Annotated in this window: 56 protein-coding genes (1 of these 56 running past the window's edge); 27 read left to right on the top strand and 29 right to left on the bottom strand. The window is 66.0% G+C overall.

Going from position 1 to position 54,767, the window contains the following annotated elements; translation table 11 throughout:
* The 10 genes from J2X67_RS09865 to J2X67_RS09820 form a co-directional block, all read right to left on the bottom strand.
* Positions 1-556 carry the 5' portion of an isochorismatase family cysteine hydrolase gene (locus tag J2X67_RS09865; RefSeq protein ID WP_309952626.1) on the bottom strand. Its footprint begins 152 nt before the window's first position, so the window shows 556 of its 708 coding nt (coding positions 1-556); the start codon lies at positions 554-556; its stop codon lies off the left edge, out of view.
* Positions 557-561: 5 nt separating this feature from the next.
* Entirely contained in the window at positions 562-1,485 is a 924-nt protein-coding gene (locus tag J2X67_RS09860; protein ID WP_309952624.1) for an ABC transporter permease, read from the bottom strand.
* Positions 1,482-2,585 (bottom strand): ABC transporter permease, encoded by a 1,104-nt coding sequence (locus J2X67_RS09855; protein ID WP_309952623.1) that lies wholly within the window; start codon positions 2,583-2,585, stop codon positions 1,482-1,484. The genes J2X67_RS09860 and J2X67_RS09855 overlap by 4 nt, the downstream gene beginning before the upstream one ends.
* An 18-nt stretch (positions 2,586-2,603) precedes the next feature.
* Positions 2,604-3,722, bottom strand: a complete 1,119-nt coding sequence (locus J2X67_RS09850; RefSeq protein WP_309952621.1) for a BMP family ABC transporter substrate-binding protein — start codon at positions 3,720-3,722, stop codon at positions 2,604-2,606.
* Between the two features lie 53 nt (positions 3,723-3,775).
* Entirely contained in the window at positions 3,776-4,156 is a 381-nt protein-coding gene (hpxZ, locus tag J2X67_RS09845; protein ID WP_309952620.1) for an oxalurate catabolism protein HpxZ, read from the bottom strand.
* The gene (locus tag J2X67_RS09840) at positions 4,153-4,986 is read right to left on the bottom strand and encodes an ABC transporter ATP-binding protein (RefSeq protein ID WP_309952619.1); all 834 of its coding nucleotides are present in this window, start codon (positions 4,984-4,986) and stop codon (positions 4,153-4,155) included. Before J2X67_RS09840 ends, hpxZ begins: the two co-directional genes overlap by 4 nt.
* Positions 4,983-5,816, bottom strand: coding sequence for an ABC transporter permease (locus tag J2X67_RS09835; RefSeq protein ID WP_309952617.1), 834 nt, complete (start codon positions 5,814-5,816; stop codon positions 4,983-4,985). Before J2X67_RS09835 ends, J2X67_RS09840 begins: the two co-directional genes overlap by 4 nt.
* A gap of 2 nt (positions 5,817-5,818) precedes the next feature.
* The gene (locus J2X67_RS09830) at positions 5,819-6,823 is read right to left on the bottom strand and encodes an ABC transporter substrate-binding protein (RefSeq protein ID WP_309952615.1); all 1,005 of its coding nucleotides are present in this window, start codon (positions 6,821-6,823) and stop codon (positions 5,819-5,821) included.
* A gap of 17 nt (positions 6,824-6,840) precedes the next feature.
* Positions 6,841-8,553 carry an allophanate hydrolase gene (atzF, locus tag J2X67_RS09825; RefSeq protein ID WP_309952613.1) on the bottom strand — a complete coding sequence of 571 codons (1,713 nt, stop codon included), beginning with the start codon at positions 8,551-8,553 and terminating at the stop codon, positions 6,841-6,843.
* 124 nt (positions 8,554-8,677) lie between these two features.
* Positions 8,678-9,541 (bottom strand): M48 family metallopeptidase, encoded by an 864-nt coding sequence (locus J2X67_RS09820; RefSeq protein WP_309952611.1) that lies wholly within the window; start codon positions 9,539-9,541, stop codon positions 8,678-8,680.
* A 58-nt stretch (positions 9,542-9,599) separates the two neighbouring features.
* On the opposite strand from J2X67_RS09820, the gene J2X67_RS09815 reads away from it, so the two are divergent.
* The 7 genes from J2X67_RS09815 to J2X67_RS09785 all read left to right on the top strand — a co-directional run bounded on the left by J2X67_RS09815 (position 9,600) and on the right by J2X67_RS09785 (position 18,119).
* Positions 9,600-10,985 (top strand): AmpG family muropeptide MFS transporter, encoded by a 1,386-nt coding sequence (locus J2X67_RS09815; protein ID WP_409050479.1) that lies wholly within the window; start codon positions 9,600-9,602, stop codon positions 10,983-10,985.
* Between the two features lie 127 nt (positions 10,986-11,112).
* Positions 11,113-12,315, top strand: a complete 1,203-nt coding sequence (locus J2X67_RS09810) for a beta-ketoacyl-[acyl-carrier-protein] synthase family protein (protein WP_309952608.1) — start codon at positions 11,113-11,115, stop codon at positions 12,313-12,315.
* Positions 12,312-13,157 (top strand): beta-ketoacyl synthase chain length factor, encoded by an 846-nt coding sequence (locus tag J2X67_RS09805; protein WP_309952606.1) that lies wholly within the window; start codon positions 12,312-12,314, stop codon positions 13,155-13,157. The genes J2X67_RS09810 and J2X67_RS09805 overlap by 4 nt, the downstream gene beginning before the upstream one ends.
* Positions 13,158-13,163: 6 nt before the next feature.
* On the top strand, positions 13,164-14,870 hold the full coding sequence (locus J2X67_RS09800) for an NAD(P)/FAD-dependent oxidoreductase (protein ID WP_309952603.1): 1,707 nt from the start codon (positions 13,164-13,166) through the stop codon (positions 14,868-14,870).
* On the top strand, positions 14,867-15,589 hold the full coding sequence (locus J2X67_RS09795; RefSeq protein ID WP_309952601.1) for a response regulator transcription factor: 723 nt from the start codon (positions 14,867-14,869) through the stop codon (positions 15,587-15,589). Before J2X67_RS09800 ends, J2X67_RS09795 begins: the two co-directional genes overlap by 4 nt.
* Positions 15,590-15,596: 7 nt before the next feature.
* A complete protein-coding gene (locus tag J2X67_RS09790) occupies positions 15,597-16,793 on the top strand; it encodes an ATP-binding protein (protein WP_309952600.1) in 1,197 nt (398 codons plus the stop codon).
* Positions 16,794-16,862: 69 nt separating this feature from the next.
* Positions 16,863-18,119 (top strand): O-antigen ligase family protein, encoded by a 1,257-nt coding sequence (locus J2X67_RS09785; protein ID WP_309952597.1) that lies wholly within the window; start codon positions 16,863-16,865, stop codon positions 18,117-18,119.
* Between the two features lie 72 nt (positions 18,120-18,191).
* Here the strand turns inward: J2X67_RS09785 and J2X67_RS09780 are convergent, their stop codons facing one another.
* Positions 18,192-18,401 carry a zinc-finger domain-containing protein gene (locus J2X67_RS09780; protein ID WP_157611418.1) on the bottom strand — a complete coding sequence of 70 codons (210 nt, stop codon included), beginning with the start codon at positions 18,399-18,401 and terminating at the stop codon, positions 18,192-18,194.
* A 5-nt stretch (positions 18,402-18,406) separates the two neighbouring features.
* Positions 18,407-19,357, bottom strand: coding sequence for a branched-chain amino acid transaminase (locus J2X67_RS09775; protein WP_309952594.1), 951 nt, complete (start codon positions 19,355-19,357; stop codon positions 18,407-18,409).
* A 133-nt stretch (positions 19,358-19,490) separates the two neighbouring features.
* Here J2X67_RS09775 and J2X67_RS09770 point away from each other — a divergent pair, with 133 nt between their 5' ends.
* Positions 19,491-20,489 carry a recombination-associated protein RdgC gene (locus J2X67_RS09770; protein ID WP_309952592.1) on the top strand — a complete coding sequence of 333 codons (999 nt, stop codon included), beginning with the start codon at positions 19,491-19,493 and terminating at the stop codon, positions 20,487-20,489.
* A gap of 22 nt (positions 20,490-20,511) precedes the next feature.
* On the opposite strand, the gene J2X67_RS09765 is transcribed toward J2X67_RS09770, so the two are convergent.
* Positions 20,512-20,955, bottom strand: coding sequence for a glycerate kinase (locus J2X67_RS09765; RefSeq protein ID WP_309952589.1), 444 nt, complete (start codon positions 20,953-20,955; stop codon positions 20,512-20,514).
* 218 nt (positions 20,956-21,173) lie between these two features.
* Here J2X67_RS09765 and J2X67_RS09760 point away from each other — a divergent pair, with 218 nt between their 5' ends.
* Positions 21,174-21,629: a hypothetical protein gene (locus J2X67_RS09760; protein ID WP_309952586.1), complete on the top strand. Its 456-nt coding sequence runs from the start codon at positions 21,174-21,176 to the stop codon at positions 21,627-21,629.
* Between the two features lie 51 nt (positions 21,630-21,680).
* Here the strand turns inward: J2X67_RS09760 and radA are convergent, their stop codons facing one another.
* Positions 21,681-23,069, bottom strand: a complete 1,389-nt coding sequence (gene radA, locus J2X67_RS09755; RefSeq protein WP_309952585.1) for a DNA repair protein RadA — start codon at positions 23,067-23,069, stop codon at positions 21,681-21,683.
* A 98-nt stretch (positions 23,070-23,167) separates the two neighbouring features.
* Between radA and hpaR the strand changes: the two genes are divergently transcribed.
* From hpaR to J2X67_RS09685, 14 genes are all read left to right on the top strand, one after another.
* Positions 23,168-23,602: a homoprotocatechuate degradation operon regulator HpaR gene (gene hpaR / locus J2X67_RS09750; RefSeq protein ID WP_309952582.1), complete on the top strand. Its 435-nt coding sequence runs from the start codon at positions 23,168-23,170 to the stop codon at positions 23,600-23,602.
* Complete coding sequence (locus tag J2X67_RS09745; RefSeq protein WP_309952581.1) at positions 23,599-24,240, top strand: fumarylacetoacetate hydrolase family protein; 642 nt, start codon at positions 23,599-23,601, stop codon at positions 24,238-24,240. Before hpaR ends, J2X67_RS09745 begins: the two co-directional genes overlap by 4 nt.
* Positions 24,237-25,010, top strand: a complete 774-nt coding sequence (locus J2X67_RS09740; protein ID WP_309952579.1) for a fumarylacetoacetate hydrolase family protein — start codon at positions 24,237-24,239, stop codon at positions 25,008-25,010. The genes J2X67_RS09745 and J2X67_RS09740 overlap by 4 nt, the downstream gene beginning before the upstream one ends.
* Positions 25,011-25,073: 63 nt before the next feature.
* The gene (locus J2X67_RS09735; RefSeq protein ID WP_309952577.1) at positions 25,074-26,060 is read left to right on the top strand and encodes a tripartite tricarboxylate transporter substrate binding protein; all 987 of its coding nucleotides are present in this window, start codon (positions 25,074-25,076) and stop codon (positions 26,058-26,060) included.
* A gap of 19 nt (positions 26,061-26,079) precedes the next feature.
* Positions 26,080-27,543: a 5-carboxymethyl-2-hydroxymuconate semialdehyde dehydrogenase gene (gene hpaE / locus J2X67_RS09730; protein WP_309952575.1), complete on the top strand. Its 1,464-nt coding sequence runs from the start codon at positions 26,080-26,082 to the stop codon at positions 27,541-27,543.
* 107 nt (positions 27,544-27,650) lie between these two features.
* On the top strand, positions 27,651-27,986 hold the full coding sequence (locus J2X67_RS09725) for an aromatic ring-opening dioxygenase subunit LigA (RefSeq protein ID WP_281149170.1): 336 nt from the start codon (positions 27,651-27,653) through the stop codon (positions 27,984-27,986).
* On the top strand, positions 27,983-28,810 hold the full coding sequence (locus J2X67_RS09720; RefSeq protein WP_309952572.1) for an extradiol ring-cleavage dioxygenase: 828 nt from the start codon (positions 27,983-27,985) through the stop codon (positions 28,808-28,810). Before J2X67_RS09725 ends, J2X67_RS09720 begins: the two co-directional genes overlap by 4 nt.
* Before the next feature lie 17 nt (positions 28,811-28,827).
* The gene (locus tag J2X67_RS09715; RefSeq protein WP_309952570.1) at positions 28,828-29,232 is read left to right on the top strand and encodes a 5-carboxymethyl-2-hydroxymuconate Delta-isomerase; all 405 of its coding nucleotides are present in this window, start codon (positions 28,828-28,830) and stop codon (positions 29,230-29,232) included.
* A 4-nt stretch (positions 29,233-29,236) separates the two neighbouring features.
* Positions 29,237-30,040: a 2-oxo-hept-4-ene-1,7-dioate hydratase gene (gene hpaH, locus J2X67_RS09710; protein ID WP_309952569.1), complete on the top strand. Its 804-nt coding sequence runs from the start codon at positions 29,237-29,239 to the stop codon at positions 30,038-30,040.
* Positions 30,041-30,049: 9 nt separating this feature from the next.
* On the top strand, positions 30,050-30,898 hold the full coding sequence (locus J2X67_RS09705; protein WP_309952567.1) for an HpcH/HpaI aldolase/citrate lyase family protein: 849 nt from the start codon (positions 30,050-30,052) through the stop codon (positions 30,896-30,898).
* 21 nt (positions 30,899-30,919) lie between these two features.
* The gene (ilvD, locus tag J2X67_RS09700) at positions 30,920-32,662 is read left to right on the top strand and encodes a dihydroxy-acid dehydratase (protein WP_309952566.1); all 1,743 of its coding nucleotides are present in this window, start codon (positions 30,920-30,922) and stop codon (positions 32,660-32,662) included.
* 35 nt (positions 32,663-32,697) lie between these two features.
* Entirely contained in the window at positions 32,698-33,687 is a 990-nt protein-coding gene (locus J2X67_RS09695; protein WP_309952564.1) for a Bug family tripartite tricarboxylate transporter substrate binding protein, read from the top strand.
* An 18-nt stretch (positions 33,688-33,705) separates the two neighbouring features.
* Positions 33,706-34,500, top strand: a complete 795-nt coding sequence (locus J2X67_RS09690) for a class II aldolase/adducin family protein (protein WP_309952562.1) — start codon at positions 33,706-33,708, stop codon at positions 34,498-34,500.
* Positions 34,501-34,512: 12 nt separating this feature from the next.
* Positions 34,513-35,490 carry a 2-dehydropantoate 2-reductase gene (locus J2X67_RS09685; protein ID WP_309952561.1) on the top strand — a complete coding sequence of 326 codons (978 nt, stop codon included), beginning with the start codon at positions 34,513-34,515 and terminating at the stop codon, positions 35,488-35,490.
* A 51-nt stretch (positions 35,491-35,541) separates the two neighbouring features.
* Here the strand turns inward: J2X67_RS09685 and J2X67_RS09680 are convergent, their stop codons facing one another.
* From J2X67_RS09680 to alr, 3 genes are all read right to left on the bottom strand, one after another.
* Positions 35,542-36,318: a hypothetical protein gene (locus tag J2X67_RS09680; protein ID WP_309952559.1), complete on the bottom strand. Its 777-nt coding sequence runs from the start codon at positions 36,316-36,318 to the stop codon at positions 35,542-35,544.
* A 120-nt stretch (positions 36,319-36,438) separates the two neighbouring features.
* Complete coding sequence (locus J2X67_RS09675; protein ID WP_309952558.1) at positions 36,439-37,173, bottom strand: hypothetical protein; 735 nt, start codon at positions 37,171-37,173, stop codon at positions 36,439-36,441.
* Positions 37,170-38,267, bottom strand: coding sequence for an alanine racemase (alr, locus tag J2X67_RS09670; protein WP_309952556.1), 1,098 nt, complete (start codon positions 38,265-38,267; stop codon positions 37,170-37,172). Before alr ends, J2X67_RS09675 begins: the two co-directional genes overlap by 4 nt.
* A 170-nt stretch (positions 38,268-38,437) precedes the next feature.
* Between alr and lplT the strand changes: the two genes are divergently transcribed.
* The 3 genes from lplT to J2X67_RS09655 all read left to right on the top strand — a co-directional run bounded on the left by lplT (position 38,438) and on the right by J2X67_RS09655 (position 41,245).
* Positions 38,438-39,742, top strand: coding sequence for a lysophospholipid transporter LplT (gene lplT / locus J2X67_RS09665; protein WP_309952554.1), 1,305 nt, complete (start codon positions 38,438-38,440; stop codon positions 39,740-39,742).
* Positions 39,743-39,853: 111 nt separating this feature from the next.
* Positions 39,854-40,747 carry a DMT family transporter gene (locus J2X67_RS09660; protein ID WP_309952553.1) on the top strand — a complete coding sequence of 298 codons (894 nt, stop codon included), beginning with the start codon at positions 39,854-39,856 and terminating at the stop codon, positions 40,745-40,747.
* Positions 40,748-40,756: 9 nt separating this feature from the next.
* The gene (locus J2X67_RS09655) at positions 40,757-41,245 is read left to right on the top strand and encodes a glutathione peroxidase (protein WP_309952551.1); all 489 of its coding nucleotides are present in this window, start codon (positions 40,757-40,759) and stop codon (positions 41,243-41,245) included.
* A gap of 7 nt (positions 41,246-41,252) precedes the next feature.
* On the opposite strand, the gene J2X67_RS09650 is transcribed toward J2X67_RS09655, so the two are convergent.
* From J2X67_RS09650 to J2X67_RS09610, 9 genes are all read right to left on the bottom strand, one after another.
* Positions 41,253-41,684 (bottom strand): carboxypeptidase regulatory-like domain-containing protein, encoded by a 432-nt coding sequence (locus J2X67_RS09650; protein ID WP_309952549.1) that lies wholly within the window; start codon positions 41,682-41,684, stop codon positions 41,253-41,255.
* Positions 41,685-41,773: 89 nt separating this feature from the next.
* Entirely contained in the window at positions 41,774-43,006 is a 1,233-nt protein-coding gene (gene glcF / locus J2X67_RS09645) for a glycolate oxidase subunit GlcF (protein WP_309952548.1), read from the bottom strand.
* Between the two features lie 24 nt (positions 43,007-43,030).
* On the bottom strand, positions 43,031-44,137 hold the full coding sequence (glcE, locus tag J2X67_RS09640; RefSeq protein WP_309952547.1) for a glycolate oxidase subunit GlcE: 1,107 nt from the start codon (positions 44,135-44,137) through the stop codon (positions 43,031-43,033).
* Positions 44,138-44,154: 17 nt separating this feature from the next.
* Entirely contained in the window at positions 44,155-45,657 is a 1,503-nt protein-coding gene (locus J2X67_RS09635; RefSeq protein ID WP_309952545.1) for an FAD-linked oxidase C-terminal domain-containing protein, read from the bottom strand.
* A 134-nt stretch (positions 45,658-45,791) separates the two neighbouring features.
* Positions 45,792-46,676, bottom strand: coding sequence for a LysR substrate-binding domain-containing protein (locus tag J2X67_RS09630; protein ID WP_309952543.1), 885 nt, complete (start codon positions 46,674-46,676; stop codon positions 45,792-45,794).
* A 195-nt stretch (positions 46,677-46,871) separates the two neighbouring features.
* Positions 46,872-47,804, bottom strand: a complete 933-nt coding sequence (locus tag J2X67_RS09625) for an SMP-30/gluconolactonase/LRE family protein (RefSeq protein WP_309952542.1) — start codon at positions 47,802-47,804, stop codon at positions 46,872-46,874.
* A gap of 261 nt (positions 47,805-48,065) precedes the next feature.
* Positions 48,066-49,601: an ammonium transporter gene (locus tag J2X67_RS09620; RefSeq protein ID WP_309952540.1), complete on the bottom strand. Its 1,536-nt coding sequence runs from the start codon at positions 49,599-49,601 to the stop codon at positions 48,066-48,068.
* A 21-nt stretch (positions 49,602-49,622) separates the two neighbouring features.
* On the bottom strand, positions 49,623-49,961 hold the full coding sequence (gene glnK / locus J2X67_RS09615; protein WP_007833403.1) for a P-II family nitrogen regulator: 339 nt from the start codon (positions 49,959-49,961) through the stop codon (positions 49,623-49,625).
* A 73-nt stretch (positions 49,962-50,034) separates the two neighbouring features.
* Positions 50,035-50,859: a TorF family putative porin gene (locus J2X67_RS09610; protein ID WP_309952538.1), complete on the bottom strand. Its 825-nt coding sequence runs from the start codon at positions 50,857-50,859 to the stop codon at positions 50,035-50,037.
* Positions 50,860-51,073: 214 nt separating this feature from the next.
* Between J2X67_RS09610 and J2X67_RS09605 the strand changes: the two genes are divergently transcribed.
* Positions 51,074-52,621 carry a YifB family Mg chelatase-like AAA ATPase gene (locus J2X67_RS09605; protein WP_309952537.1) on the top strand — a complete coding sequence of 516 codons (1,548 nt, stop codon included), beginning with the start codon at positions 51,074-51,076 and terminating at the stop codon, positions 52,619-52,621.
* A 78-nt stretch (positions 52,622-52,699) separates the two neighbouring features.
* Here J2X67_RS09605 and J2X67_RS09600 read toward each other — a convergent pair whose 3' ends face one another.
* The 3 genes from J2X67_RS09600 to J2X67_RS09590 all read right to left on the bottom strand — a co-directional run.
* The gene (locus J2X67_RS09600) at positions 52,700-53,560 is read right to left on the bottom strand and encodes an AP2 domain-containing protein (protein WP_309952535.1); all 861 of its coding nucleotides are present in this window, start codon (positions 53,558-53,560) and stop codon (positions 52,700-52,702) included.
* Between the two features lie 123 nt (positions 53,561-53,683).
* Positions 53,684-54,094: a hypothetical protein gene (locus tag J2X67_RS09595; protein WP_309952534.1), complete on the bottom strand. Its 411-nt coding sequence runs from the start codon at positions 54,092-54,094 to the stop codon at positions 53,684-53,686.
* A gap of 221 nt (positions 54,095-54,315) precedes the next feature.
* Positions 54,316-54,767 (bottom strand): ShlB/FhaC/HecB family hemolysin secretion/activation protein (locus tag J2X67_RS09590; RefSeq protein ID WP_309952531.1); only part of this gene is annotated, 452 nt, incomplete at its 5' end.

The raw sequence follows: 54,767 nt of genomic DNA, 5'->3' as shown, positions 1-54,767 counted from the left end.
GGTCGTTGGCGTCGCGCATGGTGGTGTGCACGCACACGTCGGTGGTGATGCCCGCAAGAATCAGGTTCTCGATGCCTCGCGTGCGCAAGATCAGTTCAAGGTCGGTGGCATAGAACGAGCCCTTGCCGGGCTTGTCGATCACCACCTCGCTGGCGAGCGGGGCCAGTTCGGGAATGATCTCCCAGCCCGGCTCGCCGCGCACCAGAATGCGCCCGCACGGCCCATCGTCGCCAATGCCCACGCCGTTGGCGCCAATCTGGCGCGAGCGCCAGCGCTTGTTGGCGGGCAGGTCCGCCAGGTCGGGCCGGTGGCCTTCGCGCGTGTGAATGATGTGAAAACCCGGCGGCCGCATTGCAGCGAGAGTGCGCGCGATAGGCTGGATTGGCGCCTGCACCAGCGAGAGGTCGTAGCCCATCACGTCGACATATCCGCCCTTGCCGCAGAAGTCGGTCTGCATGTCGATCACGATGAGCGCGGTGTTGTCGGGCCGCAATGCGCCGTTGTAGGGCCAGGCATAGGGCTCGGCCTCAACGTGGCGGCCGGTTGTGGTTGTCATGGCGTTCAATTCCTTGTCGATGAAAGTTCGCCGGGGCTGCCTACTGCCGTGCTGCCGGGCCTGCAGGTGAAAACAAGAATGACCAGCGTGAGCACGTAGGGCACGGTGTTGAACAGGTGATAGCCCCAGCCGATGCCGATGGACTGCAGCGCGGGCCCGATCGCCCCCGCGCCGCCGAAGAGAAACGCAGCGCCCACGCAGCGCAGCGGGCTCCAGCGCGCAAAGATCACCAGAGCCACCGCAATGAGGCCCTGGCCGCTGGAGATGCCTTCGTTCCAGCTACCCGGATAGAAGAGCGTGAGCGATGCGCCGCCGAGCCCGGCGATGAAGCCGCCCGCCGTCGTCGCCGCAATGCGAAGGCCCGCAACCGAATAGCCGAGCGCCCGCGTGGCCTGCGCCGAATCGCCGGCCATGCGCACCAGCAGGCCGGCCCGTGTGCGTGCAAAGCCCCACCACAACAGCACAGCCAGTGCCACGCCGATGGGCACCAGCGCGTTGAGCTGCAGTGCCGAGCGCACCACCGTGTTGTCGCTCCAGAAGCCCAGCGGTATGGCGGGAATCTGCGGTGCCTGCGGCTGGATCAGCGGCTTGCCCAGGTAGAACGCGAGCCCCGTGCCGAGCAGCATCAGGGCGATGCCTGTAGCGACATCGTTCACCCGGTCGAGCGAACACAGCAGGCCGTGCAGCAGCGCAAGCGCCGCGCCCGCCACCGCGCCGATCAGCACGCCGAGCCAGGCCGAACCGGTGAGATAGGCGCCCCCGAAAGCCGCCATTGCCGACAGCACCAGCACGCCTTCGAGCCCCAGGTTGATGCGACCCGACTTTTCGGTGAGGCATTCACCCAGGCTAACGAAAAGAAACGGAGCGCCCACGCGCAGTGCACCGCCGACGATGCCGGCCACCAGCGCAATCCACTGGTCGGCCGTCATTGCACAGCCTCCGCGGCATTCGGCTTGGGAACGGCATGGCTCACGCCCGATTCCTCGCCATGCGGAACGCGTGCGCGCAGCGCCTTCCAGTCGATCATGCGCAAGCCCTCGCTTGCAAGAATGAGCACGAATGCAATGCCCTGCAGAACCAGCACCGACGCATCGGGCAAGCCGAGCCGCCGCTGCAGCAGGCTGCCCGCCGCACCAAAGCCGCCGAACAGGATTGCCACCGGCACGATGGCCGCGGGGTTGTGCCGAGCGATGAACGACACCAGGATGCCCGCGTATCCATAGCCCGCGATCAGGGAGGCATTGGCATTGGTGTGAACCGCCGCCACCTCGACCGCGCCCGCAAGCCCCGCGCATGCACCGCCGAGCGCGCAGGCGCCCAGGATAAGCCGCGTGGCCGGCAGCCCCACGAGTTGCGCCGTGCGCGGATTGCCGCCCACCACGCGCACCGAAAAGCCCGTAGCGGTGGCGCGCAGCCACCACGCAAGCCCGAGGCAGGCGACCACGCCGATCACGAAGCCCCAGTGCACGTCGGAGCCACCGATGCCGCCGATCAGCAACCCTTCGTTCAGCGCATAAGTCGAAGGCTTGTTGAGGCTGGCCGGGTCGCGCAGCGGCCCCTCGACCAGGTGCTTGAAGATGCCGATGGCGATGTAGGCCAGCAGCAGGCTGCTGATGGTTTCATTGATGCCGCGGTACTGGCGCAGCCAGCCCGCAAGGGCGATCCACAGCGCCCCGGCAAGCGCGCCCGCAATGCACACCATGGCCGTGCCCACGATGTTGCCGGGCAGCGGCAACGCATGGGCAAGCGCCGCCGACGCCAGGCCGCCCAGCACCAGCGCGCCCTCCCCACCGATGACGATGAGCCCCGCCCGCGCCGGCAGCGCCACGCACAGTGCGGTCAGCATCAGCGGCGCGGCGCGCTGCAAGGTGTTTTGCCACGAGAACCAGTCGCCGAACGCGCCTTTGAAAAGAGTGGCCCACACCTCCAACGGATCGACGCCCGCAAAGGCCACCAGCACGCCGAACAGCAGCAGCGCCGCCGCAATGGCGAACACCGGCAGGGCGAATTCCTTGAGCGCGTGGCGCATGGTGACGATGACCCGGAATCAGGCCGAGCCGATCACGCCTTCGACCAGGTAGTTCATCTTTTCCAGCTCCAGGTCGGTCTGCTTCAGCACCTTGCCGGCCGGCACCACGACGGCGCCCTTGTTGTCCTTGATGCCGTCCTTGAAGATGTCGAAGGTGCCGGCAATCATCCTGGCCTTGATGTCGTCGGCCTGCTTCTTTGCGGCGTCGGGCACCATGGGGCCATAGGCGGACATCTTCACGTAGCCCTCCTTCAGGCCTCCGCGCAGAAAGTTGGGGTGCGGCTTGCCGGCTTGCGCGGCCTCGATCGCGGCCTTGTACGCCGTGAGCCAGTTCCACTCGGCACCGGTGAGGTACGCATTGGGCGCCAGCTTGGCCTGGCTCGCGTGGTAGCCGCAAACCATCTTGCCGCGCTTGGCCGCTGTCTCCACTACCACCTTGGGGCCGTCGACGTGCATGGTGAACACGTCGCAGCCCTGGTCGGCCAGGCTGTTGGTGGCCTCGGCTTCCTTCACGGCCATCGACCAGTCGCCGGTGAAGATCACGCTGCACGTGATGTTCGACTTGACCGAGCGCGCGCCGAGCGTAAATGCGTTGATGTTGCGCAGCACCTGCGGAATGGGCTTGGCGGCAACGAAGGCGATCTTGTTGCTCTTGGTCATGTGCGCGGCAATCACGCCGTTCAGGAACTGGCATTCGTCGATGTAGCCGAAGAAGCTGCCGGCGTTCTTCGGATGCTTGCCCTCTGTCCAGAGCCCGCCGCAGTGCGAGAAGCGCACGTCGGGGTTCTTGGGCGCCACGGCAAGGATGTGCGGATCGAAGTAGCCGAACGACGTGGGAAACAGCAGCTTGGCGCCGTCCTGCGAGATCATGCCGGCCATGGTCTTCTGTACCGCGGCGGTCTCGGGCACGTTCTCTTCCTCCACCACCTTCACTCCGGGCAGCTTCTTTACTTCGGCGGCTGCCATGGCATGCGCCTGGTTGTAGCCATAGTCGTCGCGCGCGCCGACGTAGATCACGCCGACTGTCAGCGGCTTGGCCTGTGCGCCGGCAAGGGCGCTCCAGCCTCCAAGGGAACCCGCAGCGCCGAGCGCGGCCAGGGATTTGAGGGACTCGCGGCGATTGATGGTGCTGGTCATGGGGTTCTCCGGTCTTGGATACAAGGTGGGGTGCAAAAAATGTGCCCGCGTGTTCAGCCGATCAGGCTCACGTGCGCGGCGGCCACGCGCCAGCCATCGGCGGTGCGCAGCCAGGTCTGGCTCTGGCGGCCGGTCTGGCGGCTGCCTTCGCGGCGGAACTCGGTGTTGGCGGTCGCGAAGTCGCGGCCGTAGGTGGTGATGACGGTGTGCATCAGCTCGCGCGGCGGGCTCTGCACCGGCAGCGACGCGCGAAAGGCGCTGATGGCCGCATGGCTATGGTGGTTCTCGGCATAGCCGTAGCGCAACGTGTGCGGGCTGTTCCAGAACAGTTCGTCGAGCACATCGCGCCGGTTGGTGACCAGCGCTTCTTCGTAGCGCGCGAACACCGCGGTCACTTCAGCGAGCACTTCGGGGATGTTGATTTCCAGGGTCATCTGCGAACCTCGCGTTGAAAGATGTCGAGGCTGAGCTTCTTCATCGCCACAAAGCTCTCGGTGCTCAGCGTCTCGACCGTGCGCGGCCGTGCATCGCCGTAGCGCAGGATCTCGGCCACCTTGGTGGGCCGCTTGGTCAACAGCAGCACCTCGTCGGCCAGGTACACGGCTTCTTCGAGGTCGTGCGACACGAGCAGCATGGTGGTGCCGGTCTGCATGAACACCTCTTGCAGCTTCTCGCGGATGAAGAGCGTCATCTCGAAATCCAGCGCTGAAAACGGCTCGTCGAGAAACAGCACCTCGGGGTTCGGCGCGAGCGCCCGCATGATCGACGCGGTCTGTTGCTGACCGCCCGAGAGTTCGTACGGAAAGCGCTTCAGGTCGAACTTGACGTCGAACGACGCCACCAGTTCTTCCATGCGCCGGTCGACCTCGGCCTTGCTGCGGCCTTCGAGCTTCAGCGGATAGGCGATGTTGTCGATGGTGCGCATCCACGGGAACATCGCCTCGCGGTAGTTCTGGAACACGTAGCCGATCTTGGTGTCCTTGCGCTGCTTGCCGTCGAAAAGGATTTCGCCCGAATCGATGGGAATGAGCCCCGCGACCATGTTGATGAGCGTGGACTTGCCGCAGCCGTTGGGGCCGAACACCGAGACGATCTTGTGCTTGGGTATATCGAGGTCGAAGCTCTCGTACAGCGGCCAGCCCGCAAAGTATTTGGTCAGGCCGCGAATGGTGATGTGAGTGCCGGCCGGGCCGGGCTTGAAGACGGGCTTGGGCACGTCGGCATACACCGGTCCGTTCACGACGATGTCTTGGGTGGCTTTCATCGGCCGCTCCAGTGCACGATGCGGCGCTCGGCCACAAGAAAGAGAATGTTGAGCGCATAGCCCAGCGCACCGGCGGCAAGAATGGCCGCATACATGCTCTTCACGTTGAGCACCTGCTGCGCGTCGATGATGCGATGGCCAAGGCCGGTGTCGGAGCCGATGAACATTTCGGCCACGATGACGATCACCAACGCCATCGATACCGCCGAGCGCAGGCCCACGAAGCTGGGCTGCAGGCTTTCCCACACCAGCACGTCCTTGAAGATCTGCCAGCGGGAGGCGCCCATGACGCGCGCCGCCATCACGCGCTGCTTGCGCGCATTGATGACGCCGTAGGCGCTGTTGAACACCACGATCAGCAGCGCGCCGAAAGCCGCGATGGCCACCTTGTTGACGTCGGACACGCCGAAGATCAAAAGAAACAGCGGAATCAGCGCGGACGAGGGCGTGGAGCGAAAGAAGTCGATCAGGAATTCCACGCTGCGGTAGGCCTTCTCGTTGCTGCCAAGCAGCACACCCAGCGGCACGCCGACCACCGCCGCAATCGCAAAGGCCTGCAGCGTGCGCCACACGGTCATGGCAAAGTCGGTGAGCAGCGGCCCTCCGGCGAGCCCCGTGATCAGTGCCGCAATGGTGTCCGCGGGGGTAGGCAGGAGAATCGGCTTGATGAAGCCGAGCCGCACGGCCAGGTCCCACACGATGAACAGTGCCACGGGCCCGATGAAGGGCAGCAACCGGTCGCGCAGCGGCAGCTTCGGCATTGCCGCTGGCGTGGCGCCGGCGGCCGGCGGTGTCCACGGCGCGGCCGTGGTCGTGCTTGCTTCGGCCATGGTCATGCCTTGTAGAGCAGGCCGTCCACCAGCACCTTCTTCTCGAAGATGCCTTTCTCGGTGAAGAGGTCGTAGAACTTCTGGAAGTACGCCACGTCGCTCGGCTTGAACTCGTTGTAGAGCATGTAGGAGGCGAGCGGCACTTCGGCCGTGAGGCTGCCTTCGATGGCGGTGTAGCCCTTCATGTGCTGGCGGGCATCGTCGGGCTTGGTGCGCACCAGCTCAACGCCGCGTGCATAGGCGGCGATGTACTTCTTGGCTACCTCCGGGTTCTTCTTGATGAACTCGCTGGTGAGGCTGGCCGCGCCGCCATGCCATGGCGCCATCGGATCGCCCAGGATGTACCTGGCGACGACGCCGGCCTCGATGACTCGCGTGGTGCCGTTCATGCGTCCCACGGTGCCGGTGGGCTCGAGCGTGTAGCAGGCATCGACCTGGCCCGCGACGAGAGCGGCCACGTGCTGGCCGATGGGCAACTCGCTCACCGTGGCGCCCTTGGCGCCGGCGCGTTCGAGCATGGTCTTGCACAAGGTCACGTTCTGGATGCCGGGGCCGGACGCGATCTTCTTGCCGGCCAGTTCGGCCATGGTCTTGATCGGGCTGTCCTTGGCAACGATGAATTCGTCGAGCACGAACTTGGCGTTGCTGGGGTTGGTGCAGAAGATCTTGAAGAGCCCCGGTTGCGCGATCTCGCCGATGGCGAGGTTGGCCGAGCCGGTGCCATTGGAGCTGCCGTCGCAGCGGCCCGCCAGCATGCCTTCCATGACCTGCTGGGCACCTGCAAACTTGAGCGGCTCCACGTCCAGGCCCGCTTCCTTGAAGTAGCCGCGGTCCACCGCAGCAAAGAAGGGAAGGCCCGCAGCCACGGGCCAGAAGCCGATGCGGATCTTCGGTGCCGCTTGCGCACGCACGATGGCGGGCGCGGCCAGCACGGCCAGCCCTGCTGCGCCGGCCTGCAGCAAATGGCGGCGCGATGCGGTGGCGGGCAATTTCTCAGGGATGCTCATGAAGACTCCTCGAACGGTCAGGTTGGAATGGCTTGGGAAGAAGACGCGGTGCGGCTCGCGATATAGGCACGCCAGCCGCCGTGGTGGCTCACGTCTTCGGCGTCGTGCAGCGCATGGCCTTCGCAGATGAAGCCGTGCACCCAGCTGCCGTCGGCAAGCTCCACGCTGCCGAGCCCCAGCGGCGGCGGAATCAAGGCGAGAAAGCTACCGACCTGTGCGACCGGCACCGACCACACCTCGAGCGCGATGGCGGTGCCGCCGCTTGCACAGCGCTGCAGGCCCGGCTTGGGTGGCGCGGTGCCGGGTAATGCATGAAGCCGGTAGCGTGGCGCAGTGGCCGTGGCGCGCAGCAGCGTGGCGCCGCGCTCGGTGAGCTGGCTGTTGAGCGGCATGCCCGAAAGGTGCGCGCCGACGACGGCGATGGGCATGGCCTGCGCTTGCGGGACGCCGAGCCCCGGAATGGCGCGCGGCTCTGGGAGTGGCAAGCCTGTGGCGCCTTGCGAAAGGCCTGTGGCGTGGTGATAGCGCTGGCCAAGCTCGGCCAGTGCAAGGTCGCTGCCGCAAGGGCCGATCAGCGTGATACCGAACGGCAGGCCATCGGCGCGCAGCGAACTCGGCACCGAGATGGCGGCGTAGTCCAGCAGGTTGACGAAGTTGGTGTACGCGCCAAGGTTGCGGTTGAGCACTACAGGGTCGGCGCGCATCTGGTCGCGCGTGTAGTGCGTGGGCGCCGTCGGCACCAGCAGCACGTCGATGCCGCGCCACATCGGTTCGGCCTGTTGTGCGAGCGCGCGCAGCCTTGTTTGCGCATCGAACACGTCGGCTGCGCTGTAGCCGCGGCCGCTTTCGAGAATGCTTCGCACCGGCTCGATCACCTGCGAGCCGTGCGCGTCGAAGAATCCGCGCACTGCGGCATAGCGCTCGGCCACCAGTGCGCTTTCATAGAGCAGCGCAGCGGCTTCGGCCAGAGGGGCGTACGGAATGGTCACAGCCGTTCCGCCAAGTGCGACAAGCCGGGCCTGTGCGTCGCCAAAGGCGGCTTCAGCCTCGAGGTCGCCGAAGAAGCTCAGCGTGTCGGGCACGCCGAAGCGGAAAGCCGACGGAAAGGGCTCGCCTAGCAGGGCAAGCTCTCGCGAATACGGGTCGCGCGCGTCCGGCCCCGCAGCCGCAAGAAGCACATCTACAGCCACGGCGACGGTGCGCGCGAAGATCGACACGCAGTCCGCGCTCTGGGCAGCCGGCACCACGCCAACGGCGCTCAGCAAGCCGCGCGAGGGCTTGATGCCGACGATGTTGTTGAGCCCGGCAGGCACGCGGCCCGAGCCGGCCGTGTCGGTGCCGAGTGCGAAGTCGACCTCGCCCTTCGCCACCACATAGGCCGAACCCGAGCTGGAACCGCCCGAGACATAGCGTCGGTCGAAGGCGTTGGGCACCTCGCCATAAGGAGAGCGCGTGCCGTTCAGGCCGCAGGCGAACTGGTCCAGATTGGTCTTGCCGAGCAGCGATGCACCGGCATCGAGCAGCTTTTGCACCACCGCCGCGTGGGCTGCGGGCTGGCGGTCGAAGGCCGGGCAGGCGGCCGTGGTGGGCACGCCGGCCACATCGATGTTGTCCTTGACTGCGAAGCGCAGGCCAGCGAGCGGGCCGTTGCCCGCATCTGCGCCGGGCACGGGCCGAGGGAAGCGCGCGATCCACGCCGCGGCTGCCGATCCGTTTTCTTCATGCACCATATCAAAGCATCCAAACTTGTGTACAAGTCGAGATGCAAGCAGTGTGCCAAGGCGATCGGAGGTCGCCCTTCAAGAAGTTCTATTGGGTTTCGCCCCCTCTCCCTTTGGGAGAGGGAGTAATACTTCAACTCCGCTTGGCTTCCCGGTAGAGCTTTTCCACCTTCGGCAGGTTGGCTTCGAGCTTCTGGATGCGGTCCGGCCCGCTCGGGTGGGTAGAAAGAAAACTCAGCCCGCCCTGGTTCTTCGACGCCGTGGCCATCTTCTTCCAGAGCGATACCGAGGCCTGCGGGTCGTAGCCGGCGCGGGCCGCCAGTTCGAGGCCCACCAGATCGGCCTCGGTCTCATCGCTGCGGCTGAACTTGAGGGTAATCAGCTGGGTGCCGGCACGGGCCGCCAGGTCGCCCATCTGGCCCAGCCCCAGCAGTTGCGCACCGATGGAAAGCGCGGCGCCGGTGCCGGCGCTCTTGGCGAGGCGGGCGCGCGCATGCTCGCGCAGCGCATGGGCCATTTCGTGGCCCATCACCATCGCAACCTCGTCGTCGTTGAGCTTGAGCTGTTCGAGGATGCCGGTGAAGAAAGCGATCTTGCCGCCCGGCATGCAGAAGGCGTTGATCTGCTTGCTGCCGATGAGGTTGACCTCCCACTTCCACTCGCGCGCCCGCGTGTTCCAGGGCGTGGCAAAGGGAATCAGGCGGTTGGCGATGGTGCGCAGCCTCTGCAGCTGTGCGTTGCCGTCACCCGCGAGCGCGTTCTTGGCGCGCGCCTGCTGCAGCAGTTGGCCGTATTGCTGCACACCGGCCGCCTCGACGCGATCGGCCGGCACCAGGTTGCGCGCCACCGATGCATTGCCCACGTTGACCTGCGCCAGCGCAGGCCCGCCGAGCGCCGCGCCCGCCGCGGCAAGCAGAAAGGCCCGCCGCGGCTGCCAGGCCGAGAGGCGGGAGACCGAAGCCGTGGAAGGAACAGGGAGCTCGCATCGTGTGCACATGCGCGGATCATAGGAACAATTGCCGACAAAAAGACGGCTCGGCGCACGGCGCGCCCTCATGGACAATCCGGGGTTCATGTCTGCCCAGCCTGCCGAAACCCCCACCGCCTCTTCCCTGCCCTGGCGCGATGCGCTGAAGGTCTATCTCGAGCCCGCCACCCTGCGCATGCTGGCGCTCGGCTTTTCGGCCGGCCTGCCGCTGCTGCTGGTGCTGGGCACGCTGAGCTTTCGCCTGCGGGAGGCGGGTATCGACCGCACCACCATCGGCTACCTGAGCTGGGTGGGCCTGGCCTACGGCTTCAAATGGGTCTGGGCACCGCTGGTCGACCGGCTGCCGCTGCCGCCGCTCACCACGCTGCTCGGACGCCGGCGCGGCTGGCTGCTGCTGGCGCAGGCACTGGTGATTGCGGGGCTCGTGGGCATGGCGCTCAGCGATCCGCGCCAGGGGCTGGTTCCGCTGATCTGGTGCGCACTGCTGGTGGCCTTCGGCTCGGCCACGCAAGACATTGCGCTCGACGCCTTTCGCATCGAGTCGGCTGAAACCCGCAAGCAGGCCGCGCTTGCCGCTGCCTACCAGACAGGCTACCGGCTCGCGATGATCTGGGCCGGCGCGGGCGTGCTGTGGGTGGCGGCCTGGGCCGAGGTGACGCCTGTGGCCGGCGCCACGGGCGCGGCGGCGTACCAGAACGGCGCCTGGAAAACCGCGTACCTGGTCATGGCAGCGTCCATGGCGGTGGGCGTGCTCACGGTGCTGCTCTCGCCGGAGCCGGTGCGGCGTGCGCTGCCCAAGGCAAAGAACGCGGCCGAGTGGCTGCAGGGCGTGCTCATCGAGCCCTTTGCCGATTTCATCCGCCGCTACAAGTGGCAAGCCGCGCTCATCCTCGCGCTGATTGCCATCTACCGCATCAGCGACGTGGTGATGGGCATCATGGCGAACCCGTTCTATGTGGACATGGGCTTTACCAAGGACGAGGTGGCCACCGTCAGCAAGATCTACGGCGTGGTGATGACGCTGGCCGGCGCCTTCGTGGGCGGCGTGCTGTCGATGCGACTGGGCGTGATGCGCGTGCTGATGCTGGGCGCGGTGCTCAGCGCCGCGAGCAACCTGCTCTTTGCCTGGCTGGCCTCGCGCGGGCACGACCTCACGGCGCTGATTGCCGTGGTGTCGGCCGACAACCTGGCCGGCGGCATAGCCTCGGCCGCCTTCATTGCCTATCTCTCGAGCCTGACGAACATCAGTTATTCGGCCACCCAGTACGCCCTGTTCAGCTCGCTGATGCTGCTGCTGCCGAAGTTCATTGCCGGCTACTCGGGCCTTTTTGTAGACGCCTACGGCTACGCCCGGTTCTTCACCGGCACGGCCCTTTTGGGGGTGCCGGTGCTGCTGCTGGTGGCATTGGCCGCCCGGATCACCACGGCCAAAGCCCCTGCCGGGCGTCAATAGACCACGGGCCTTTCAGGAAAACAGCTGACGCTGGAGGCCCCATACAACTGGTAGGCTGTGACTTTCCGGTTACCTTTCGCATCGCTTTCAAAGCGTTTAATTTCGCCCGAAACCCACGACAAGCAACGTGCCGCCACGCATTTCTCCCCTTCAGATCAGCGCCTTCACGGCCACTTCGGCCGTCGGTGTCGGCAAGGAGCCGCTCGCCGAGGCGCTTGCCAGTTCGCGCAGCGGCTTGCGCGCCAACGATTTCGGCGAAGCGCCGTTGCCCACCTGGATAGGCCGGGTCGACGGGCTCGAAGACATCCGCCTTCCGGAGGCGCTGGCTTCCTGGGACTGCCGCAATAACCGGCTCGCGTGGCTCGGCCTGCATGCCGACGGGTTCCCCGAGGCGGTGGCCGCCGCGCGGGCCAGGTACGGCGCCTCGCGCATCGCGCTCATCCTGGGCACCTCGACGTCCAGCATCGGCGAAACCGAACTGGCCTACACCCAGCTCGACGCCGAGGGGCTCTTTCCGGCAGACCAGCGCCGGCCGGCAGTGCACACGCCGCATTCGCTGGCCATGTTCGTGCAAGAGGTGCTCGGGCTCACGGGCCCGAGCGAGACGATTTCAACGGCCTGCTCATCGAGCGCCAAGGTGTTCGCCTCGGCCGAGCGGCTGATCCGCCTTGGGCTGGCCGACGCCGCCGTGGTGGGCGGGGTGGACACGCTGTGCGGCAGTGTGCTGTTCGGCTTCAATTCGCTCGAACTGGTGTCGAGCGAACCGTGCCGGCCTTTCGACGCAGGCCGCAAAGGCATCAGCCTGGGCGAGGCGGCCGGCTTTGCGCTGGTGGAGCGCGTGCAGGACGACGCCAGGGCTCCGCTGCGACTGCTCGGCTACGGCGAAGCCAGCGATGCGCACCACATGTCGACGCCGCACCCCGAAGGCTTGGGCGCCGAACGTGCGCTCGACGAGGCACTGGCGCGCGCGGGCCTGGCGCCCGACGCCATCGACTACATCAACATGCACGGCACCGCCAGCCAGAAGAACGACGAGGTCGAAGGCGCGCTGGTGGCGCGCCGCTTTCCGGCCACGACCCACGCCAGCTCGACCAAGGGCTTCATGGGCCATACGCTGGGCGCGGCGGGCATCGTCGAGTCGGTAATCAGCCTGCTGGCGATCGAACGCGGGCTGATGCCCGGCACCGTGAACACAAGCGAACTCGACACCGGCTTCGGGCCGCAGATCAAGCTGCAGCCCGCTCATGGCGAGGTGCGCTACGCACTGACCAACTCATTCGGCTTTGGCGGCAACAACTGCTCGCTGGTGTTCGGCAAGGCAGCCCAATGACGGCCGCCAATCAGGCGGCTGCGAAGCCGCCCACCCTCTACATCGAAGGCCCGGCTTTCTGGACGCCCACGCTGCCAGGCTGGGAGGCAGCGCGCGCCGCCTTCCGCGGTGAAGGCGCGCTCGCCGATCCGCCGGCCAAGCGCCCTTCGCCCCAGGTGCTGGCACCCGCCGAGCGCCGCCGCGCACCCGACACCGTGGCGCTTGCACTCGAGGTGGCCGCCGCATCGATGGCGGGCGCGGGCCGCAATGCGGCCGACGTGCCCTGCGTGTTCGTCTCGGCGCACGGCGATCTCTCGATCAACGACTACATGTGCAGCACGCTCGCGACCGACCCGACGGTGCTGTCGCCCACGCGTTTTCACAACTCGGTGCACAACGCGGCGGTGGGCTACTGGACCATCGGCACCGGCTGCATGGCGGCCAGCAACTCTGTTTCGGCCTACGAAAACAGCTTTGCTGCGGGCCTGCTCGAAGCAGCGGTGCAATGCGCAGCCGACCAATCGCCGGTGCTGCTGGTGGGCTACGACACGCCCACCGTGGGCGCGCTCACCTCCGTCACCGACAGCCAGGGCCTCCTGGCCGTGGCGCTGGTGATTGCGCCCGAGCGCACCGAGCGCACCGTCGCATCGTTCGACTGGTCGATAGAAAGCGGCAACGGCAGCGCGCCCACGCCGCTTTCGGACGCCGCAAAGACCCTGGCGCACATCAACCCGATGGCGCATGCGCTCGGCCTCTTCGAATCGCTGGCGCGCCTGGCGGACGACGGCGCGCCTGCGCCGCTGGGCCTTCCGCTTTCTTCCACCCTGGCGCTGCAGCTGCAACTGCAGCAGGTGCGGGACTGAGGTTCCATGACAGGCACTGCGCATACATGTGACGCAGTGATCATGGGCGGCGGGCTCGCGGGCCTCACGCTGGCGCTGCAGCTCAAGCAGCGCTTCGACGACATCGACGTGCTGGTGCTGGAGCGGCGCAAGCACCCGGTGCCGCACGCGGCCCACAAGGTGGGCGAGTCGTCGGTGGAAATCGGCGCGCACTATTTCGACACCGTGCTCGGCCTCAAGCCGCACATGGACAGCGCGCAGCTGCGCAAGTTCGGCTTCCGCTTTTTCTTCAGCGAAGGACGGAGCGACATCGACCAGGTCACCGAGATCGGCGCGAGCCGCTACCTGGCGGTGCCCAGCTACCAGATCGACCGCGGCATCTTCGAGAACTATCTTGCCGAGGAGGCCGTTCGGCGCGGGGTGCGCTTCGACGATGCCGCACTGGTGCGCCGCGTCGAACTGGCCCCTGACGCCAAGGCGCCGCATCGCATCGAATGGTCACGCGGCGACGAGACGCACAGCGCCGAAGCGCGGTGGATCATCGATGCCTGCGGGCGTGCCGGGCTTCTCAAGCGCAAGCTGGGGCTCGCCGAGGCCAATGCGCATGATGTCAATGCGGTGTGGTTTCGCATCGGCGAACGCATTTCCATCGACGACTGGAGCGACAGCGCCGACTGGCAGGCGCGCTGCAATCCCCGCGCGCGGTGGCTTTCGACCAACCACCTGGTGGGCGCCGGCTACTGGGCGTGGCTGATTCCACTGGCTTCGGGCTCCCACTCGGTAGGCATCGTGGCCGACCCCAAGCTGCATCCGCTGGACACCATCGACACCTTCGAAAAAGCGATGCAGTGGTTTGCCACCTATCAACCGCGCCTGCATGAAGCGCTCGACGGCAAGCGGCACCTGCTGCAGGACTTTGCCTTTCTCAAGCACTTTTCGTACGGCTGCAAGCAAGTGTTCTCGGGCCAACGCTGGGCGCTGACGGGCGAGGCCGGGTTGTTTCTCGACCCGTTCTATTCGCCGGGCAGCGACTTCATTGCAATGAGCAACACCTACATCACCGACCTGGTGGCGCACGACCGCGCAGGCCGCTCGGTGGAGGCGCGCGCGCAGCTGTACGACCAGATCTACCACTCGTTCTACGAGAGCACCCTGGCGCTCTACCAGGACCAATACCCCCTGTTCGGCGACCCCGAGGTGCTGCCTGTGAAGGTGATATGGGACTACGCCTACTACTGGGGCGTGCTGTCGCAGATCTTCTTCCAGCAGCGGCTCACCGACCTGATGCTGCTCGGCAGCCTGAAGGAAGAGCTGCAGCATTGCCAGCGCCTGAACCTGGCGGTGCAGCAGTTGATGCGCGCATGGTCTGCCGCCAGCCCCAGGCGCAATGCGCCTGTCATGCTCGACCAGGCCGCAATGCCATGGTTTGCCGAACTCAACCGGAGCCTGAAAGACCCACGGCTGGATGATGCCGGCTTCAAGGCGCGCATCCGGGCTTCGACCGCCCAGTTGCGGCAGCTCGCGCGCGAAATCCTGGAGCGGGCCCGGGCCGACAATGCCGACCTCGGCGACTGCACCCTTCCCTCGATTCTCGAAGAGAACATGTCTTCGCCACCCGCCCCTGTGGAGGGCGGCGCTATGCTTTTTGCAGCGCTTCCGGTTGACCCGAAGAAGCCGCGTTTACCCAACTTTACGGAGCGTTCAAGCCCCGTTGCCCCCCGTGCACGACCATGAAGCGCATGAGCACCCCCCAACTCCTGATGATCGAAGACGACGCCCGCCTGGCGCAGATGGTGGGCGAATACCTGACGCAGTCGGGTTTTGCCTTCACGCATGCCGGCGACGGTGCGAGCGGCCTCGAGCAGCTGCAGCAGCACGCGCCCGACCTGGTGATCCTGGACCTGATGCTGCCCGACACCGACGGCCTTGAAATCTGCCGCCGCATCCGCTCGCTGCCCGCGCCGGCGTCGAAGGTGTCGGTGCTCATGCTCACCGCCAAGGGCGACCCCATGGACCGCATCATCGGCCTGGAGATCGGCGCAGACGACTACCTGCCCAAGCCCTTCGAGCCGCGCGAGCTGCTGGCGCGCATTCGCGCGGTGCTGCGCCGCCGCAGCGAAAACAGCGCCGACACCGAAGCCAGCACGGTCATGCGCTTCGGCACGCTCGAGATCGACCGCAATGCGCGCACCGTGTCGGTGGGCGGCGCAGTCGCCGACCTCACCTCCTACCAGTTCGACTTGCTGGTTGCCATGGCCGAGCGCGCCGGCCGCGTGCTCACGCGCGACCAGATCATGGAAGCCGTGCGCGGCCGAGAGCTCGAAGCCTTCGACCGCTCGATCGACGTGCACATGGGCCGCATCCGTGCCGCCATCGAGGTCGACGCCAAGAACCCGAAGCGCATTCTTACCGTGCGGGGCGTGGGCTACGTATTCGCCAAGCAGCAGGACTGACCGGCTGATGCTGCGCAGCCTGTACTCACGCCACCTGTACGTCCGCATCTGGCTTGCGGTGGTGGGCGGCGTCGTCATCCTCACGCTCATGGCCAACTGGATCGTGCGCGAAGCCGCCGAGGCCGAGCGCGAGCGCCTGGCGCCGGTGCCGCGCAACGTGGTGGTGCTCGATGCGCAAGACCGCACCATCGGCAGCGGCAAGGCGCTGCGCGTGCCGGGCCAGGGGCTGGAGTTCGACGTGACGCTGAGCGACGGCAAGGCCATCACGCTGCGCGTGGCGCCGCGCGACCGGCCTTCGGGCACCGGCGGGTTCGCGCCATGGCGCACGCCTTTCGGGCTGGGCTGGATGATCGCGCTCGTCGGCATTGCCGTGGCGCTGGGTGTGTACCCCATCGTGCGGCGGCTCACCCAGCGGCTGGAGACGCTGCAGCGCGGTGTGCAGCGCTGGGGCGAAGGCGACCTTTCGGTGCGCGTGATCGAAGAAGGGCAGGACGAAGTGGCTGATCTCTCCAAACGTTTCAACGCCTCGGCCGAACGCATCGAAAAACTGGTGCGCTCGCACAAATCGCTGCTGGCCAATGCATCGCACGAGCTGCGCTCGCCGCTCACCCGCATCCGCATGGGCCTGGAACTGATGGGCGACCGCCCGAGCCCCGCGGCGCGCGACGAAATCTCGCGCAACATCGGCGAGCTCGACCAGCTGATCGACGAGATCCTTCTGGCCAGCCGCCTCGACGCGAGCGAGGCCGACATGGGCACCATCGAGGCGGTCGACCTGACCGGGCTTGCGGCCGAAGAGTGCTCGCAGGTCAATGCCGAGCTCGACCTGGTGGAAGGCACCGACAACGCCAAGCTCACCGTGCCGGGCGTGTCGCGCCTGCTGCGCCGGGCCATCCGCAACCTTCTGGAGAACGCCCGCCGCTACGGCGCGGGCGAAATTTCGGTGGAGCTGGGCAATGCCAACGGCTTTGCCACCGTGCGCGTCAACGATCGCGGGCCCGGCGTGCCGGCCTCCTTGCGCGACCGCATCTTCGAGCCCTTCTACCGGCTGCCCGGCGCCAGCGAGCGCAACGGCGGCGTTGGCCTGGGGTTGGCGCTCGTGAAGTCGATTGCCGAGCGCCACGGCGGCAGCGTGCGCTGCGAAGAGCGCCCGGGCGGAGGCGCGAGCTTCGTCATCCGCCTGCCCACAGCCAGCAACGGCTGACCGGGGCGGCAGGCCTGCGGGCCTGTAGTCAGGTCGGGCTGCTGCAGCCCCACCTAAAATCCCGCCCCTATGCAGAGATCGCACATCGTCAGGCCCGCGGCCGCGTTCTGGGGGCTGGTGGTGTTCATGCCCGTCGGCGTTACCTACCTTTCGGCCTTGCTGCTGCTCGCCACCATGCTGTTGGCCGGCGGGCTGCGCGAACGCTATGCGAGGCTGCGCGCCAACCCGCTATGGTGGCCGCTGGTGGCGTACCTGGGCTGGACTTTCATTGTGCTGGCCATCGGGCCGCACTACCCCGAGACCGGCTCGAACCTCTTCCATGGCTTGCGCATCGGGCTCACCATATTGATGGCGCTGGCGCTCTCGCGCGAAGAAGCGGTATGGGCGCTGCGCGGCTTTCTGCTGATTGCGGCGCTGAACATCGTGCTGATCGTCGCGTTCTACGCCACAGGCTTTCCGATCTGGTCGCCGCTGCGCGCGGTGGTCATGGAAGTCGGCAACAAGTCGATCAGCAACGCGCTGCTTTTCAGCGTGGTGGCCTCCACGGCAGCGGTTTGGGGTATTGCGCAGATTGCCGCGCACAGGCCGCTGCGTGCCGTTCCCGCCTTTGCACTGGTGCTCGGCCTGGGCCTGGTGGTGGCGCTGCCGCTTACCTCGCGCACTTCGGTGCTCGCGCTGATGCTGGTGATTCCCGTGGTGTGCATCCACCAGTGGCGCAGCCACCTCAAGATGCTGGTGAGTTCGCTGGTGCTGGGCGCCGTGGTGCTGGCCGCCGCGCTGTACCAGTTGCCGCAGCTGCAGCACAAGGTCGAAACCGGCATCGAAGAAATCGAAAAGGCGCAGGCCGGCGCGGTCTTCAAGGGCAGCTGGGTCATTCGCTACTACATGTACCGCGACACCGGCCTCATGATTGCCGACCGGCCGCTCACCGGCTGGGGCATCGGCGGCTGGACCAGCCAGTGGCACAAGCGCGGCCCGGCGATGTTTGCGGATTCGAACATGCCGCACAACGACTTTCTCTGGGCCGGTGCGCAGGGCGGCCTGCCGGCCTTGCTGAGCCTCCTGGTCATCATGGCGGGCGCCGTGTGGCAGGCGTGGAAACGGCCCGACATTGCGGGCCGCTACGCGCTGGCCGCCACGCTGATTGCGCTGATCGCATCGAGCGTGAACTCCGCCGTGCGGGACGCGCAGATTGGCCTGGCGCTGCTGTGGATTGCAATGGTGTACCTGCGGCTTGCACAGGAACCACGGAGCACGCAGCCGTGGAACGACCTGTGGCCGGGAAGCCGCATCGCGGCGGTGCCCGAGGCGCCCGCTTCGAGCTAGATAGCTATACGGTAACGATCAAGTAGCTATCGGGTAGCCATCGGCCAGCTACCCGACAGCGGCCGCCACCGCTCAGTGCCGCGACGACACCGTTTCGCCCGCCGCCAGGCGGTAGACGGTGCCGCAGTACGGGCACTTGGCTTCGCCGGTGCGCGCCACGTCGAGGTACACCTTGGGGTGGGTGTTCCAGAGCTTCATGTCGGCCTTGGGGCTTGGGCAGAACACGCCGCCCTGGTGGTTGAGCTCCTTGGCCAGGAGTTCGACGACTGCGTTGGTAGACATGTTTCTCAGACTTTCGTGAGCCAGTGGGCGTACTTGGGGTTCTTGCCGTTCACGATGTCGAAGAAGGCAGCCTGGATTTTTTCGGTGATCGGACCGCGCGAGCCGCCGTCGCCGCGGTTGCCGATCTCGATGCGGTCGAGTTCGCGGATGGGCGTGACTTCGGCCGCCGTGCCGGTGAAGAAGGCTTCGTCGGCAATGTAGACCTCGTCGCGCGTGATGCGCTTTTGCACCAGCTCGATGCCGAGGTCCTTGCACACGTGCAGGATGGTGTTGCGTGTGATGCCGTTCAGTGCGCCGGCCGAGAGGTCGGGCGTGTAGACCACGCCGCCCTTCACCACGAAGATGTTCTCGCCCGCGCCCTCGGAGACAAAGCCGCTCGCGTCGAGCAGCAGCGCTTCGTCGTAGCCGTCGTCCAGCGCTTCCATGTTGGCGAGGATGGAGTTGGTGTAGTTGCTCACCGACTTGGCCTGCGTCATGGTGATGTTGACGTGGTGGCGGGTGTAGCTGGAGGTCTTCACGCGGATGCCGCGCTTCATGCCCTCTTCGCCCAGGTAGGCGCCCCAGGACCAGGCCGCGACCATGGCGTGGATCTTGTTGCCCTTGGGGCTCACGCCGAGCTTTTCGGAGCCGATCCAGATCAGCGGGCGCAGGTAGCAGCTTTCGAGCTTGTTCTCGCGCACGACCTGTTTCTGGGCCTCGTTCAGCTGTTCGGGCGTGAACGGGATCTTCATGCGCAGGATCTTGGCGCTGTTGAACAGGCGCTCGGTGTGCTCGGCCAGGCGGAAGATGGCCGTGCCTTCGGGCGTCTTGTAGGCGCGCACGCCCTCGAAGGCGCCGCAGCCGTAGTGCAGCGTATGGCTCAGCACGTGGATCTTGGCGTCGCGCCAGTCCACGAGTTCGCCGTCCATCCAGATCTTGCCGTCACGGTCGTCCAGCGAGGGGGGGATCGAGCTCATTTCCTGATTCCTTTGGGGGGCAGCTGTGTGGGGAGCGACCGGGGAGTCGCAAAAGCTTTCGATTTTACGGCGCCCGGCGGAACGGGGTGCCCGACAATGGCGGGTTGTCCAAACCAGTGGAAAAAGGGTTTCCGTGTCCGTATTCAAGAACGTCATCGTCTATCGCATCGAACCTGCCTGGTCCCAAACACTGACCGAAATCGAAGAAGGCCTCGGCAAGCAGCGCTTCGAGCCCTGCGGCCCTTCGCAGGAAAAATCCGCCGGCTGGGTCGAGCCCCGGGGCGAAGCCAACGGCCCGCTGGTCGAATCCATCGGCGGCCAGTGGCTGGTCGAATACATGATCGAGAGCAAGCAGGTGCCCGGCTCCGTGGTGCGCCGCAAGCTCGACGAACGCTGCGCGCAAATAGAGGCCACCACCGGCCGCAAGCCCGGCAAGAAGGAAAAGAAAGAGCTCAAGGAGGACATCACCCTCGAGCTGCTGCCCATGGCCTTCACCCGCAGCGCCCGCGTGGCCGTGTGGATCGACCAGGCCGAGCGCCGCCTCGTGATCAACAGCGCCAACGCCGCCCGCGCGGACGAAGTGGTGACCAGCCTCGTGAAGTCGCTCGACGGCTTTGCGGTGGCCCTCATCAACACGCAGATCGAGCCGGCCGCCGCCATGGCCAACTGGCTCCTCACGCAAGAGCCGCCGGCCGGCTTCACCATCGACCGCGAGTGCGAGCTCAAGGCTTCGGACGACTCCAAGGCCGTGGTGCGCTACGCCAAGCACCCGCTCGACATCGAGGAAGTGCAAAAGCACATCACCGACGGCAAGCGCCCCACGCGCCTGGCGCTCACCTGGGACGACCGCGTGTCCTTCGAGCTGACGCACGGCATGCTGATCCGCAAGATCGTGTTCCTCGAAGGCACCGGCGACGGTGCCTCGGGCGGCAAGAAGGAAGACAACTTCGATGCCGACGTGGCCATTGCCACCGGCGAACTCGGCCAGCTGGTGCCGGCGCTGCTCGAAGCGCTCGGCGGCGAAGCAGCCTTCAGCGGCGCGCCAACAGATGCAGCACCCAAGGCTGCTGCAGAGACGCCCACGACAACCACTCCGGCAGACGCCGAGGTCGAAGAAGACGCGCCGTTCTGACCTGACGGCACCCTGCGGCGGCTCAGCCCGCCGGGTTTTCTTCGGAAGGCGAGGCGGCCTCGGGCTCCGCTTCGGGGCGCGTCAGCGCCCAGCTTTGCAGCTTGCCGCTGTTGAACACCGCATCGACATACGAGCCGCCGGTATCGGTCCAGCGGTAGAGCTCGGGCTGCTCGTCCTTCGGTGAACGCAGTTCGCCGAGGGCACGCGTCATCGCAATCACGTGCATCAGCGTTGCGCCCTTCTTGAGCTTGGCATTGAGCATTACCGCGCTCGCCACATAGCCGATCGGGCGATCGGCGGCACGCTTGAGCACCTGCATTGCGCGGTTGAAGTGCAGCAGCAAGAACATCACGATCACACCGCCAGCCAGGGCCACGCCGCCCCAGCCGCCGCTGCGCCAGGCCAGCCCTAAAAAGACGATGGCGCCCACCGGCACCAGCAATTTCTGGAAATTCATGCCGCGCATTGTCGCCGCGCGGCAGGCCTTGCCAGGCCGGCGTCATTCGAAAGTACGCATATGCAGCAAGGGCGCTTTGTTGCCGTGCCGCCGGACTTGGGCAGCAGTAGCGGCCATGGCTACCGCCGGGCGCGCGGCACGGTACTCACCGCTAAAGGCACCCGGCGCGGTAGCGCCAGGCGGCACATTTCATCTCACGGGCATCAGCCCGGGCCACTGAAAAGCGTATGAGCATTCCCCGATCCGTCACATTCGTTCGTCTCAGCCTTTGTGCTGCACTCACCGCCACCGCACTCAGCGGCTGCTACGTGGTGCCGCTCGGACAACCCGCTCCCGCGGCACCGCCTTCGCAGGCCTATGCCGTGGCTCCGGGCCCGGTAACGCAAAGCTTCAGTGCACGGCTATATCCGTCGAACGCCGAAGCGGCGCGCTACGGAACCATTGCCGGCACGGTGACCAACGACATGAACGGTCGCGGACATTTCAACGCGCTGATCGGCAATGAGCAGTTTCAGGGAGAGGCGACCCGGGTTGCGGGCTCGCGAGGTGCCGGGCTGGCGAACGCCAGCGGCAATCGCGGCGGCAACCTGAGTTGCCAGTACACGATGAACTCGGCCACGTTGGGCAGCGGCCAATGCGTGCTCAACGGCGGACCGGCGTTCACGATGCACATCGGGGGGTAGGGAGGGTGGCCCGGCGCGTCACTGGCGCGCCGGGCATTTTTTTCCCTGAGATCAGTCGAGGCGGCGGACCACGTCCATCGCCTCTTCGATGCGCTCGACGGCGTGGATCGTCAGGCCTTCGATTTCCTTCGTGCCCTTGCGCGGCGCATTCGCCTTGGGCACCACGGCCACGCTGAAGCCCAGCTTGGCCGCTTCGCGCAGGCGCTCCTGCCCGCGCGGCGCGGGGCGCACCTCACCTGCCAGGCCCACTTCGCCAAACGCGATGAAGCCCTTGGGCAGCGGCTTGCCGCGCAAGCTCGAAGTAATCGCAAGCATCACAGCCAGGTCGGCCGCGGGTTCGCTGATGCGCACGCCGCCCACTGCGTTGACGAACACGTCCTGGTCCATGCAGGCCACGCCCGCATGGCGATGCAGCACGGCCAGCAGCATTGCGAGCCGGTCGCGGTCGAGCCCCACCGAAAGACGGCGCGGGCTGGGCCCGCCGTTGTCGACCAGCGCCTGGATTTCGACCAGCATCGGCCGCGTGCCTTCGAGCGTCACCAGCACCACGCTGCCGGGCACCGGCTCGGCATGCTGGCTCAGGAAGATTGCACTGGGGTTGGCCACGCCCTTCAGGCCGCGCTCGGTCATTGCGAACACGCCGATTTCGTTCACCGCGCCGAAGCGGTTCTTGATGGCGCGCACCAGGCGAAAGCTCGAATGCGTGTCGCCCTCGAAGTACAGCACCGTATCGACCATGTGCTCGAGCACGCGCGGCCCCGCAAGCGCGCCCTCCTTCGTGACGTGGCCAACCAGCACCACGGCCGTGCCGCTGGTCTTGGCAAAGCGCGTCAGGTGCGCCGCGCATTCGCGCACCTGCGCCACAGAACCCGGCGCCGATGTGAGCTGGTCGGAATACACGGTCTGGATCGAATCGATCACCGCGATGGCCGGGCGGGTTGCGTCGAGCGTGGCAATGATCTTTTCAAGCTGGATCTCGGCCAGCACCTGCACCTGCGAATGGTCGAGCCCGAGCCGCTTGGAGCGCAGCGCCACCTGCGAGCCGCTTTCCTCGCCGGTGACATAAAGCGCGTTCTGTCCCGCGCGCTGCAGCGCATCGACAGCCTGCAGCAGCAGCGTCGACTTGCCGATGCCCGGGTCGCCACCGATGAGCGTGACACCGCCAGAGACGATGCCGCCGCCCAGCACGCGGTCGAGCTCGTCGAGCCCGGTGGGCGTGCGCGCGACATCGGTCGCTTCTATTTCAGACAGCGTGGCAAGTTCGGACACGCCCGCAAGCGCGGCGTATTGCGTGCCGAAGCGGTTGTTGGCCGGGCCGCTGCTGCCGGCCACCTGCTCGATGAGTGTGTTCCAGGCGCCGCAGCTCGGGCATTTGCCGAGCCACTTGGGACTGGTGCCGCCGCATTCGCTGCAGACGAAGAGAGATTTTTCCTTGGCCATGCAAGGAGTTTAGGTGTCCGCACAAACCCTGATGGAAAACGGCTTGGAAAGAAATTCCCAATCATTTAACATGTTAAGTAATTTGAAAGGCATCGCTCTTGAGCACCACCTTCACGCACCGCAATTTGCCGCGCCTGTTGCTGCAGGCCCGCGAAGCCGTGATGGCCCACACCCGGCCCAGCTTGCGCGAGCACGCGCTGTCCGACCAGCAATGGCGCGTGCTGCGCGTGCTCGGCGAGCACGGCGCTGTTGAAACAGGCCACGTTGCGCGAGAGGCGTTCATCCTCGGCCCCAGCCTCACGGGCGTGCTTGCGCGCATGGAGCGCGACAAGCTCATCACGCGCAGCCGCGATCCCGCAGACCAGCGACGCACGGTGGTCGAGGCAACGCCGCACGGCATGAAGCTGGTAAAGCGCCTGTCGACCAGCATCGAGGCGCACTACGAGTGGATGGAAAAGTCGCTCGGCAAGGCCAAGCTCACCCAGCTCTACGGGCTGCTCGACGAACTCATTGCACTGGAGCAACCCTCATGAGCGGCACCGCCACGCATTACCTTCCCACCGGCACCGTGTACGGCACGCTGCTGAACTTTCGCGCCGAGGTGGAAGCACTTGCGCCGCAGATGACGCAGCCGCCGTACAAGGCACCGCCGAAAGCGCCGGTGCTGTATGTAAAAACCGCCAACACCTGGAGCCCGCACGGCAGCGCCATCACCCTGCCCGCGTCGGTACCCGAAGTGCAAATTGGCGCCAGCATCGGCATGGTGATCGGCGCCGAAGGCGACATCGAAGGCTTCGTGCTGATGAACGACCTCTCCATTCCGCACGCCAGCTTCTTTCGCCCACCGGTCAAGTTCAAGTGCGTTGACGGGTTCCTGGGCATCGGCCCGGCGCTGCGCGATGCGCAGGACGTTGCCGACCCCGCAAACTTTCGCCTCGAGGTGCGCATCAACGGCGCGCTGAAGCAGTCCGTCGACTTTTCGCAGCTTGTTCGGCCCGCGCAGCAACTGCTTGCCGATGTGGGCGAATTCATGACGCTCGCGCACGGCGACGTTCTGCTGCTGGGCTGCGATGCCGGCCGGCCGCTGGCGCGCGCGGGCGACCGCATCGAAATTTCTTCGCCCGGCTTCGAACCATTGATCAACACGCTGGTGCAGGAGACCGCCGCATGAAGCACGCACGCGTCATCTACGAAGGCCGCGAGCACACCGGCGTCGCCCACGAATTCGGCGGCCAGCCCGATGCGGCCGTGCGCCTGGACGACGGCCGCATCGTGCCGCAAGAGCAGCTCACCTGGCTGCCGCCGCTCGCGCCCACAGCGCGGCCCCGCACCATCCTCGCGCTCGGCCTCAACTATGCAGACCACGCCAAGGAACTCGAGTTCAAGGCGCCCGAGGAGCCGCTGGTGTTCGTCAAGGGCCAGAGCACGCTCATCGGGCACCGCCAGCACACGCAGCGCCCCGCGGGCGTGCAGTTCATGCACTACGAATGCGAACTGGCCATCGTCATCGGCAAGACCGCAAGAAACGTGAAGCAGGCCGACGCCTACGACTTCATCGGCGGCTACGCCGTGGCCAACGACTACGCGATTCGCGACTACCTCGAAAATTGGTACCGCCCCAACCTGCGCGTGAAAAACCGCGACACCTGCACGCCGCTCGGCCCCTGGTTCGTCGATGCGGCCGACGTGCCCAACCCCATGGCGCTGGCGTTGAAGACGACGGTGAACGGCACCGTCACGCAGCAGGGCAGCACGCGCGACATGATTTTCGACGCGCCGTTTCTCATCGAGTATTTCAGCCGCTTCATGACGCTCTCGCCCGGCGACCTGATCCTTACGGGCACGCCTGACGGAGTGGTCGACTGCAAGCCCGGCGACGTGGTGGTGACAGAGATCGAGCGCATCGGTGCGCTGGTCAACACCATCTCCGGCAGCGCCTAGCTCCGCCACCGCACCGCGCCACCTGCTTCGCTCCCTACACCAACTACAGAAGAGACAAACAAGATGACGATCAGGAACAAGCTCGGGCTCGCAGCAGCCCTTGTGGCTTTTGCCGCCACGACCCTCGCGCCCCAGCTGGCACAGGCGCAGGCCTTTCCCGCCAAGCCCGTGCGCTGGGTGGTGGGCTATCCCGCGGGCGGCGGCACCGACTTTCTCGCGCGCACCGCCGGCGCGCAGCTCTCGCAGCAGCTGGGCCAGCCGGTGCTGGTAGACAACCGCCCCGGCGCAGGCGCCATCATCGCGTCGGAGAACGTGGCGCGCTCGCCTGCCGACGGCTACACCGTGTTCTCGGCCGACAACGGCGTGCTGGTGTACAACCCGGCGCTCTACAAGAAGCTGCCCTACGACGCCGAAAAAGACTTTGCCATGATCGGCATGATGGGCCGTTCGACGCTGGTCATCACGGCCGCACCCAATGCCGGCCTGGCCGATGCCAAGGCGCTGATCGCCGCGCTGAAGGCATCGCCGGGCAAATACAGCATTGCCACGCCGGGCACCGGCAGCCCGCACCACCTGGCGCTCGAACTCTTCCAGCGCGAGGCCGGCGTTTCGATGCTGCACGTGCCCTACAAAGGCGGTGCACCCGCCTTGCAAGACCTGATGGGCGGGCAGGTGCCGCTCATGATGCTCGACCTGCCCAGCGGCGTGAGCGCGGTCAAGGCCGGCAAGGTGGTGCCACTCGTCACGATGGGCGCCGAGCGCATTCCGCAGCTGCCCAACGTGCCGACCGCGAAGGAGTTGGGCTACGCAGGCGTCGAGGCCTACACCTGGCAGGGCCTCGTGGTGCCCGCCGCCACCCCAAAGGACGCGCAGGCCCGGCTCGGCGCCGACCTGAAAAAAACCATGGCCGACGCCGGCGTGCGCCAGAAGCTCTTCGACGCGGGCTGGGAAGCGCGGCCCGTCGACGGCGCCGAGATGGCGCGCTTCGTCGACGCCGAACGCAAGAAGTGGCATGCCTTGATCAAGGCCCGCGACATCAAACTCGACTGACCGACCCCGCAGGGAACCCATGCAACAGATTCATCACCTCATCGGCGGCAAGAGCGTTGCCGGCACCGACTACTTCGAAACCGTCAACCCCGCCACGCAAGAGGTGCTGGCCGAGGTTGCCTCGGGCGGCGAAACCGAAGTGAACGCGGCCGTGGCCGCTGCGAAGGAAGCGTTTCCCAAGTGGGCCGGGCTGCCTGCCGCCGAGCGCGCGAAACTGGTGCGCAAGCTGGGCGACCTGATCGCGAAACACGTGCCCGAAATCGCGCAGACCGAGACCAATGATTGCGGCCAGGTCATCGCGCAAACCGGCAAGCAGCTGATTCCGCGCGCGGCCGACAATTTCTACTACTTTGCCGAGATGTGCACGCGCGTCGACGGCCACACCTATCCCACGCCCACGCACCTGAACTACACACTGTTCCATCCGGTGGGCGTGTGCGCGCTCATCAGCCCATGGAACGTGCCTTTCATGACGGCCACATGGAAGGTCGCGCCCTGCCTGGCCTTCGGCAACACCGCGGTGCTGAAGATGAGCGAACTCTCGCCGCTCACGGCGGCACGGCTGGGCGAGCTTGCGCTCGAAGCGGGCATTCCGGCGGGCGTGCTGAACCTGGTGCACGGCTACGGCAAGGAAGCCGGCGAGCCGCTGGTGGCCCACCCCGATGTGCGTGCAATCTCGTTCACGGGCTCCACCGCCACGGGCAACCGCATCGTGAAGAGCGCGGGGTTGAAGAAGTTCAGCATGGAGCTTGGCGGCAAGAGCCCGTTCGTGATCTTCGACGACGCCGACCTCGACCGTGCGCTCGACGCGGCGGTGTTCATGATCTTCAGCAACAACGGCGAGCGCTGCACGGCCGGCTCGCGCATCCTGGTGCAGCAATCGATCTACGCCGACTTTGCCGCGAGGTTCGCCGAGCGCGCCAAGCGCATCACCGTGGGCGACCCGCTCGACGAGAAGACCATCGTCGGCCCGATGATTTCGCAAGGCCATCTGGCAAAAGTGCGCAGCTACATCGAGCTCGGACCGAAGGAAGGGGCCACGCTGTTGTGCGGCGGGCTCGAGACGCCGGGCACCTTGCCGGACCGCGTGAAGAAGGGCAACTATGTGATGCCCACGGTTTTTGCCGACGTTGACAACCGCATGCGTATTGCGCAAGAAGAAATCTTCGGCCCCGTGGCCTGCCTGATCCCGTTCAAGGACGAGGCCGATGCGATCCGCCTCGCCAACGACATCCAGTACGGCCTCTCGAGCTACGTGTGGACCGAGAACATCGGCCGTGCGCACCGCGTGGCGGCTGCGGTCGAAGCCGGCATGTGCTTCGTCAACAGCCAGAACGTACGAGACCTGCGCCAACCCTTCGGCGGCACCAAGGCTTCAGGTACCGGGCGCGAAGGCGGTACCTGGAGCTATGAAGTGTTCTGCGAGCCGAAGAACGTCGCGGTGTCGATGGGGTCGCACCATATTCCGCATTGGGGGGTGTGAGATGCAATCGGAATACCGTCCTGGGGGCGCACCCCGGGGGACATTCGCGGAGGGGAGTACCCGGTGGCCTTTGCACACGCCCTGAAAGAACACGCAAGGCAAACACCATGAGCCTCTACGCCATGCAGAAATTCCTGTTCGCCCTGAACCGCGACACAGAGGTACAACGCCGCTACGCAGAAGCCGGCGACACGCGCAAAGCCTTGCTCGCAGCCTATGATTTCAACGAAGAAGAACGTGAAGCCATAGACAAGGGCGACATCGGAAAGCTCTACGTGCTCGGCTGCAACGGACAACTGCTCATGCACTTCGCGCCGCTGCTTGGCATTGCATGGGCAGACTATCTGGAAGCCATGCGCGAAGGCGTCCGTAAATACGGTCCCGTGCGCGCAGGCATCTACGCGATGACAACGGGCACAGACGAAAAGGTGGCAGGCGTATGAGTCTTGTATTTGCAGGCGTTTGCAGCCACGCCCCCGGCATCACCGGACGCGCCCACCTGGCCGATCCGGCCGTGAAGGACGAATTTCACGCGCAGTTTCATCGCTTTGGCGAGGCGATGCGCGCTACCAGGCCTGATGCCGTGATCGTCATTGCGGCAGAGCACTTTGCTAATTTTTTCATGAACAACATGCCGGCCTATGCCATCGGCATGGCCGACAGCTACGAAGGTCCGATCGAAGACCCAAAGTGGCTCGGCATCGAAAAAACGAAAGTACCGGGCGATGCCGCACTTTCGCAGCGCCTGATCCGCGAGGTGATGCAGACGGTAGACGTGGCCTATGCGGAAGAATGGAAGTTCGACCACGGCATCATGGTGCCGCTGCACTTTCTTACGCCGAAGTTCGACACCAAGGTCATCCCCGTGAACATCAACTGCCAGGGCCCGCCACTCACGCCGCTGCATCGTGCCTGGGCTTTTGGCGAGGCGCTGCGCCGTGCTTGCGACAAGGCGCCCGAACGCATTGCGCTGGTGGGCACGGGCGGCATTTCGCACTGGCCCGCCACGCCTGATTCAGGCAAGGTCAATGCCAAGTGGGACGCGGAGTTCATGCGCCGCTGGTGCGCCAACGATCGTGAAGCATTGCTCTCGCAGGCCGACTACAACGACGAAGCCACCTACCGCGAAGCCGGCCAGGGCGGCTTCGAGATTCGCACCTTTCTTAGCGTGGCCGCGGCCGCCCGCGGCAAAGGCCACATCCTGCACATGAAGGCCATACCTATCTTTGCGGTGACATGCACCGCCGCGACGATGTCCATTGAATAAATGAACGGAACACCGGCATGCCGCACCTGGTAATTTTGTACACGCCCAACATCGAAGCAGAAACCGACATGTCGGCGCTTTGCCGCACGCTGGCCGACACCATGCTCAAGCAGCATGACGAGGCCGGCAAGCCGGTGTTTCCCATCGGCGGCACGCGCGTGCTGGCCTACCCGGCCGCGCACTATGCCGTGGCAGACGGCAAGGCCGACTACGCCTTCGTGTACCTCAACATCCGCATGGCTGGCGGGCGCTCCGAAGCCGTGAAGAAAAGGGCCGGTGACGAACTGTTGGCCGACGTGCGCGCGCATTTCGAACCGATTTTCGACAAGCGCCACATCGGGATCACGCTGCAGATAGACGAAAGCCCGGGCCAGGTGTATGACGGCAAGCACAGCAACCTGCACCCCATCTTCAACAAATAACCTCATGCTCACCTCCGACACCATCGCCAGGCTGGCGGCCGAACTGCACGAGAGCGAAAAGTCGCGCGTGCAGGTCGAGCATTTTTCGAAGCGCTTTCCCGAAATGACGGTGGAAGACGGCTATGCCATCTCGCGCGAATGGGTCAAGGCCAAGATTGCCGAAGGCCGCACAGTCAAGGGCCACAAGATCGGCCTTACCTCGCGCGCCATGCAGCTGTCCAGCCAGATCGACGAGCCCGATTACGGCACGCTGCTCGACGACATGTTTTTCGATCAGGGAAGCGACATTCCCTTCAAGCGCTTCATCGCGCCGCGCATCGAGGTGGAGCTGGCCTTCATCCTCGGCAAGAAGCTGCAGGGGCCGAACGTGACCATCTTCGACGTGCTTGCCGCCACCGACTACGTGGTGCCCGCCATCGAGATCATCGACGCGCGCATCGAGCAGTTTGACCGCCACACCAAGGCGCCGCGCAAGGTGTTCGACACCATTGCCGACAACGCGGCCAATGCGGGCATCGTGCTTGGCGGGCGGCCGGTCAAGCCCGATGAGGTGGACCTGCGCTGGGTGAGCGCGCTGCTCTACAAGAACGGCGTGATCGAGGAATCGGGCGTGGCCGCGGCCGTGCTCAACCACCCGGCCACGGGCGTGGCATGGCTTGCGAACAAGCTCGCGCCCTGGGACGAATACCTCGAAGCTGGCGAAGTGGTGCTCGGAGGCTCGTTCACCCGTCCGACCACCGCCCTGCCGGGCGACACCTTCCATGCCGACTACGGCCCGCTGGGCAGCATTGCCTTTCGTTTCGCCTGAAAGACTTCCATGCAAACACCGCTCAATACCTTCAAGCAGGCCATGCAGGCCGGCGAACAGAAAATCGGCCTCTGGGTCGGCCTGGCCGACGGCTATGTGGCCGAGATTCTGGCCGGCACGGGCTTCGACTGGCTGCTGGTCGACGGCGAGCATGCGCCCAACGACGTGCGCTCGGTGCTCGCGCAATTGCAGGGCATTTCCAGTGCATGGTCGGCACAGCCGGAGTCGGAGCGCTCGCACCCCGTGGTGCGCGTTCCGGTGGGCGACACCACGCTGCTCAAGCAGTACCTGGACATCGGCGCGCAGACCATCCTGGTGCCGATGGTCGACACGACCGAGCAGGCCGCACGCATGGTGCAGGGCATGCGCTACCCGCCGGACGGCATTCGCGGCATGGGCAGCGCCCTGGCGCGCGCCTCGCGCTGGCAGGCCTACCCCGGCTACCTGCACGAAGCCAACGCGCAAACCTGCCTGCTGGTGCAGGCCGAGACGGTCGAGGCCATGAAAAATCTCGACGCCATTGCAGCCACGCCGGGCGTGGACGGCGTGTTCATCGGGCCGGCCGACTTGTCGGCATCGATGGGCTTCGTGGGCCAGCCGAACCACCCCGAGGTGCAGGCCGTGATTGCCGACGCCATTGCGCGCATCCGCAAGGCAGGCAAGGCGCCGGGCATTCTCTCCACCACCGAGGAGCAGGCGCGCAAGTGGCTGGCTGCCGGCGCGCAGTTCGTGGCCGTTGGGGTGGACACCATTCTGCTCACGGCGGCGGCCAAGCAGCTGGCGGCCAGATACAAGACTGACAAGAACGACAAGAACGACAAGACTGCCGCAGGCACCGCCGCGCCCAACGGCTACTGAAACCCTCCGCCTTCCTGCGCCATGACTTCCCCGACCGATCCCAAGCCCACGCCCAAGCGCTTCCGCTCCGCCACCATCCGCGAAGGCACGATCCGCGCCACCACGCGCAGCTTCTTGCATGCGCTGGGCCAGGACGACGAGGACATCGAACGCCCGCACATCGGCGTGTTCCACACCGGCGGCGAAATGAGCCCGTGCAACCTCAACCTGCGCGAACAGGCGCAGCACGCGAAGACGGGCATCTACGCTGGCGGCGGCACGCCGCACGAATGCCCGGTGGTGTCGGTGAGCGACGGGCTCACCATGGCGCATTCGGGCATGCGCTTCTCGCTGATCTCGCGCGAGCTGATTGCCGACAGCGTAGAGGCCTCGACGCGCGGCCACCAGTGGGACGGCATCTTTGCCATCGGCGCCTGCGACAAGAACCTGCCGGGCCTGATGATGGGCATGGTGCGCTGCAACGTGCCGAGCGTGTTCGTGCATGGCGGCTCAGCACTGCCGGGGCAGATGCCCGGCCCCGACGGCCGCGACCTCAACGTGGTCGATACCTACGAGACCATCGGCAAGGTGCTGGCCGGCACCGCCACGCACGCAGAGCTCGACGCCATGAGCCGCGCCTGCCTGCCCACGGCGGGCGCCTGCGCCGGCCAGTTCACGGCCAACACCATGGGCATGGTGTCCGAGGCGCTGGGCCTCGCGCCCCTCGGCTCGAGCATGGTGCCGGCGGTGTTCAGCGAACGCGCGCCCTTGATGCGCCGCGCCGCGAAGAACCTCATGAAGGCGGTGATGGGAGACAGCCCCCTGCCGCGCGACATCGTCACGCGCAAGGCGCTCGAAAACGCCTGCACCGTGGTGTCGGCGACGGGCGGCTCCACCAACGCCGCGCTGCACCTGCCGGCCATTGCGCACGAGGCCGGCATCAGGTTTCACCTGGACGACGTGGCCGAGATCTTCGCGCGCACGCCGCTCATCGCCGACCTGCGTCCGGGCGGCCAGTACCTGGCGCGCGACGTGTTCTACATCGGCGGTGCGGGCGTCATCTTGCGCACGCTCATGGAACAAGGCTTTCTGCATGGCGACGCGCTCACCTTTACCGGCCGCACCATGGCCGAAGAGCTGGCCGATGCCGCCGCGCCCGACGGCCGCGTGGTGCGCGAAGCCGGCAATCCGATCACCCGCGACGGCGGGCTGGCCGTGCTCAAGGGCAATCTCTGCCCCGACGGCGCGCTGCTCAAGACCGCGGGCCTGCAGACGCTGGTGCACCGCGGCCCGGCACGCGTCTTCAACTCCGAGGAAGAAGCCCAGGCGGCGGTGCAAAACCGCCGCTACGAGCCCGGCGATGTGATCGTGATCCGCAACGAGGGTCCCAAGGGCAGCCCCGGCATGCGCGAGATGCTGGGCATTACCGCCCTGCTCTACGGCCAGGGCATGGGCGACAAGGTGGCGCTTTTGACCGACGGCCGCTTTTCGGGCGCCACGCGAGGGCTGTGCATCGGCTATGCGGGCCCCGAGGCGGCCGACGGCGGGCCGATTGCCGCGCTGCGCGACGGCGATGTGGTGGCCATCGATGCGCGCGCCGGAGCGCGCAGCATTTCGGTGGAACTCACGCCCGAAGAAATTGCGCTTCGGCTCTCCAAACGTGAGGTAAACGCGGGGGTGGCGCACCGCGGCTTGCTGGAAAAATACGCGCTCACCGTGCGTCCTGCCCATCAGGGCGCAGTGACCCATTCGGGCGCAGTCACCTGGCTGCGCGACGAGTCGTAAACCTGCAACCAACCACCAACACCCGGAGACACACCATGACATTCACCCGCCGCCACATGCTGCAGACCACCGGCGCCTCGGCCCTGCTTGCAAGCCTGGGCCAGCACGCCTTTGCGCAAGCCTCGCTCGAAACCGCCACCATCGTCACCGGCTTTGCGGCCGGCGGCACCTCGGACACCACCTGCCGGCGCATCGCGCAAAAGCTGAGCCCCGACTACGCAAAATCAGCCGTGGTCGAAAACCGCACCGGTGCAGGCGGGCAAATCGCCGTGAGCTATGTGAAGGGCCGGCCGGCCGACGGCGCCACCATCCTGCAGACGCCCACCTCGATCCTCACGATCTACCCGCACATCTACAAGAAGCTGCCTTACGACCCGATGGTCGACCTCACGCCGGTCAGCCTTGCCTGCATCTTCGACTTCGGCTTTGCGGTCGGACCCGCCGTGCCCGCCAGCGTGAAGACGGTGCCCGAGTTCCTGACCTGGGCCAAGGCCAACCCGACCGGCGCCAATTTCGGCTCGCCGGCCGCGGGCTCCACACCGCACTTCATCGGCGCGCTCCTGGGCAAGAAGAGCGGCGTCGAGCTGAAGCACGCCGCCTACCGCGGCACGCAGCCGGCCATGCTCGACCTGCTGGGCGGCAACATCTCGGCGGTGTCGGGCCCCATCGGCGACATCACGCAGCACCTGGCCTCGGGCAAGGTTCGCATCCTGGGTGTGTCGGGTTCCAAGCGCAGCCGCTTCGCGCCTGACGTACCCACCTTCGGCGAGCAGGGCATCAAGGACATGGCGCACAGCGAATGGTTCGCCTTCTTCCTGCCCGCCAAGGCATCGCCCGACGTGGTCGCGCGGCTGAACGCATCCATGAAGACCGCGCTCGCGCACAAGGACGTGATCGAAGGCCTCGGCAACTTCGGGCTGGAAGCCATGTCTTCGACGCCGGGCGAGCTGACCGACCTGCTCAAGAAAGACACCGCCAAGTGGGCGCCGATCGTGAAAGAAGTCGGCTTCACCGCTGAGGGTTAACCGTATGAAGGAACTGCAATGAACACACTCTCCACTCCCGCGGCGCCGTCGGCGCTGGTCCATCCGTCTATCCATCCGGACGAGCGCGCCGCGCGCGAACAGCTTGCGGCCTGCTATCGCGTGTTTGCGATGCTGGGCTGGACCGAGATGATCTACAACCACATCACGCTGCGGCTGCCCGACAGCGTGACGGGTGGAGAGAAGCAGTTCCTCATCAACCCCTTCGGCCTGCACTACAGCGAGGTCACGGCCAGCAACCTGGTGAAGATCGACCTGCAGGGCAAGGTGCTCGACGGTTCCACCTATCCGGTCAACCCGGCCGGCTTCACAGTGCACGCGGCCATTCATGACGGCCTGCCCGGCGCGCACTGCGTGATGCACACGCACACCACGGCCGGCGTGGCCGTGGCCTGCCTGCAGGGTGGCCTGCAGCAGACCAATTTCTATACCGCGCAGCTGCATGGCATGGTGGCCTACCACGACTTCGAGGGCATCACCATTCATGCCGACGAAGGCCCGCGCCTCCTCAAGAGCATCGGCAACCGCAACGCGGTGATCCTGCGCAACCATGGGCTGCTGGCCTGGGGCCAGACCCTGCCGCAGACCTTCGCCATTCTGTGGACCCTCCAGCGCGCATGCGAAGTGCAAATGGCCACCTTTTCGATGGGCGCCGCCATTCCGGTGAGCGAGGAAATCGCCGAGCGCTGCACGCGCGATGCACTGCAGTTCAGCCCCGAGCATGGCGCGGGGCAAGACGTGTTCGATGCGCTGGTGCGCCAGGTCGACCGCATCGACCCGAGCTACAGAAACTGAGGCGCCTCTTTCATGAAGATTTGCATCTACGGCGCCGGCGCAATCGGCGGATGGATCGGCGCCGGCCTGGCGCAGGCCGGCGAGCGGCTCAACGTGGTGGCACGCGGCGCCACGCTCGAGGCGCTGCAGCAAGATGGCCTTTCATTGATGCGCGGCGACGTACGCACGCGCGTGCCGGTCAATGCGGTGGCCGACCCGGAGTCGCTCGGCACGCAAGACCTGGTGGTCATTGCCGTCAAGGCGCCCGCGCTGGCCGGCGTGGCCGAACGCATCGGCCCGCTCATCGGGCCCGACACCGTCGTGCTGGTTGCGATGAACGGCGTGCCGTGGTGGTTTCTTGAAGGCGGCTTCGGCGGCGCCATCACCGGCCACCGCCTGGCAGCGGTCGATCCGGACGGAGCGATTGCAAGGGCCATTCCCGCGCGCAACGTGATCGGCTGCGTGGTGCACGCGAGCTGCTCGCTAGATGCGCCAGGCGTGGTGCGGCATCACTTCGGCAGCGGGTTGATCGTGGGCGAACCCTCGGGCGAGGCCACGCCGCGCGTGAAGAAGCTGGTCGAGCTGCTCAAGAGCGGCGGCTTCGACACCACGCTGTCGCCGCAGATCCAGAAAGACGTGTGGTTCAAGCTCTGGGGCAACATGACCGTGAACCCGATCAGCGCGCTCACGGGCACCACCACAGACCTGATCATGGGCGACGACTATGTGCGTGGCTTCATCTCGGCCGTGATGCTCGAGGCCAAGGAAATCGGCCGCCGCATCGGCATCGAGATCACGCAGAGCCCCGAAGACCGGCATGCGGTAACGATGAAGCTCGGCGCGTTCAAGACCTCGATGCTGCAAGACGTGGAGGCCGGCCGGTCCGTAGAGCTGGATGCGCTGGTCACGGTGGTGCGCGAGCTGGGCGAACTGACTGCGGTTGCCACGCCGTTCACCGATGCGCTGCTGGGATTGGCGCGGCTGCGGATGCGGCAGCTCGGGCTGTACTGAGCAGCATTGCGAGAGGAGAAGGCGCGCCACTCGGTGCCCTCCATCGTGGCCCTACCAGCGTTTTTCGGGGGCGGCCGCCAGCGTTTCGGTACACCTGGCCACCGCCTTCGCGCGCTCCTCGCGCAGCCGCTGCCAGTTGTCGGCCTTCCACTGCGTCCACGCCACCGGCTCCGATTGATAGAAGCACTCGAGCGGCGGGCGCATGAAGCCCGGGCGGCCCAGTTCGGCACCGAACTTCAGGCGGAACAGCTCGTCCGTGCCCGACAGGTTCTCGTAGACAAGGTGCCACGGCCCCGAGTTCAGGGGCGTGTCGGCTTCTTTCTGAACCTTTCGCGCTTCTTCGATTTCCTCGGGCGTCGAGCCATCCGTCAGTGCTGTTGCATACGCCGCTTCGGCGCGCTTGCGATAGATGTCGGTGGCGACCTTGCTCAAGGCGTCGTTCAGTTCGGTGATGCCCGGGTTGACGGCCAAGGGATCGTCCTTCAGCTCTTCCAACATCACGCCGCCCAGGTCGTCCTTCGAGAAGCCCTGTGCGCCGATGGAGAGCCTGCCCGCGATCAAGGTAGTTGCCACGTTCAGCGCGACCTGCGTCGCGACGTGATTGCCCGTGTCTTCGCGCCGGACCACGCGAAGCCGTTCGATGCCGGGCTTGTAGACGCCGCGAGTGAAGCGCAGCCGGGTTTGCGGGGCCGCAGCATCCTGTGCAGCCGGAGCGACCGGTGACAGCGGCGGGGTGGCTGGGGCGTCAGCGGCATGCGCCGGAAACCCGCCGATGGCCAGCACCATGCCGCAGGTGAAAGCGGCGTGCAGTTGTTTTTTAAAAGTCATGTGAACAGTTCTTCCTCCGGCCGGAATTGTCATGGCCGGAGGGGCGCCCGACAGGCGAGCGCCCTGAAGAATTCACGCGTTTGTGTGCAGTGCGACAAGTGACCGCAGCCGGAAACGCACTCAGTGCTTTTTCAGCAGGGTCCGCACGGCCTCGGGCAGCGAATTGACCTCGGGCATGAAGCGGTCGAGCACCGCGCCCAAAACCACCGCGCACAACACGGCCCCGAGCAGCGGCTTCCAGGTCAGCCGCACTGCCGCCATCAGCCAGCCCTCGCGCGCCACGCGCACCGCGGCCCGGGCAGACACGTACGAGAACGCCACTTCGATGGCCACGGCCAGCAGCGCATCCCAGCTGAAGTAGAGCAGCACCAGCGAACCGGCGCCGAGTACGACGGCCACGCAGATCAGGAAAATGGCGACCACCGGCACCACGATGATGGCGCCTTCGTCGGCACTGCCCGCAACCTCGAACGCGCCGCTGGCCGCATCGGAAAGCACGCCGCCCTCGTCAGCGGTGACCGTGCCGGATGGATGATTGTGCGAACCGCCACCGAGGTCGAGATCAGGTACATCGACGTCGAAGTCGACGCTGCGGCGCTCGACCAGCCGCTTGGCCCACCAGCGCAACACCAGCAGGTAGCCGAGGTACCCCACGCCCAGCGTGAGCAAATAGCGCACCGCCAGAGATTGCACGTCGAACACATGCATCTGCAACGCAGACACGCCCCACATCAGCAGCAGCGTAAAGGTGCCGATCAGGATGCCGTGCGTGCGCAGGCTGTAGTTGCGATGAAGGTCGCGCTCGAGTTGCGTTTCCCAGAGGCGCACCGAGCGCCAGTTGGAAAGAACCTTCATTCGTCGGCGGGAGCGAACGGCACGCGCGGGGCCACCGCGCACATGAGCTCGTAGCCGACGGTGCCGGCGGCCTGTGCAACCTCGTCGATGGGCAGCACGGCGCCGGTCGAGGCCGATCGGCCCCACAGCGTGACCTCGGCGCCAAACCTGGCGTCGGGCACGGGCGTGAGGTCGACGGTGATCATGTCCATGCTCACGCGGCCGACCATACGGGTGCGCACGCCGTTCACCAGCACCGGAGTGCCGGTGTTGCAGTGGCGCGGATAGCCGTCGGCATAGCCGACCGCCGCCACGCCGATGGTGAGAGGCCCGTCGGCCGTGAAGTTGGAGCCATAGCCGATGGTGTCGCCCGCCTTCAGCTGCTGCACCCCGATGAGCCTGGTCGCGAGCGTCATGGTGGGCTGCAGCTGCCAATGCGCGGTGTCGTGCTGCGGAAAGTCGGGTGCGCTGCCGTACAGCACGATGCCCGGGCGCACCCAGTCGCCGCGGGCCTGGGAGGCGTGGCGCAAGGTGGCGGCGCTGTTCGCAATGGAACGCTCGCCCGGCAGGTCGCGCGTGACGCGCTCGAACACCTCAAGCTGGTGCGCAATGCCGCGCGGGCCGTCGGCGTCGCTGAAATGCGTCATCAGCGAAATCTCGTCGACCTGCGGCAGCGCGTTGAGGCGCGTCCAGGCCGAGCCGAAGCGCTCGGGTGCAAAGCCCAGGCGGTTCATGCCGGAATTCATCTTGAGAAACACGCGCTGAGGCTTGAGCGTCTTGTGGGCCGCGAGCATGTCGATCTGCTCGTCGCAGTGCACCGTGTGCCACAGGTCGAGGCGCGAGCAAAGCTCCAGGTCGCGTGCATCGAACACGCCTTCGAGCAGCAGCACGGGGCCGCGCCAGCCGAGTGCGCGTACGCGCTCTGCCTCGGCCAGGTCGAGCAGCGCAAATCCATCGGCACCGCGAAGGCCCTCATACACCCGTTCGATGCCATGGCCATAGGCATTGGCCTTGACCACAGCCCAGACACGGGCATCGACGGCGGCGCGGCGCACCCGGTCGAGGTTGTGGCGAAGTGCGGCGGTATGGACGCTTGCAAGGATGGGACGCGGCATGGGAGACGTCGGTTGGTGAATAGTTGGGTTTTAGCATCTTCCCGCGTCGGGCCGTCCAGGGTGGGAACGCTGATTTCGCAGTCTTACCCCCATGCTATAACCGCCCATTCGCCAAAAAGACGCGACACTTTCTCACTACTGCCAGCACCTACTGGCCAGCCAGTCCATCGATGAAGCGCGGTTTCTACACGATCATGTCGGCCCAGTTCTTTTCGTCGCTGGCCGACAACGCGATCTTTGTCGTGGCGGTCGAGCTCATGCGCAGCGCGGGAGCGGCCGAATGGCAGCGCGCGGCCCTGGTGCCGATCTTCGCCGTCTTCTATGTGGTGCTGGCACCGCTGGTGGGCGCCTTCGCCGATGCCTTGCCCAAGGGGCGGGTCATGTTCATCAGCAACGCGATCAAGGTGATCGGCTGCCTGATGATGCTGTTCGGCTCGCACCCGCTGCTTTCGTATTCGATCGTCGGGCTTGGCGCCGCGGCCTATTCGCCGGCCAAGTACGGCATATTGACCGAGCTGCTGCCGGCTTCGCAGTTGGTAAAAGCCAACGGATGGATCGAAGGGCTCACCATCGCCTCGATTCTGCTGGGCATCGTGCTTGGCGGCTCGCTGGTGGGGCACGCGGTGTCGACACGGTTGCTGGCGTTCGACATTCCGCTCATCGACACCGGCATCGATTCGCCGGCTGAAGCGGCCATTGCGGTGCTGATTTTTGTCTACGCACTGGCAGCCTGGTTCAACACGCGCATTCCGCACACCGGCGTCGAGATGCGCCCGCTGCGCGCCAACCCCGAGCACGGGCTGGTCCGCAACATGTTTTCGCTGCTGCCCGATTTCTGGCATTGCAATGCACGCCTGTGGCGCGACAAGCTGGGACAGATCTCGCTTGCCACCACCACGCTCTTCTGGGGCGCCGGCGCAAACCTCAAGTACATCGTGCTGGCCTGGGCCTCGCTTGCGCTCAACTACAACACCACGCAGGCCACGGCGCTCACCGGCGTGGTGACCATCGGCATGGCGGTGGGCGCCATCGTCGCTTCGATGCGCATGCGCCTGGACATGGCCACCCGCGTGATTCCCATGGGCGTTGCCATGGGCGTGCTGGTGATCAGCATGAACCTGATCGGCAACGTGTGGATCGCCGTGCCGTTCCTCATTCTGCTGGGTGGGCTGGGCGGCTTCCTGGTGGTGCCGATGAACGCGCTGCTGCAGCACCGCGGCCATAACCTGATGGGCGCCGGCCGTTCCATTGCCGTGCAGAATTTCAACGAACAGGCCTGCATCCTGCTGCTTGGCGGCTTCTACAGCGCCTGCACCGGGCTGGGCCTGTCGGCCTATGCGGCCATTGGCGCCTTCGGCGGGGTGGTGGCGGGCTGCATGTGGATCATCCAGCGCTGGCATCATCACAACCTGCGCAAATATCCCGAAGAAGTCGAGCACCTGCTCGCCATCGCCCGTAGCGACAAGCATCATTGATCTCCCCCAGGCTGCGCGCACTTCGTGTCGCTTCGCCCACCCCCTCACCGGGGGCAACACCGGTGGCCCGGCAAAGCCGGTTCCACGGTGTTCCACGAAAAATCCTCCACCATGGCTGCCCTCGCACTGATCTTCAACGCCTTTGTGTGGGGCGTTTCGTGGTTTCCGTTCCGTCACATCGAAAGCCATGGGCTGCACCCGGTGTGGACCACCTGCCTCGTCTACGTAGCAATTTCGCTCGCAATGGGCCTCTTTCGCCGGCATGTCTGGCGCGGCTTTGCGGCGTTTCCGATGCTGGTGGCGCTGGGCCTTGCAGCGGGCTTTACCAACCTGGGCTTCAACTGGGCCGTCACGCAGGGCGACGTGGTTCGGGTGGTGCTGCTTTTCTACCTGATGCCGCTGTGGAGCGTGCTGCTGGGCTGGGCGATATTGGGCGAGCGGCCCACTGCAGGCGCGCTTGCGCGCGTGGCGCTGGCGCTTGTCGGCGTTGTGGTGGTGCTCAAGGCGCCGGGGGTCGACTGGCCGGTGCCTTCCAGCTTGCCGGACTGGCTGGGCGTGGCGGCCGGCTTCAGCTTTGCCGTGACCAACATTCTTCTGCGCCACCTGCACGGCGCCCCCGGTGAATCGCGCGCGCTGGCCATGTTCTGCGGCTGCGCGCTGGTGTCCGGCATTGCCGCGGCCACCGGCACCCTGCTCGGTGCGTTTGTCTCTCCCCTGTCGGCCCAGCCCGGCTGGATCGGATGGGCCGCGTTGCTGGGCGTGGGCTTCGTGGTGGCCAACTTCTGCCTGCAATACGGTGCGGCGCGGATGGCGGCCAGCGCCACCGCGGTCATCATGCTATCGGAAGTGCTGTTCGCCAGCGTTTCGTCGGTGGCTCTGGGCGCGGCCGACATGAGCCCGCGCATCCTGGCCGGCGGCGCGCTGATCGTGCTGGCGGCTGTGTGGTCGGCGTTTGCACGAACGCCCGCACAGGGCGATGATCGCCTTTCGTCTCCCACCACCTGAGGTATGCGCATGACCGGCATCTACGACTTCGAAGCCAGGCAGATCGACGGCAAGAGCGTGAAGCTCTCGGACTTTCGGGGCAAGGTGCTGCTGATCGTCAACACGGCCAGCAAGTGCGGCTTTACGCCGCAGTTCGCAGGCCTGGAGGCGCTGCATGAAAAGTATGCGGACCAGGGCCTGGTGGTGCTGGGTTTTCCGTCGAACCAGTTCGGCTCGCAAGACCCGGGCACCAACGAGGAAATCGGCGCCTTCTGCACCACCAACTACGGCGTGAGTTTTCCGATGATGGAAAAGATCGACGTCAACGGCAGCGGCGCCGCGCCGCTCTACCGGTGGCTCACCAAGGAGAAGCCGGGCCTCCTGGGCAGCACCGCCATCAAGTGGAACTTCACCAAGTTCCTGGTGGGGCGCGACGGCAAAGTGCAAAAGCGCTATGCGCCGCTCGACACGCCCGCTTCGCTCGCGACGGACATCGAAGCAGCGCTGGCGGCGGGCTGAGGCCGGGTCAGAAGCGGAAGCTGGCGGTCTTGGGGCTGCCGCCCACCGTCACCGACTGGCTCTGGGCACTGCCGCCTGCCGTGGCCACGTCCACCGTGTAGCGGCCGGGAGGCAAATCGACCAGGCAGACCGGCCCGCTGGCGCGCAACGCCAGCGAAGGCGCGCCACCGGCGCCCTTGATGTCGACTTGTACGTCCGCCAGGTAGGCGCCGTCGGAGCGCGCAAAAAGAAGGGCCAGCGGATGCTCCTTCATGGCCGCGCGCATGGCGTTGGATTCGTCCGAGCCGATGCCGCCGCACACATAGCGCACCGGGCCTTCGCCCTTCCACTGCGGCATGGCGGATTGCGCTTGCGCCCCAAGGGCACCGGCCGCGCAGGCAAACGCCAGCAAGGCACGCCGCAAGTTCGCCTGGACGATGAAAGCTTGAACGGAAGACATGAGGCTTGCTCCTGGAAAAATCGGTGCCGCCATGATGCGGCGCAAGCAGCTTCCGCCCGAGTCGGACCAGGGCGCTCTTCGGTGTGCGATCAGGCCGCTGCCAGGGCGGCGTCCAGCAGTTCCACCCAGTGGCGCACGGGGGTTTCCTGGCTGCCGCTCTGCAGGTGCGTGATGCAGCCTATGTTGGCCGAAGCGATGACGCTCGGCTGCAATTGCCGCAGGTGGCCGAGCTTGCGGTCGCGCAGCGGATACGCCAGCTCTGGCTGCAGCACCGAATAGGTGCCTGCCGATCCGCAGCACAGGTGAGCTTCGTTCATGGCCACGCGCACGTCGAAACCCAGCGCGCGCAAATGCGTCTCGACGCCGCCGCGCAGCTTCTGGCCGTGCTGCAGCGTGCACGGCGGGTGGTAGGCAACCACGCCCTCGGGGGCACGCACACGCGCCTTCAGGGCCGGCACCAGGGAGGGCAGCAGTTCGCTCAGGTCGCGCGTCAGCTCGCTGATGCGTGCCGCCTTGGCCGCGTAGGCCGGGTCGTGCTGCAGGATGTGCCCGTATTCGCGCACCGTAACGCCGCAGCCCGAGGCATTCATCACGATGGCTTCGACCTCGTCGCGTTCGACCTGCGGCCACCAGGCGTCGATGTTGGCGCGCATCTGCGCCTTGCCGCCCTCCTGGTCGTTAAGGTGAAACTTCACGGCGCCGCAGCAGCCCGCCTCTTGGGCGATCACGGTCTGGATGCCCGCCGCGTCGAGCACGCGCGCCGTCGCGGTGTTGATGTTGGGCATCATCGACGGCTGCACGCAGCCCGCGAGCATGAGCACCTTGCGCGCGTGCGTGGCGGTGGGCCAGGCACCTGCGTCCTGCCTGGCGGGCACCTTGGCCTTGAGCGCATCGGGCAACAGCCCGCGCACCGCCTGGCCGAGCTTCATTGCGGGCGCGAACAGCGGCGACGGCAGGCCCTCCTTCAGCAGCCAGCGCGTGGCCGCTTCCATGGCGGGCCGCGGCACTTTCTCGTCGACGATCTTGCGGCCGATGTCGACCAGGTGGCCGTACTGCACGCCGCTCGGGCAGGTGCTTTCGCAGTTGCGGCAGGTGAGGCAGCGGTCCAGGTGCAGCTGCGTGCTGCGCGTGGGCTCCTTGCCTTCGAGCACCTGCTTGATCAGGTAGATGCGCCCGCGCGGGCCATCGAGTTCGTCGCCGAGCAGCTGGTAGGTGGGGCAGGTGGCGGTGCAAAAGCCGCAGTGCACGCACTTGCGCAGAATGGCTTCGGCCTCGCGGCCTTCGTCGGTGTCGCGGAATTCAGGGGCGAGTTCGGTTTGCATCGCGGAAAGGTGTCGGTTGCTTTTTTATTCAGCGGCGAGGAGCCGGCCGCGGTTGAAGATGCGCTGCGGATCGAACTCGTGCATCAACGCGCGGTGGATGCGGGCCACCGGGGCGCTCATGGCGTCGAAGCGGTGAATCGCTGCATCCGTCGTGTGCGAAGCGGGCAGCCTGAAGAGCGTGGCGTGTCCTCCTGCCGCATGCGCAATGGCGCGGATTCGCGCTGCATCTTCCGGCGGCGCCTTGTACCAGCGCTGTGCGCCATGCCACTCCACGAGGGGTGCGCTGCCGTCCATGGCGAGCACCGGGGCGGTCTGCGGCACTGACAGGCGCCAGAGCGCCGCAGAGCCATCGTCACCGGTAAACCAGGGGTGCTGCTGGTCGCGCAGCAATTGCCAATATGAGTCGGCGCTTGCGTTGTCTTGCCGCTCGCCGCCCAGGTGAGCGCAAGCGGCTTCCACCGCTGCCACCGCGCCGCGCAGGCGCAGGTACAAAGTGCCGGCACCGGCGTTTTCCAGCCAGCAGCTCGCATTCAGCGGCAACGGCCGGCCGCCCCACTCGTTGAGCAGGCGCAGGGCATCGGCCTGGCTGCAGCCGAACGCGAGCGTGGCTTCAGCGGGGGCAACGGGCAGCACCTTCAGGCTCACCTCCGCGATCAGGCCCAGCGTGCCGAGCGAACCCGCGAGCACGCGAGAAACATCGTAGCCGGCCACGTTCTTCATGACCTGCCCGCCGAAGGTGAGCACGTCGGCGCGTCCGTTGACCAGCGTGGCACCGAGCACGTAATCGCGCACTGCACCCACGCTCGCACGCGCAGGGCCACTGAGGCCGGCCGCAACCATGCCGCCCACGGTGCCGCCGGTTTCGAAGTGCGGTGGCTCGAAAGGAAGGCATTGCCCTTTTTCGGCCAGTGCGGCTTGGAGTTCGGCGAGCGGCGTGCCGGCGCGCACGGTAACGACCAGCTCACTGGGCTCGTAGCTCGCGATGCCTGTCAGCGCAGCGGTGCCGAGGATTTCTCCTTGCAGCACTTCGCCGTGAAAGTCTTTGGTGCCGCCGCCGCGAATGCGCAGCGGCGTGGCGTCGGCGGCCGCGGCGCGGATGCGCTCGACGAGCTGACTGAGGGCTTGTTCCATGGTCTCTTTTTTGTTTTTCAGAAGCGCGGCAAATCGGGATGCGGCAGCTGCCCGCCCCGCACCACCTGCTTGCCGTATTCGGCGCAGCGCTGCAGCGTGGGAATCACCTTGCCGGGATTCAGCAGGCCGGCCGGATCGAAGGCGCGCTTCACGCCGAACATCTGTTCGTTTTCGGCCGCGGTGAACTGCACGCACATGCTGTTGAGCTTTTCAACGCCAACCCCGTGCTCGCCCGATACGGTGCCGCCCATGGCCACGCTGGTCTCCAGAATGTCGGCGCCGAAGAGTTCGCAGCGGTGCAGCTCGTCGGGGTCGTTGGCATCGAACAGCACCAGCGGGTGCAGGTTGCCGTCGCCCGCATGGAACACGTTGCAGCAGCGCAGGTTGTACTTCTGCTCCATCTGCTGAATGGCGAGCAGGATGTCCGCGAGCCGCTTGCGCGGAATGGTCGAGTCGAGGCACATGTAGTCGGGGCTGATGCGGCCCGATGCCGGAAAGGCGTTCTTGCGCCCGCTCCAGAACTTCATGCGCTCTTCTTCGTTGTTGCTCACCGCAATGGCAGTGGCGCCGCAGCCGCGCAGCACGGCGGTCATGCGGCCGATTTCTTCTTGCACCTCTTCGGGCGTGCCGTCGGATTCGCACAGCAGAATGGCGGCCGCATCCAGGTCGTAGCCCGCGCGGACAAAGTCTTCGACCGCGGCGGTCATGGGCTTGTCCATCATTTCGAGTCCCGCAGGAATGATGCCCGCGGCAATGACCGCGGCCACCGCATCGCCGGCTTTGCGAATGTCGTCGAAGCTGGCCATGATGCAGCGCGCGAGCTGCGGCTTGGGCACGAGCTTGACCGTGACTTCAGTGGTCACGGCCAGCATGCCTTCGCTTCCGACGACCAGCGCGAGCAGGTCGAGCCCCGGGGCGTCGAGCGCCTCGCCGCCGAACTCGATGGCCTCGCCTTCGGCCGTGAAGCCGCGCACGCGCAGCACGTTGTGCAGCGTGAGGCCGTATTTCAGGCAATGCACGCCGCCCGAGTTCTCGGCCACGTTGCCGCCGATGGTGCAGGCAATCTGGCTCGACGGATCGGGTGCGTAGTAAAGGTTGAAAGGCGCGGCCGCCTCGCTGATGGCAAGGTTGCGCACACCGCACTGAACCACGGCAGTTCGGCTCACCGGGTCGATCTTCAAGATGCGGCTGAACTTGGCGAGCGAAAGCGTCACGCCAAGCGCGTGCGGCATGGCCCCGCCCGAAAGCCCGGTGCCGGCGCCGCGCGCCACCACCGGCACGCCAAGCTGGTGGCAGGTCTTGAGCACGGCCGCCACCTGGGCTTCGGTTTCGGGCAGCGCCACCACCAGCGGGCGCTGCCGGTAGGCGGTGAGGCCGTCGCATTCGTAGGGTGTGGTGTCTTCTGCGTGCCAGATGAGCGCGTGCGCCGGCAGGTGGGCTTGCAGGGCGCGCACGACCTGCGACTGGCGTTCGGTTTTCTGCAGCGAATCGTGCTGGGCGGCGGTAAGCGGCGCGTTCATGGGCAAGCCTCTTTTGTCGGGCGGATCTGTCTCGTGGTGTAGCGCACTCTACGCAAATGCGGCGGCGCCGGGTTGAAGCTTTTTTGCGCGCCGCTTGAAAGAACTTTGCCGCTCGGCGTGTTTTCTTCTCTTCTTCAGCGCAGGCTTTGCACGAGCCAGTCGGCAAAGGCCGCGCATTCCCAACGGTCGAGCGTGCCGGGCTGCCAGCAGATGGTGTGGCGATGCGGCGAGGGCACGGGCCGGTCCGAAAGCGGCACCAGCCTGCCCGACTCGAACCACGCGGCGCCCATTTTCAGGCGCACGAGCGCCACGCCGAAGCCGCTGGCGGCAGCGTCGTAGACGAGCCCCAGGTCATTGAACTGGGAGCCGACATGCGGCTCGGGCTGGTCGATGCCGCAGCGTGCGAACCAGGTGCTCCAGGGTTCGAGCGGGCTGCGAATGAGCCGCGCGCTGGCAATCTCGGCGGCGGTTCGAAAGCCGTCGAACGGGCCGAACTCATTGAGGAAGCTCGGACTGCACGCAGGCACCACTTCTTCTTCGAGCAACAGCCGATGTTCGCAGTCGGCGTATGCGCCGGTGCCGTAGCGCACTTCAAGGTCGGCCTGCTCGGCGGTTACGTCGAGCAGTGGAATGGACACCTGCAGCACGAGCTCGATGTCCGGATAGATATTGCGGAACAGTTCGAGCCGGGGCATGAGGAACTGCCGGCTGAAGGTGGGCGTGACTGCAATGCGCAGGCGAGTGGCACGCTGCTGCGCCGCACTGCCGGTGGGCATCGCCTGCAGCGCTGCAAGGCCTGTGCGCACGTTGGCAAGATAGGCTGCGCCGTCGGCCGTAAGGCTGAAGTCGCTGCGGCCAAAGAGCTTGAAGCCGATGTGCGATTCGAGTTGCCGGATGCGGTGGCTCACGGCGCTGGGCGTAACGCACAGTTCGTCCGCCGCGCGGCCTGCGTTGCGCAGCCTGGCCACGGCTTCGAAGGTCAGGAGGCACTGGATGGGTGGGATGTGCTGGAGGGCCACTGTCTTTACCCGCTCTTGCGTGGTTCTTGCCGCTGCTGTCCAGGGCGTGTGCAAAGGCCACCGGGTACTCCCCTCCGCGAATGTCCCCCGCCTTCGGCTCCTCCTTTATTTCGCTGCGGGGAGCACCCGATGCCCTGTGCACCGGGGCACGCTGCCGGTGTTCCGCCGATCAGCGGCCGCCCTGGATGGGTCACCTCAGTCCTCGAAGAAGCTGACAGGCAGACCAGGCACATCGACGCGCATCGAGACCACTGTGCCCGATGCCGGCAATCGCTCGATTTCTGCTGCAGGTCGTCCCTTGCGGCCGCTGGTGACGAACAGCGTCTTCAGGTCGTCACCACCAAAGCACGGCATGGTCGGGCACTGGACAGGAACGGGGACAGAGGCCACGATTTCGCCCGTTGGTGCGAAGCGCAGCAGTTGCGCCCCTTCGAACATCGCAACCCAGTAGTGGCCCTCTGAGTCGACCGTCGCGCCATCGGGACGGCCTTGGTAGCGCACGGGCGAGTCGGTGGTCCAGCCTTGGGGCTTGTGCTCGAATTGATGAAACACGCGGGCACGCGAGAGCGAATTGGCCTCGGCATCCCAATCCCACGCGCACACCACATGCGCGGCAGTGTCGGCCCAGTAGAGCGTGCGGGCATCGGGCGAGAACGCAAGGCCATTGCCGGTGGTGGACTCGTTGGCCATTTGCGTCAACGTGGGCGACACACCGGTGTCGGTGCGGGCATCGAAGCAGTAGAGCGCCGCATTGGCCTTGTCCTTGGCCTCGTTGAGCGAACCGGCCCAGAAGCGGCCCAGCGCATCGCATTTGCCGTCGTTGAAGCGCATGGTGCGCGCGTCATGCTCCACGCGTGCCATCGCGACCAGTTCGCCGCCCCATTCGCGCGCGCGGTAGATGCCGTCGCGCAGTGCAATCACGAGCCCCCCGCTCTTCGCCGGTGCCATGCAACCCGGCTCGGTGGTCAGTGGCCAACGCTCCACCTTGGCGCCCGGCGCGCCGATTTCCCCGCGCGTGCGCAGCACCGCGCGCCCCGGAATGTCGAGCCAGTAAAGCGAGCGTTCGTGCGGATGCCAGAACGGCGATTCGCCGAGCTCGCAAAGGCTGTCTTCGAGGGTGGTCCACATGATCCCGGCATTGTGCATCCGCCGCCCCGCAGACAAAAAAAAGCCCGCTGGCGCCGAAGCGCTCGCGGGCTGAACATCCAAAGGAGACTCGCTGAAAAAAAAGATCCGTGTAGTTCTTATAAGCAGCCCGCGCCTCGTATGCCCCCTTCGTGGAACACCGAGGAACCGGCTTTGCCGGGCCTCTGGTGTTGCCCCCAGCAGGGGGGTTGGCGAAGCGACACGAAGTGCGCGAAGACTGGGGGGTTGCCTATTGCTTCGGGGTTACCTGTTATATGCGGTCTCGCCGTGCGAGGAGATGTCGAGGCCTTCGCGCTCTTCTTCTTCCGACACACGCAGGCCGATGGTGAGATCGGCAATCTTGAAGGCGATGAACGCCACCACGCCAGACCAGACGATGGTCAGCAGCACGCCCTTGAGCTGGATCCAGACCTGTGCGCCGATGCCGTTGGACACCACGCTGGCCGTGACCCAGTCGCCCACGAGGCCGGGGCCGCCGAGTGCCTGGGTGTTGAACACGCCGGTGAGCAGCGCGCCGACGATACCGCCGACACCGTGCACGCCGAACACGTCGAGCGAGTCGTCCGCGCCGAGCATCTTCTTGAGGCCGTTGACGCCCCAGAGGCAGGCGAAGCCGGCAATGAAGCCGATGATGATGGCGCCCATCAGGCCGACGTTGCCGGCGGCAGGGGTGATAGCCACGAGGCCTGCAACAGCGCCCGAAGCGGCACCCAGCATCGAGGCCTTGCCGCGCATCAGCGCTTCACCGATGCACCATGCGAGCACTGCGGCGGCCGTGGCGGTAAAGGTGTTCATGAAAGCGAGCACGGCGCTGGTGCCGGCTTCGAGGGCCGAACCTGCGTTGAAGCCGAACCAGCCGACCCACAGCAGCGAGGCGCCGACCATGGTGAGCGTGAGCGAGTGAGGCGTGAAGGCTTCCTTGCCGTAGCCGACGCGCTTGCCGATGACGTAGGCGCCAACCAGGCCTGCCACGGCTGCATTGATGTGCACCACGGTGCCGCCCGCAAAGTCGAGCGCGCCCCACTGCCAGATCAGGCCGGCCTTGGCGTTGTTGGCATCCACCACATTGGCGGCGGTGTAGGCGTCAGGGCCAAGCCAGAACCAGACCATGTGGGCCAGCGGCGCATAGCTGAAGGTGAACCAGATCACCATGAACAGCAGCACGGCCGAGAACTTGGCGCGCTCGGCAAAGGCACCCACGATCAGGCAGCAGGTAATGCCGGCGAACGTGGCCTGGAAGGCGGCGAACAGCAGCTCGGGGATATACACACCCTTGCTGAAGGTGGCGCCGGGCGCGAAGACGCCGGTGGCCGGATCGAACACACCCTTCATGAAGAGCCTGTCGAATCCGCCGATGAAGGCATTGCCTTCGGTGAACGCCAGGCTGTAGCCATAGATGAGCCACAGCACGACGATCAGCGAGAAGGTGACCATCACCTGCATCAGCACCGACAGCATGTTCTTGCTGCGCACCAGGCCGCCGTAGAACAGCGCAAGGCCGGGAATGGTCATCATGATGACGAGCAGCGTGGACAGCATCATCCAGCTGGTGTCACCCTTGTTGAACGAAGGAGCGGGAGCCGCGGCGGGCGCTGCTTCGGCAGCAGCAGGAGCGGCGGCGGCAGGTGCCGCAGCTGCCGGGGCAGCCGCGGGGGCCGGGGCGGTTGCAGCCGGTGCCGTGGCGGCGGGCGCTTCAGCCGCTGGCGCCTGCGCAAACGAGGCGGTGCCGGCAGCGAGCACGCTCAAGCCGAGCGCAAGAGAAACAAGCAGTTTTTTCATGGTTGTTTTTTTCCGGGCTGATCAGAGGGCTTCGCGGCCGGTTTCACCGGTGCGGATGCGAACGACCTGCTCGAGGTTGTAGACAAAAATCTTGCCGTCGCCGATCTTGCCGGTGCGGGCTGCGCCTTCGACGGCTTCGATCACACGGTCGACGAGGTCGTCGGACACCGCTGCTTCGATCTTGACCTTGGGCAGGAAGTCGACCACGTACTCGGCGCCGCGGTACAGCTCGGTGTGGCCCTTCTGGCGACCGAATCCCTTGACCTCCGTGACCGTGATGCCTTGCACGCCGATGGCCGACAGTGCTTCGCGCACTTCATCGAGCTTGAACGGTTTGATGATGGCTGTGACCAGCTTCATGATGACTTTCTCCTTCTTGGATGGAATGGATGGTGCGGCAGCTTGGGCCGCACCTTTGTTCTTGTGACTCTGCTTACAGCGTCTTGCTGAGCGTAACGATGAAGCGCGCCTTGTTGGGCGAGTAGTACTGCTCGCCGAAGGTGCCGAAGCCAAGGTCCACGCCCGGGCTGCTCAGCGCCAGGTACGAGCTCTTCTTGTTGGCGCCCTGCACCGAGCCGGCAAGTGCCAGGCCGTTGCCGAAGTCATACGACACGCCCACGTTGTAGTCCACGTAGCTCTTGTAGCCCAGGCTGCGGATGTCGCTGGACATGTGCGTGTAGCCCACGGCCGCCTTCAGCGTGAGCTTGGGCATGATTTCCTTGCTGTAGGCCAGGTTCAGGTAGCCGGTGTTGCGGCCCTTCAGGCCCGAGCCCGACTTGTAGCCCGCGTAGCCGAAGTAGTCCTTGGAGACCGTGTGCGAGTACTTCAGGGTGAACGAGCCGATGGCTTCGTCGGCCCAGGTGCCCGCGCCGTACAGCTCGGTCGTGTTGCCGATGGAGTTGCCCGGGTAGATGTAGGTGAGCGCGCCCACGTCCATGTCGAACGGGCCGGCCTTGAACTTGTAGCCCCCGTAGATGTCGCTCTCGATGCTGTTGCCCTGGAGCCAGTTGACGCTGGAATTCCAGTTGCCCACATAGAAGCCGCTTTCGCCGAAGGCGTAGTCGAAACCGCCCTGGATGGCCGGCTTGAAGCCCTTGGTCTTGGCGTAGTCGTTCTTCCCGATCATGTCCTGGTCCTGGCCACGGAACTTGTAGTTGCTGGTCAGGGCCACATTCCCCGAGAGCTGGGCGCTCGCCAGCATCGGCAGGGCTGCAAGGGCGACCACGGCCACTGCCTGGGCGAAATTACGGTGCATCATCGAGACTCCTCGGAGTTGGTTGGATCGTTGGGGGACACCGTCTCATAGCAGGGAGCGTGCCAAAGTGCTCGTTCTCCTGCCGCGTGGCTGCAACCCCGGCCTCCGCAATCCGGGTGAAAAGTTACAAGAGTGTTCAGTGCGGTGCCCTTCCGGGGGCCCGCGGTGCGCAAGCCCGACCAAAAACGGGCGCACCACAATGGGGAGAGTAATAAAAATGAGCTTGTCTTTGGTGCAAAGCCGCGCTTTGCTTGGGCTGGAAGCAGCCAGTGTCACGGTCGAGGTGCATCTGGCGAACGGCCTGCCCAGCTTTACGCTGGTCGGGCTGGCAGATATCGAGGTCAAGGAGGCGCGCGAACGTGTGCGTTCGGCCATACAGAATGCCGGCCTCGAGTTTCCCAACAACAAGCGGATCACGGTCAACCTGGCGCCAGCCGACCTGCCCAAGGATTCCGGCCGCTTCGACCTGCCCATTGCGCTTGGCATCCTCGCGGCCAGCGGGCAGATCCAGGCTGCCGGCCTCGCGGGGCACGAGTTTGCGGGCGAACTTTCCCTTTCAGGCGAGCTTCGGCCCGTGCGCGGCGCGCTGGCCATGGCGCTTGCGCTGCACACCCGCGGCATCGCGACACGGCTGGTGCTACCCACCGAAAGCGCAAAAGAAGCCGCCCTGGTGCCCGGCGGCGAGGTGTACGGCGCAAGGCACCTGCTCGATGTGGTGCAGCGCTTCATGCCCGAAGACGCCGCGGCGCAGCCGGCTGCGACGGCCGAGCCGCCCGGCGCAGCCGGCTGGGCCCGCATCCAGGCCGCCGAGGCAGGTGCCTCCCCCGTGTATGCCGACCTGTCCGACGTAAAGGGGCACGCGAGCGCCAAGCGGGCGCTCGAGATTGCCGCCGCAGGCGGGCACAGCCTGCTGATGGTCGGCGAACCGGGCTCGGGCAAGTCGATGCTGGCGCAGCGCTTTGCCGGACTGCTGCCCCCGATGAGCATCGACGAGGCGCTGGAGAGCGCGGCCGTTGCCAGCCTGGGCGGCATCTTCTCGACCGAGCGCTGGATGAGCCGGCCGACCTCGGCGCCGCACCACACCTCCAGCGCGGTGGCGCTGGTGGGCGGCGGCTCGCCTCCGCGGCCGGGTGAAATCTCGCAGGCCCACCACGGCGTTCTTTTTCTCGATGAATTTCCGGAGTTCGCGCGCTCCGCCCTCGAGGCGCTGCGCGAGCCGCTCGAAACCGGCACCATCACCATTGCACGGGCCGCCCGGCGCGCCGAGTTTCCCGCTCGCTTTCAGCTCATTGCTGCCATGAATCCCTGCCCCTGCGGCTACCAGGGCTCGGCACTGAAGGCCTGCCGCTGCACGCCCGACCAGGTATTGCGCTACCAGAGCAAGCTCAGCGGCCCGCTGCTCGACCGCATCGACCTGCACATCGAAGTGCCCGCGGTGTCGGCGCACCAGCTGCTGGGCGCACCGGCCGGCGAGGCGACCGGCAGCATCCGAGCCCGCGTGGTTGCCGCGCGCTCATTCGCGCTGCAGCGCCAGGGCAGCCCCAACCAGGCGCTGCAAGCCGGCGCCATCGACCAGCACGCCGCGCTGGACGAAGCAGCGCGCAAGTTCATGGTCAACGCCGCGGCCAAGCTCGGCTGGTCGGCGCGCAGCACGCACCGCGCACTCAAGGTGGCGCGCACGGTGGCAGATCTGGCCGGCGCCGAATCGGTGCAGGCTGTGCACGTGGCGGAGGCGGTGCAGTACCGGCGGGGGTTGCGGAATTGACCTCTGCAGTGAAGTCAGCCGTCCCGACGCTCTATAACAGCAGCATGGTTGGTTGGACGATAGCGGCTGGCTTGCCGGTCACGCTGCCTGTGAGCTGCAACTGTGCTTTTTCTTCAGCTGAGCTCGCCGCGCATTGATTGCGAGCAGGCGGGCCTTTTCATTACCGTGCGTTGTCACGGAGAACGATTCGGCGATGCTCGTGCCATCGATTCCGCCCGTCTTGGCTAGCCAGTACCGAGGTGACCCGTCGGCGTCCTTGACGCACGAGACTCCGGGGGTGCCCGAACTGTTGCTTTTTCTCAAAATCTCGACGACGGGAATGGGCTCGGGCAGCGTTCGTCTCGACTTGGACGCAGTGGCTTTGGCGCCAGGCGCCTTCCGAGTCGTCTCCCTCACGCGTGCTTCGGCAGGATGAACGTTCCGTAGTCCTTTCATGGCCTGCAGTTGCTTCTCGCGCTCCGCAATGGCCAAGCACTCCGCCTGGGCTGCGCCGTAGCGGCCCACAGTAAAGGACTTGGTGAGCAGACGATCCGCGCTCACGCGGGTGATCGCGTGCCAGCTCTTGATTTCGCCTTTGGCATTGAAACGGAAGGTCACGCCGGAGACGCCGCTCTTGTTGGTGATGCGCAGTTTCTGCGCCAATGCGCTTCGCTCCGGCGGTAGATGGTTGCGCACGATCTCGTCCCGATAGGCTTGCGCGCACGCCAGTGCGATGGCCTCGCCGCCATACCGACTAAAGGCGAAGCTCCTCAAGAACCGCGTTCTCGCGCGGCTCAGGTCGACTCGCCAGCTGTTGGCCACGCGAAAGATGCCGTACATCGCAGGCACGTTGTAGAAGTCGTGGCCGCCCCATGCCGGTGGCGCCTCGTGCGTGTTCGCGGGCTCTGGGCCTGCGTTCGCGGCGGGATCGATTGTCAAGAGAGGTTCGCTCTGTTTCATGCTGTTGGCTCTAACGGATTTCAACCGGCGCCCGGCTTCGACCGGACGAAAAGCTCTTGCGCTTTGTCTCCTGAGTTTTCCATGCTTCGGGGCGAGCATTTGGCGCTATTAACGCCCGCGTTCTCAATGGAATTCGAACCGCTGATCCTTGACCACATGGTGCTTGCCCAAGTGAAAGTTACATACCCTGGCGACTTCCGCCCCGTCCTTGCTTTCGGACAGACAGCCGCCAACGATCTTCACGACCTTACCGCCTTGTTGGGACAGCGGAAGCTCGATGGTGAGACCCTCGGGAAGAGCATGCGTCAGTTCGACTTGCTCGGCGTAATCGTCGATGAGTGCAAAGATCGGTGCACCGTCAACGCGCAGCATGTAGATGTCGTGCTGGAACGCTGCACCGCGCACGAGGCACATCTCGACACGCGATTTCTCGACTTGCTGACTGCGGCACTCCGGCGCCGGCTTCGGCTGTGCATGAACCACCGGTGTGATGAGAGATCCCGCGATGGTGAGAAGAATGAGGTACTTACACATGAGGTCTGAAGTTTTTATGGGTTTGCGACACGCATGGCGTCGCGCGACTCGGCAATCGCCGCACTGTGGCTTCTAGCCCGGGAGGCCAGAGAACGACTCCTCGCTTGAGGCGTTATGCCCTTTGGACTGCCGCCTCGCCGCAGCCATGCAGTACGCTGGTTCCAAGCAAGGCAACTGCCTTCGCGATCACTTGTTTTTTCATTTAGTACTCCCTTTTTGGTTTAGAAGCCCGCATTCAGATTGAACCCAAACGTGGTCCTGGCCGTGCGATACCCCTCCGGCTTGCTGATCGGCGCGCCCATGAACAGGTCGTAGCTCAACTTGCTCCACTGCCCCCGCACGCCGACGACCGCACCCGCGAGGCTCCGGCCCAGCCCATCCACCGCCGAGCGCCCGCCCACATGCCCATAGTCGGCGCCGGCGTACAGCTCCGCCCCGCTCTGTCCTGAACCTGTGGGAATGGCCCAGCCGATATCGTTGCGAATGACCCAGCCCCGCTCCCCCATCAGGCTCGTCTCGCCGTCGAAGCCGCGCACCGTGTAGCGCCCGCCGATGGAAAACCGGTCCTGCGGCATCAACGGCGTGCGGTTCCACTGCGCGCGCACCAGCCCCGAATAGCGCAGCTTCTGCGCACCCAGCTTGAACGGCGCATTCAGGCTCACCTCGACCGTGT

Origin of the sequence: Variovorax sp. 3319 (assembly GCF_031456585.1) — a bacterium.
Taxonomy (GTDB): Bacteria; Pseudomonadota; Gammaproteobacteria; order Burkholderiales; family Burkholderiaceae_C; genus Variovorax; species Variovorax paradoxus_P.
This window is presented reverse-complemented; position numbering and strand designations above follow the sequence as displayed.

Excerpts from the sequence above, each read along its gene's own strand:
- J2X67_RS09860 (WP_309952624.1), bottom strand. The coding sequence starts at position 1,485 with ATGACGGCCGACCAGTGGATTGCGCTGGTGGCCGGCATCGTCGGCGGT.
- J2X67_RS09855 (WP_309952623.1), bottom strand. The coding sequence starts at position 2,585 with ATGCGCCACGCGCTCAAGGAATTCGCCCTGCCGGTGTTCGCCATTGCG.
- J2X67_RS09850 (WP_309952621.1), bottom strand. The coding sequence starts at position 3,722 with ATGACCAGCACCATCAATCGCCGCGAGTCCCTCAAATCCCTGGCCGCG.
- hpxZ (WP_309952620.1), bottom strand. The coding sequence starts at position 4,156 with ATGACCCTGGAAATCAACATCCCCGAAGTGCTCGCTGAAGTGACCGCG.
- J2X67_RS09840 (WP_309952619.1), bottom strand. The coding sequence starts at position 4,986 with ATGAAAGCCACCCAAGACATCGTCGTGAACGGACCGGTGTATGCCGAC.
- J2X67_RS09835 (WP_309952617.1), bottom strand. The coding sequence starts at position 5,816 with ATGGCCGAAGCAAGCACGACCACGGCCGCGCCGTGGACACCGCCGGCC.
- J2X67_RS09830 (WP_309952615.1), bottom strand. The coding sequence starts at position 6,823 with ATGAGCATCCCTGAGAAATTGCCCGCCACCGCATCGCGCCGCCATTTG.
- atzF (WP_309952613.1), bottom strand. The coding sequence starts at position 8,553 with ATGGTGCATGAAGAAAACGGATCGGCAGCCGCGGCGTGGATCGCGCGC.
- J2X67_RS09820 (WP_309952611.1), bottom strand. The coding sequence starts at position 9,541 with ATGTGCACACGATGCGAGCTCCCTGTTCCTTCCACGGCTTCGGTCTCC.
- J2X67_RS09815 (WP_409050479.1), top strand. The coding sequence starts at position 9,600 with ATGGACAATCCGGGGTTCATGTCTGCCCAGCCTGCCGAAACCCCCACC.
- J2X67_RS09805 (WP_309952606.1), top strand. The coding sequence starts at position 12,312 with ATGACGGCCGCCAATCAGGCGGCTGCGAAGCCGCCCACCCTCTACATC.
- J2X67_RS09800 (WP_309952603.1), top strand. The coding sequence starts at position 13,164 with ATGACAGGCACTGCGCATACATGTGACGCAGTGATCATGGGCGGCGGG.
- J2X67_RS09795 (WP_309952601.1), top strand. The coding sequence starts at position 14,867 with ATGAAGCGCATGAGCACCCCCCAACTCCTGATGATCGAAGACGACGCC.
- J2X67_RS09790 (WP_309952600.1), top strand. The coding sequence starts at position 15,597 with ATGCTGCGCAGCCTGTACTCACGCCACCTGTACGTCCGCATCTGGCTT.
- J2X67_RS09785 (WP_309952597.1), top strand. The coding sequence starts at position 16,863 with ATGCAGAGATCGCACATCGTCAGGCCCGCGGCCGCGTTCTGGGGGCTG.
- J2X67_RS09780 (WP_157611418.1), bottom strand. The coding sequence starts at position 18,401 with ATGTCTACCAACGCAGTCGTCGAACTCCTGGCCAAGGAGCTCAACCAC.
- J2X67_RS09775 (WP_309952594.1), bottom strand. The coding sequence starts at position 19,357 with ATGAGCTCGATCCCCCCCTCGCTGGACGACCGTGACGGCAAGATCTGG.
- J2X67_RS09765 (WP_309952589.1), bottom strand. The coding sequence starts at position 20,955 with ATGCGCGGCATGAATTTCCAGAAATTGCTGGTGCCGGTGGGCGCCATC.
- J2X67_RS09760 (WP_309952586.1), top strand. The coding sequence starts at position 21,174 with ATGAGCATTCCCCGATCCGTCACATTCGTTCGTCTCAGCCTTTGTGCT.
- radA (WP_309952585.1), bottom strand. The coding sequence starts at position 23,069 with ATGGCCAAGGAAAAATCTCTCTTCGTCTGCAGCGAATGCGGCGGCACC.
- J2X67_RS09745 (WP_309952581.1), top strand. The coding sequence starts at position 23,599 with ATGAGCGGCACCGCCACGCATTACCTTCCCACCGGCACCGTGTACGGC.
- J2X67_RS09740 (WP_309952579.1), top strand. The coding sequence starts at position 24,237 with ATGAAGCACGCACGCGTCATCTACGAAGGCCGCGAGCACACCGGCGTC.
- J2X67_RS09735 (WP_309952577.1), top strand. The coding sequence starts at position 25,074 with ATGACGATCAGGAACAAGCTCGGGCTCGCAGCAGCCCTTGTGGCTTTT.
- hpaE (WP_309952575.1), top strand. The coding sequence starts at position 26,080 with ATGCAACAGATTCATCACCTCATCGGCGGCAAGAGCGTTGCCGGCACC.
- J2X67_RS09725 (WP_281149170.1), top strand. The coding sequence starts at position 27,651 with ATGAGCCTCTACGCCATGCAGAAATTCCTGTTCGCCCTGAACCGCGAC.
- J2X67_RS09720 (WP_309952572.1), top strand. The coding sequence starts at position 27,983 with ATGAGTCTTGTATTTGCAGGCGTTTGCAGCCACGCCCCCGGCATCACC.
- J2X67_RS09715 (WP_309952570.1), top strand. The coding sequence starts at position 28,828 with ATGCCGCACCTGGTAATTTTGTACACGCCCAACATCGAAGCAGAAACC.
- hpaH (WP_309952569.1), top strand. The coding sequence starts at position 29,237 with ATGCTCACCTCCGACACCATCGCCAGGCTGGCGGCCGAACTGCACGAG.
- J2X67_RS09705 (WP_309952567.1), top strand. The coding sequence starts at position 30,050 with ATGCAAACACCGCTCAATACCTTCAAGCAGGCCATGCAGGCCGGCGAA.
- ilvD (WP_309952566.1), top strand. The coding sequence starts at position 30,920 with ATGACTTCCCCGACCGATCCCAAGCCCACGCCCAAGCGCTTCCGCTCC.
- J2X67_RS09695 (WP_309952564.1), top strand. The coding sequence starts at position 32,698 with ATGACATTCACCCGCCGCCACATGCTGCAGACCACCGGCGCCTCGGCC.
- J2X67_RS09690 (WP_309952562.1), top strand. The coding sequence starts at position 33,706 with ATGAACACACTCTCCACTCCCGCGGCGCCGTCGGCGCTGGTCCATCCG.
- J2X67_RS09685 (WP_309952561.1), top strand. The coding sequence starts at position 34,513 with ATGAAGATTTGCATCTACGGCGCCGGCGCAATCGGCGGATGGATCGGC.
- J2X67_RS09680 (WP_309952559.1), bottom strand. The coding sequence starts at position 36,318 with ATGACTTTTAAAAAACAACTGCACGCCGCTTTCACCTGCGGCATGGTG.
- J2X67_RS09675 (WP_309952558.1), bottom strand. The coding sequence starts at position 37,173 with ATGAAGGTTCTTTCCAACTGGCGCTCGGTGCGCCTCTGGGAAACGCAA.
- alr (WP_309952556.1), bottom strand. The coding sequence starts at position 38,267 with ATGCCGCGTCCCATCCTTGCAAGCGTCCATACCGCCGCACTTCGCCAC.
- lplT (WP_309952554.1), top strand. The coding sequence starts at position 38,438 with ATGAAGCGCGGTTTCTACACGATCATGTCGGCCCAGTTCTTTTCGTCG.
- J2X67_RS09660 (WP_309952553.1), top strand. The coding sequence starts at position 39,854 with ATGGCTGCCCTCGCACTGATCTTCAACGCCTTTGTGTGGGGCGTTTCG.
- J2X67_RS09655 (WP_309952551.1), top strand. The coding sequence starts at position 40,757 with ATGACCGGCATCTACGACTTCGAAGCCAGGCAGATCGACGGCAAGAGC.
- J2X67_RS09650 (WP_309952549.1), bottom strand. The coding sequence starts at position 41,684 with ATGTCTTCCGTTCAAGCTTTCATCGTCCAGGCGAACTTGCGGCGTGCC.
- glcF (WP_309952548.1), bottom strand. The coding sequence starts at position 43,006 with ATGCAAACCGAACTCGCCCCTGAATTCCGCGACACCGACGAAGGCCGC.
- glcE (WP_309952547.1), bottom strand. The coding sequence starts at position 44,137 with ATGGAACAAGCCCTCAGTCAGCTCGTCGAGCGCATCCGCGCCGCGGCC.
- J2X67_RS09635 (WP_309952545.1), bottom strand. The coding sequence starts at position 45,657 with ATGAACGCGCCGCTTACCGCCGCCCAGCACGATTCGCTGCAGAAAACC.
- J2X67_RS09625 (WP_309952542.1), bottom strand. The coding sequence starts at position 47,804 with ATGTGGACCACCCTCGAAGACAGCCTTTGCGAGCTCGGCGAATCGCCG.
- J2X67_RS09620 (WP_309952540.1), bottom strand. The coding sequence starts at position 49,601 with ATGAAAAAACTGCTTGTTTCTCTTGCGCTCGGCTTGAGCGTGCTCGCT.
- glnK (WP_007833403.1), bottom strand. The coding sequence starts at position 49,961 with ATGAAGCTGGTCACAGCCATCATCAAACCGTTCAAGCTCGATGAAGTG.
- J2X67_RS09610 (WP_309952538.1), bottom strand. The coding sequence starts at position 50,859 with ATGATGCACCGTAATTTCGCCCAGGCAGTGGCCGTGGTCGCCCTTGCA.
- J2X67_RS09605 (WP_309952537.1), top strand. The coding sequence starts at position 51,074 with ATGAGCTTGTCTTTGGTGCAAAGCCGCGCTTTGCTTGGGCTGGAAGCA.
- J2X67_RS09600 (WP_309952535.1), bottom strand. The coding sequence starts at position 53,560 with ATGAAACAGAGCGAACCTCTCTTGACAATCGATCCCGCCGCGAACGCA.
- J2X67_RS09595 (WP_309952534.1), bottom strand. The coding sequence starts at position 54,094 with ATGTGTAAGTACCTCATTCTTCTCACCATCGCGGGATCTCTCATCACA.